The organism is Pseudoduganella lurida, from assembly GCF_007830455.1.
Classification (GTDB): domain Bacteria; phylum Pseudomonadota; class Gammaproteobacteria; order Burkholderiales; family Burkholderiaceae_D; genus Rugamonas; species Rugamonas lurida.
Map to the genome: position 1 here is coordinate 228,044 of NZ_VLLB01000006.1, position 54,517 is coordinate 282,560.

The window sequence follows — 54,517 nt, forward strand, 5'->3', positions numbered from 1 at the left end:
CCGATACGCCGATCACCGTCACGCCGAAGTCCCAGCGGGAAAATTCCACGACCGTGCAGCGCGAAGGCGGCCGCATCACGCAGGAAACCGTGCACTCGGGCGGCAGCACCTACACGGTCACGCCGGCCAACCCGAACAGCACCCAGCTGCCGGGCGACGCGGGCGGCCCGCAGGTGCGCGGCCCGAAGTGGACCGTGCTGGAGTTCGATACCAACAAGAAACAAAAACAGCGCAGTGCCGATGCGGCCGCCGAAGCGGCGGCCGAGAACACGGCAGACGTTCCGCCGCCTCCGCCAATGCCACCCGCAGCACGCTGATGCCGTGATCGGCCCGGCCAAAGCGGCCGGGTGCATGGACCCTCCCCTTACATCCAACGATTCTCATGGCAGTCTTTACCTCGGTCGGCCTGGACGACGTCCAGCCCTGGATCGCGCAATTTCCCCTCGGCCGTGCGCTGGCCCTCAAGGGCATCGCTTCCGGCATCGAAAACAGCAATTTCTTCCTGACCACCGAGCGCGGCGAATACGTGCTCACCATTTTCGAGAACCTGAGCTTCGAACAGCTGCCGTTCTACCTGCAGCTGATGCGCCACCTGGCCGAGCGGGACGTGGCCGTGCCCGCGCCCGTGCCGAACGGGGCGGGCGAGCTGTGCGTGCCGCTGCAGGGCAAGCCGGCCGCCATCGTGTCGAAACTGGTCGGCAGTTCCGAAATGTCGCCGGCGCCCGTGCACTGCGCGGAAGTGGGCGCGATGCTGGCGAAGATGCACCTGGCCGGCCTGGACTTCCCGCTGCACCAGCCGAACCTGCGCGGCCTGGAGTGGTGGCATGGCGCGGCGCCCGAAGTGCTGCCGCACCTGTCCGCGCCGGAAGCGGACCTGCTGCGCGCCGAGATGCACTTCCAGGACGCCTTCCACGCCAGCGCCATGTACGGCCGCCTGCAGCAGGGCCCCGTGCATGCGGACCTGTTCCGCAACAACGTGATGTTCGACGGCGAGCGCCTGACGGGCTTCTTCGATTTCTATTTTGCCGGCTGCGACACCTGGCTGTTCGACGTGGCGGTGACCGTCAACGACTGGTGCGTGGACCTGGCCACGGGCGTGCTGGACGAGGCCCGCGTGCGCGCCTTCCTGGACGCCTACCATGCCGTGCGCCCGTTCACGGCGGACGAGGGGGAAGCATGGCAGCCGATGCTGCGCGCCGGCGCGCTGCGCTTCTGGCTGTCGCGCCTGTACGATCTGCATAAACCCCGCGAGGCGGAGATGCTGACGCCCCACGATCCGACCCACTTCGAGCGCATCCTGCGCGAACGCATCGCCACCCCCGCACCTGCACTGGACTCATGAACGCTACCCCGGCATCGATGGGCTGGACCTGGCTGAAAGCCGGCTTCAGCATGCTGCGCCGCCAACCCGCCGGGTTGTCGACACTGTTTTTCGGCTACATGCTGCTCACCACCCTGCTGAGCATCCTGCCGCTGCTGGGCCAGATCGCGCAGATCGTGCTGATGCCCGTGTTTGCCGTGGGCTTCATGAGCGCCGCGCGGCAGATCGAGGCGGGGCTGCCGGTGGTGCCGGCCATGCTGGGCGCGGGCTTTCGCAAGCCGAAGTTCGGCCGCCTGTGCCGGCTGGGTGCCGTCAACCTGGGCGCGTTCTTCCTGGTGGTGGCCATCGCGCTGCTGTTTGCCGACTTCGACATGCTGTCGAAGATGACGCCGGCCGACCTGCAGGCCAATCCGCAGCTGATGCAGGATGCCGGCCTGCTGCCCGGCCTGCTGGTGGGCTGCGCCATCTACATTCCGGTCCTGTTCGTGATCAGCTTTGCCGCACCCATCGTGTTCTGGAACGAGATGGCCACCGGCAAGGCGCTGTTCTACAGCTTCTTCGCCATCAAGCGGGCGGCCGGCGCGTTCTTCGTGTTTGCCGTGTGCCTGTGCGTGATCGCCTTCGTGACGATGAACCTGATGCGCATGGTGTTCGGTGGCGGCACGCTGGGCTTCGCGATGCTGCAGGTCGTATCCGTGCTGCTGTATGGCTGCGCACACTGTGCGCTGTACGTGGCCTACGCCCACATTTTCGGCGCCCCGGCGGCCGAACCGGCGCCGCTCGCCAAGCCCTGACAGCACGCTTCCCGGCGGGCAGTCCAGGGGGCTGCCCGGTATAATGGCGGGATGCAGAACCTCCTCCACAATCTCAATCCCGAACAACTCGCCGCCGTCACCCTGCCCCCGCAAAATGCGCTGATCCTGGCCGGCGCGGGATCGGGCAAGACGCGCGTGCTGACGACCCGGATCGCCTGGCTGATCCAGACCGGGCAGGTGTCGCCGGCCGGCATCCTGGCCGTGACGTTCACCAACAAGGCGGCCAAGGAAATGCTGGCGCGCCTGTCGGGCATGATGCCGATTAACACGCGCGGCATGTGGGTGGGTACCTTCCACGGCCTGTGCAACCGGCTGCTGCGCACCCATTACCGCGACGCGGCGCTGCCGCAGTCGTTCCAGATCCTCGACACGCAGGACCAGCTGTCGATGATCAAGCGCCTGCTGAAGGCCAACAACATCGACGACGAGAAGTTCCCGCCGAAGACGCTGATGTACTTCATCAACAACAACAAGGACCAGGGCCTGCGCGCCAGCGCCGTGGAGGCGTACGATGCCGTCGAGCGCAAGATGGTCGAGCTGTACCAGCTGTACGACGACCAGTGCCAGCGCGAAGGCGTGGTCGATTTCGCCGAGCTGCTGCTGCGCACCTACGAGCTGCTGGCGCGCAACCAGCCGCTGCGCGAGCACTACCAGCAGCGCTTCCGCCACATCCTCGTCGACGAGTTCCAGGACACGAACAACCTGCAATACGCCTGGCTGAAGCAGATCGCCGGCCATGGCACGGGCCGCGGCGGCGCGCTGTTCGCGGTGGGCGACGATGACCAGAGCATCTACGCGTTCCGCGGTGCGAACGTGGGCAATATGTCCTCGTTCGAATCCGAGTTCCAGGTGAAGAACCTGATCAAGCTGGAACAGAACTACCGCTCGCACGGCCACATCCTGGATGCGGCCAACGTGCTGATCGCCAACAACAGCCGCCGCCTGGGCAAGAACCTGCGCACGGATGCGGGCCATGGCGAACAGGTGCGCGTCTACGAAGCCTCGTCCGACCTGCAGGAAGCGCAGTGGATCGTGGACGAGGCCAAGAACCTGGTGAGCGAAGGGTCGCGGCGCAGCGAGATCGCGGTGCTGTACCGCTCGAATGCGCAATCGCGCGTGATCGAGCATGCGCTGTTCTCGGCCGGACTGCCGTACACCGTGTACGGCGGCCTGCGCTACTTCCAGCGCGCGGAGGTGAAGCATGCCATCGCCTACCTGCAGCTGATGGACAACCCGCACAACGATTCGGCCTTCCTGCGCGTGGTGAACTTCCCCACCCGCGGCATCGGTGCGCGCACGCTGGAGCAGTTGCAGAACGCCGCCGAAACCTACGGCATCTCGATGTATGCGGCCGTGCCCTACATGGTGGGCAAGGCCGGATCGTCGCTCAGCGCGTTCGTCAAGCTGATCGAGGGCGTGCGCTTCGAGACGCAGCAGATGGCGCTGCCGGAACTGGTGCGCATCACGCTGGAATCGTCCGGCCTGCTGCAGCACTACGCCAACGAGAAGGAAGGCGCCGACCGGGTGGAGAACCTGGAGCAGATGGTGAGTGCCGCCACGCAGTTCGTCGGCGAAGAGGGTTATGGCCAGGGCGCCCCGGCGCACCTGGGACCGCCATCCGAAGCGCAGGCCGGTGCCGCGATCATCAATGCCGATGGCGTCGAGATCCTGGATGCCGATGCGCCCATGGCCACCGTGATGTCGCCATTGTCGGCGTTCCTGTCGCACGCCTCGCTGGAAGCGGGCGACAACCAGGCGCAGGCCGGCCAGGATGCGATGCAGCTGATGACGGTGCACTCGGCGAAGGGCCTGGAATTCGACAACGTGTTCATCACGGGCCTGGAAGAAGGCCTGTTCCCGCACGAGAGCAGCTCGAAGGAAGACGGTGGCGTGGAGGAAGAACGGCGCCTGATGTACGTGGCGATCACGCGGGCCCGCAAGCGCCTGTACATGTGCTTCTGCCAGACCCGCATGCTGCACGGCCAGACGCGCTACAACATGAAGTCGCGCTTCTTCGACGAGCTGCCGGAAGAGTCCCTGAAGTGGCTGTCGCCGCGCGTGCAGTCGCACTGGTTCGCCAACAAGAAGGCCACGTGGGAAGACGCGAAGCTCACCGGCGGCAGCGATAACGCGGTGGCCCAGCGCATGGCGGAAAAAGCCGGCACGGCCGGCTGGCGCATCGGCGAATCCGTGGTCCACGGCAAGTTCGGCGAAGGCGTGATCGTCAACATCGAAGGCAGCGGCGCCAACTGCCGCGCGCAGATCAATTTCGGCAGCGCCGGGATGAAGGTGCTGGACCTGTCGATTGCCAAGCTGGAGCGGCTGGGCCGGTAACGACTGTTGCCTGAAAAATGGGGACAGACCCCATTTTTCAGGCAACTATTTTCAATACATCACGACGGAGCGGATCGACTCGCCCTTCTTCATCAGGTCGAAGCCCTCGTTGATCTGGTCCAGCGACAGCTTGTGCGTGATCAGGTCGTCGATGTTGATCTTGCCTTCCATGTACCAGTCGACGATCTTCGGCACGTCGGTGCGGCCGCGCGCGCCGCCGAACGCGGAGCCTTTCCATTCGCGGCCCGTGACGAGCTGGAACGGACGCGTCGAAATTTCCTGGCCGGCCGCGGCCACGCCGATGATGAACGACTTGCCCCAGCCCTTGTGCGTGCACTCGAGGGCCTGGCGCATCAGCGTGGTATTGCCGACGCACTCGAAGCTGTAATCCGCGCCGCCGTCCGTCAGCTGGACGATGGTGTCGACGACGTTTTCCACGTCGTTCGGGTTGATGAAATGCGTCATGCCGAACTTGCGCGCCATTTCCTGGCGGGCCGGGTTGATGTCGATGCCGATGATCTTGTCCGCGCCGACCATCTTCGCTGCCTGGATCACGTTCAGGCCGATGCCGCCCAGGCCGAACACGGCCACGTTGGCACCCGCTTCCACCTTGGCCGAGAACAGCACGGCGCCCACGCCCGTGGTCACGCCGCAGCCGATGTAGCAGACCTTGTCGAACGGCGCGTCCTCGCGGATCTTCGCGACGGCGATTTCCGGCACCACGATGTAGTTGGAGAAAGTGGAGGTGCCCATGTAGTGGAACAGGGGCTTGCCGTCCAGCGAGAAGCGCGACGTCGCATCCGGCATCAGGCCGCGGCCCTGCGTGGAGCGGATCGCCTGGCACAGGTTGGTCTTCTGCGACAGGCAGAATTTGCACTGCCGGCATTCCGGCGTGTACAGCGGGATGACGTGGTCATCCTTCCTGATGCTCTTCACGCCGGGACCGACCTCGACGACGACGCCGGCGCCTTCGTGGCCCAGGATCGCCGGGAAGATGCCTTCCGGATCGGCGCCGGACAGCGTGTAGTAATCGGTGTGACAGATGCCGGTGGCCTTGATCTCGACAAGGACTTCACCCTCGCGCGGACCGCCCAGTTCCACCTCTTCGATCGTCAGCGGAGCGCCCGCCTTCCATGCCACTGCTGCCCTGGTTTTCATCGTTGCTTCCCCGCTATTTAACAAACCGCCATGATAGCAAACGATGCCAAGAGACGCCGGGGTCAGCGCTGGACGTGCACGTCCAGGTCCATCAGGCGGCAGACCGACTGCCACAGCTGGCGCGGCGACGTCCACGGCTTCGGCAGGTAGGCATGGGCCTGGTGATGCAGGCTGGGCTGGCGTGCCGAGTACAGCAGTACCGGCGTGTCGCAGCCGCGCGCGCGGAAGCTGTCCACCAGTTCCTGCCCGTCGCCATCGGGCAGGTCCGAATCGACGATCATCAGGTCGAACGCTTCATTGTCCAGGCGGGCGGCGGCGGCCAGCATCGAATCGACGCGGCTGACGCGGATTTCCGGCACCAGCAGCGTGGCGAGGATCAGGGCGGTGGTGTCGTCGGCATCCACGTGCAGGACGTGGGGTGCGGGGGCCAGGGGTGTGCTTGCCGCGAGGGCGTCGGTCATGTCCATCGTGAACTCCGTGTTCCGTAAGTGCAGAACCAGGATCCATGCGCCGCAGGAGCTGCGGGGTCGGTTGGGTATCCGGAAATGCGTACGGCGGAGCTGGGCCGATGAAGTAGGTGGCACGGCCGCGGTGGTGGGGCAGCCGTAACACAGAAAGAGGTGCAGCGGACGGAACCAGGCGGTCCCGTCCGGCAAGTGTAACCTGTTGCGATTGATTAAGAAACGCTTTTTGCCGACTATTTTTTGAGCCGTGCGTTAAAAGCCGCATGCAGGCTGTTCAACGTTTCCTCGGCGGCAAGCAGCTGGTCCGCCACCTCGTTGACCTTGCGGCGGCTCGAGCGGGCGTGGTCGCGCAGCACCTCGAAGGCCGTGTTGCGGTCCGTCTGGTATTTGCACATCAGCAGGCCCACGGCCAGGCTCGTTTCGCGGCCGGCGGCCAGCGCCGCGTTCAGGTTCAGCTCGGTGCGGCGCAGCTGGCGGATATCGTCCGCCCGCGCCAGGCCCGCTTCGAAAGCCGGCATCAGCTGCTTTTCGTCCACCGGCTTGACGAGGAAACCGACGGCGCCATAGGCAGCGGCCTGCTTGCCGGCATCCGCATCGCCCCGGCCCGACAGGAACATGAACGGTACCGACGTCTCGCGGTTCAGCTGCTTGGCCAGCTCCAGGCCGGACATGCCGGGCATGTGGATGTCCAGCAGCGCCAGGTCCGGCTCGCGCTCGGCCACCAGTTTCAGGGCGTGGTCGGCGGAGTGCGCCTGCACCGTGTCGTAGCCTGAACTACGCAGGATCACGCTCAGGAACTCGGCCAGCAGCTGGTCGTCATCGACGATCAGGATGAGGCGCTTGGTGACGGCTTGTGGGCTCATGTCGGTCGGGGCTCGTTAATCTTGAATCGATTATACGGTCCTTTAACATAACGGCAAAAGCCGAATTTGGCGCACAGCCCGGCAGTCCCGTAACTACCGGTCACTTCGACAGGGCGACAAACGCACGCACCGCGGCCCTCGTGTCGGCGGCCTGGTAGACACTGCTGATGGCCGCCACCATGTTCGCGCCACGCGCCACCAGCGGCGCGGCATTCTCCGGCGTCATGCCGCCGATGACGACGGCCGGCAGGTGCACGCCGGCCGTGCGCGCCTCATCGAGTATGGATGGCGACGTGGTGACTTCATAACGCTTCACGCGCGACGGATAAAAGCCCCCGAACGCGACGTAGCTGGCCCCTGCCGCCTGGGCCGCCATGGCAAGCGCCACGTCGCCGTAGCACGAGGCACCAACGATCGCCGCCGGCCCGAGTGTGCGGCGCACCGCCGCCACGGCCAGATCCGTGCCGCCCACGTGTACGCCATCGGCGCCGATCTCCCGCGCCAGTTCCACGTAATCGTTGACGATGAACGGCACGCCGTGACGGCGGCACAGCGCCAGCAGCGCGGTGGCCTGGACGCGGCGCTGCGCATCGTCCGCAGTCTTGTGGCGGTACTGCAGCAGCGCGATGCCGCCCACCGCCGCGGCCAGTGCTTCGTCCGTTTTCGCCAGCAGCGCTTCGGTGTCGTCCCAGTCGGGCGTGACGAGATACAGTCCCTGCATGATGCTTCCCTTCTGCCGCGCTAGCGCAGCGGTATGCGCTGGCCGGGCGCGATGACGAACGCCGCGGCCAGCGTTTGGTGGGTGTAGGCCTGCGCGCGGGCGAGTGCTTCCTCCATGCCGCAGCCCCGGGCCAGCAGCGCGGCGATGGCGGCGGCCAGCGTGCAGCCGCTGCCGTGGAACTCGCCCGGCAGGCGTGGCCAGGTCCAGTCCCGCCCTCCTTCCGGGCCGTACCAGCGGTTGACGACCGTGTCGCCTTCGCCATGACCGCCGGTGACCAGCAGGTGCTTGCAGCCGGGTCCACCTGATCCGCTCAGTGCCGCCGCTTCCTGCCCGGCGGCCGCCATGAGCGCCGCCGCTTCCGGGCCGTTGGGCGTGAGGACCGTTGCCAGCGGCAGCAACGGGGCCAGTGCCGCCACCGCATCGCCGCGCGTGAGCGTGTCGCCATGGCCGCTGGCCAGCACCGGGTCGAGTACCACCGGCAGTGCGGGATCGCCGGATCGCAGCGCCTCGATGACCGCGGCGATGGCGCGGGCGTTGTCCGCGCTGCCGGGAATGCCGATCTTCACGGCACCGATGCGGCAGGCGGCAGTGATGGCCCGGGCCTGCCGCGTCACGACATCCGGCGCCACCGGCAGCACCTCGTGGACGCGGTTGTTGTCCTGCACCGTCAGCGCCGTGACGACGGGCAGCGCGTGCGCGCCGAGTGCACCGATCGCCTGCACGTCCGCCGTGATGCCGGCGCCGCCGGAGGGGTCCATGCCGGCGCAGACCAGCACGCACGGCCTCTCGCTCATGCGAGCCGGCCCGCCATGGGCGACGATGGCGACGCGGCGAACCTGCGCGGCATGCGGCCCGCCAGATACGCCTCGCGGCCCGCCTCCACCGCCAGCCGCATCGCGCGCGCCATGCGCACCGGGTCGCGCGCGCCGGCGATCGCCGTGTTCATCAGCACGCCGTCGCAGCCCAGCTCCATGGCGATGGCCGCGTCGGACGCGGTGCCCACGCCGGCATCGACGAGCACCGGCACATTGGTCCCCTCGATGATGAGCGACAGGTTCCACGGATTGAGGATGCCCATGCCCGAGCCGATCAGGGACGCCAGCGGCATCACGGCCACGCAGCCGATGTCCTCCAGCATGCGCGCCTGGATCGGATCGTCGCTGCAGTAGACCATCACGTCGAAGCCGTCCTTCACCAGCTCGCGCGCAGCCACCAGCGTTTCCGGCATGTTGGGGAACAGCGTCTTCTCGTCGCCCAGCACTTCCAGTTTCACGAGCTTGTGGCCATTCAGGAGTTCGCGCGCCAGCTGCAGGGTGTAGACGGCATCCTTCGCCGTGTAGCAGCCGGCCGTATTGGGCAGGATGGTGAATTCCGAAGGCGGCACCACGTCCAGCAGGTTCGGCGCGTGCGGGTCCTGGCCGATGTTCACGCGGCGGATCGCCACCGTGATGATGCTGGCACCGGCCGCCAGCGTGGCCGCGCGGGTCTGTTCCAGGTCGCGGTACTTGCCGCTGCCCACCAGCAGCCGCGAGGGGTATTGCTTGCCTGCGATGGTCAGCAGGTCGTCGTCATTGCCAGTCATTGTGTTCTCCTTGTTGTTCGCTGCAGCCTTAGCCGCCACCGATGGCGCGCACGATGTCCACGCGGTCCTGCGCCTGCAGCACTACCTCCGGCCAGCGTTGGCGCGGCACCACACCGCGGTTCACCGCCAGCGCCAGCGCCTGCCCATCCAGTTGTAACGCCGCCACAAGCTGCGCCAACGTCTGCCCCGCCGGCAACACCCGCGGCGCGCCATTCACCACGATCTCCATTCTTGCGCCCTCAAAAAGTTTCCAAAAAACGGGGACTGTCCCCTTTTTTTGGAAATATTTCCTGAAAAGGGGGACAGTCCCCGATTTCAGGAAATGTTTCAGATGTTCCGGTAGAGCTGGCTGCCGGCTTTGACGAACTCGACGGCTTTCTCGCGCATGCCGCCGGCGGCGTATTCGCGTACTTCCTGGGTGATCTTCATCGAGCAGAAATGGGGGCCGCACATCGAGCAGAAATGCGCCACCTTGGACGATTCCTTCGGCAGCGTCTCGTCGTGGAAGGCGCGGGCGCGGTCCGGGTCGAGGCCGAGGTTGAACTGGTCCTGCCAGCGGAATTCGAAGCGGGCCTTCGACAGCGCGTTGTCGCGGAGCTGCGCGCCGGGATGGCCCTTCGCCAGGTCGGCAGCGTGGGCGGCGATCTTGTAGGTGATGATGCCTTCCTTGACGTCGTCCTTGTTCGGCAGGCCCAGGTGCTCCTTCGGCGTCACGTAGCACAGCATCGCCGTGCCGTACCAGCCGATCTGCGCGGCGCCGATGCCGGATGTGATGTGGTCGTAGCCGGGCGCGATGTCGGTGGTGAGTGGTCCCAGCGTGTAGAACGGCGCCTCGGCGCAGTGCTCCAGCTGCAGGTCCATGTTCTCCTTGATCAGCTGCATGGGCACGTGGCCCGGTCCCTCGATCATCACCTGCACATCGTGCTGCCAGGCGATAGCCGTCAGTTCGCCGAGCGTGCGCAGTTCGCCCAGCTGGGCCTCGTCGTTGGCATCATAGATCGAGCCGGGACGCAGCCCGTCGCCCAGGCTGAACGACACGTCGTATGCCTTCATGATGGCGCAGATGTCTTCGAAGTGCGTGTAGAGGAAGTTCTCCTGGTGATGCGCCAGGCACCACTTCGCCATGATGGAACCGCCGCGCGAGACGATGCCCGTCAGCCGGTTGGCCGTCAGCGGCACGTAGCGCAGCAGCACGCCGGCGTGGATGGTGAAGTAGTCGACGCCCTGCTCCGCCTGCTCGATCAGCGTGTCGCGGAAGATCTCCCAGGTCAGGTCTTCCGCCTTGCCGTTCACCTTCTCCAGCGCCTGGTAGATCGGCACGGTGCCGATGGGGACAGGGCTGTTCCGCACGATCCATTCGCGCGTCTCGTGGATGTGCTTCCCGGTCGACAGGTCCATCACCGTGTCGCCGCCCCAGCGGATCGCCCACGTCATCTTTTCCACTTCCTCGCCGATCGACGAGGTGACGGCCGAGTTGCCGATATTGGCGTTGACCTTGACGAGGAAATTGCGGCCGATGATCATCGGCTCCAGTTCCGGATGATTGATGTTGGCGGGGATGATGGCGCGGCCGCGGGCGATCTCGTCGCGCACGAACTCCGGCGTGATCTCCTCGGGAAGGGCGGCGCCGAACGACTCGCCACGGTGCTGCCGGCCCAGCAGATCCGCCATGCGCGTGCCCAGCGGACCGGCATCGCGCAGCTCGGCCAGGTAAGTCTGGCGGCGCAGGTTCTCGCGGATCGCCACGTATTCCATCTCCGGCGTGACGATGCCCCGCTTCGCATAGTGCATCTGCGTGACGCAGGCGCCGGCCTTGGCGCAGCGTGGCGTACGGTGCAGGTCGAAGCGCAGCGCATCGAGCGCAGCATCGGCCAGGCGCGCCTTGCCGTAGTCGGACGTGGGGCCCGGCAGCGCCTCGGTATCGCCCCGCTCGGCGATCCACGCCGCGCGTACCGGTGCCAGGCCCGCGCGCACGTCGATCGCCACCTGCGGATCGGTATAGGGGCCGGAAGTGTCGTACACCGTCACGGGCGGATTGACCTCGTGGCCGAACGACGCGGCGGTATCGGCCTGCGTGATCTCGCGCATCGGCACGCGCAGGTCGGGTCGGCTGCCGGTCACGTACATCTTGCGGGAGTTGGGCAGCGGCGCGATGGCGGCGCTGTCGACCTCGGCCGTGCTGGCGAGGAAGGGGTGTTCGAGTTTGGTATTCACGTTGGCTCCTTTGGGCAGGAGCCAGCAAAGGAGTCCGGATGCGCGCCGGGCCGAAGCGGATCGGCACAGGCACGGCATCCCAAAGCTTCCCTTCGCTGGCATTATCCAGATCAGGTTCGGAGGGTATTTCTCACCCGTGCACGGCTGTTGCCATGCGCAGGACCCCTAGCGTTTGCTGCATGGTGGTCACGCAGCGCCGTCATTATATGCCGGAACCGTGCCGATGTTGCAAGCTTTGGCGTCTTATAATCCAGCGCATGAATCTCATCCGCGCAGGATCGAAAGGACGACGATGGTGAAAGGCCTGGCCGCCGCGGCGGCAATCTTGATGACCGCGATGGCAGTTGGCACGATGACGGCGCCACTGGCCCATGCGGCACCGGCCGGCGACGGCGCCAGCCCCCGTACGGCCACCCCGGACGAGCAGTCCTCGTTCTTCGACTGGTACAACGCCACGCACCAGCAGACCACCAGCCTGCTGCGCCCGCAGTTCACGGTCAAAAAAGAAGGGGGCCGCAAGGGCAAGCGCCTCGTGACGGCCATCGTCGACGGTCCCGCGGTGCGCGCCGTGCTGCCGCTGTGCCGCCAGCCGCGCACCCTGTTCGACCTGGATCCCCGTGCGCCGAAGGCCGCGCGCTGGACCGAGCGCACGCCGGCGCAGACGCTGGTGTGGATCGAGCACCAGCGCCAGTGCGGCGCACAGCCCGACACTCCGATCCTGCTGCACGCGCCCCTGGCCGAGATGGACATGCTGATGCTGCTGCAGCAGCACCCGACGGTGCTCGGCAATGCGCGCCTGCTGATGGCGGGGAACTCGGCCTGCGCGCCATCGCGCTCGCGCGGCTACCGCCTCACGGGACTGGACCGCGCCAAGGACGGCCTGCCGGTCCTCGTGTTCGAGAACGATATCGCCGGCGAGGCGCGGGTCTCCGTGCGGCGCTCGCGCAATGAATTGCAGCCTTGGGCCGTGGTGTGCGCGCCGCCGCGCTGACCTTGCCGGGACAGGATTCCAATGTGATGGGGAGATGGCCTCCCTCCCTTGTCTCCCTCCCTTATAATGGTCGTTTTCGCCAAAATCACACATCCGGATCATGGAATTAGCCAAGTCTTTCGAGCCTGCCGATATTGAACAGTACTGGCGCAGCGAGTGGGAGAAGCGCGGGTACTACGCCGCGTCGATGGACCTCTCGAAGCCCTCCTTCAGCATCCAGCTGCCACCGCCGAACGTCACCGGCACGCTGCACATGGGCCACGCGTTCAACCAGACCATCATGGACGGCCTGACGCGCTACCACCGCATGCTGGGCCATAACACGGCCTGGATCCCGGGCACCGACCATGCCGGCATCGCCACGCAGATCGTCGTCGAGCGCCAGCTCGATGCGCAGAAGATTTCGCGCCATGACCTGGGCCGCGAGAAGTTCATCGAAAAAGTCTGGGAGTGGAAGGAGGAATCCGGTTCCACGATCACCGGCCAGCTGCGCCGCCTGGGCACCTCGCCGGACTGGAACCGCGAATACTTCACGATGGACGAGCCACGCTCGAAAGTCGTCTCCGAAGTGTTCGTGCGCCTGTTCGAACAGGGCCTGATCTACCGCGGCAAGCGCCCGGTGAACTGGGATCCGGTGCTGGGCACCGCCGTCTCCGACCTGGAAGTGGTGTCGGAAGAAGAAGACGGCTCAATGTGGTACATCCGGTACCCGCTGGCCGATGGCAGCGGCTCGCTGACGGTCGCCACGACCCGCCCCGAAACGATGCTGGGCGACGTGGCCGTGGCCGTCGACCCGACGGACGAGCGCTACCAGCCGCTGGTCGGCAAGATGCTCAAACTCCCGCTGGTGGGCCGCGAGATCCCGATCATCGCCGACGAATATGTCGACAAGGCGTTCGGTACCGGCTGCGTGAAGATCACGCCGGCGCACGACTTCAACGACTACGCCGTGGGCCAGCGCCACAAGCTGGACATGCCGTCGATCCTCACGCTGGACGCGAAGATCGTCGACGATGCGCCGGAGGCCTACCGCGGCCTGGACCGTTTCGCCGCGCGCAAGCTGATCGTGGCGGACCTGGAAGCACAGGGCCTGCTGGAACAGGTGAAACCCCACAAGCTGATGGTGCCGCGCGGCGACCGCACGGGCGTCGTCATCGAGCCGATGCTGACGGACCAGTGGTTCGTGGCGATGAGCAAACCGGCACCGGAAGGCACGTTCAATCCGGGCAAGTCGATCACCGAAGTGGCTTTGGAAAAAGTGGCCTCCGGCGAGATCAAGTTCGTGCCGGAGAACTGGAACACCACGTACAACCAGTGGCTGAACAATATCCAGGACTGGTGCATCTCGCGCCAGCTGTGGTGGGGCCACCAGATCCCGGCCTACTACGACGAAGCCGGCAATATCTTTGTCGCGACCAGCGAAGAAGAAGCCCAGGCCAAGGCGAAAGCGGCCGGCAGCACCGGTCCGCTGCGCCGCGACGCCGATGTGCTGGACACCTGGTTCTCGTCCGCGCTGGTGCCGTTCTCCACGCTGGGCTGGCCGGACGAAACGCCTGAACTGGAAGCCTTCCTGCCATCGTCCGTGCTGGTGACGGGCTTCGACATCATCTTCTTCTGGGTCGCCCGGATGGTGATGATGACGGCCCACTTCACCGGCAAGGTGCCGTTCCAGACCGTGTACGTGCATGGCCTGGTACGCGACTCGCAGGGCCAGAAGATGTCGAAGTCGAAGGGCAACACGCTCGACCCCGTGGACCTGATCGACGGGATCGGCGTCGACGAACTGGTGGCGAAACGCACCACGGGCCTGATGAACCCGCGCCAGGCCGAGAAGATCGAGAAGGCCACGCGCAAGGAATTCCCGGAAGGGATCGCGGCCTACGGCACCGATGCCGTGCGCTTCACGATGGCCAGCTACGCCTCGCTGGGCCGCAACATCAACTTCGACCTGGGCCGCTGCGAGGGTTACCGCAACTTCTCGAACAAGCTGTGGAACGCCACCCGCTTCGTGCTGATGAACACGGAAGGCAAGGACTGCAGCGCGCCTTCGGTTGATGGAACCAATGCTGACCTGTCGCAGGCCGACAAGTGGATCATCTCGCTGCTCAACCGCACCGAGCTCGAAGTGGCGAAGGGCTTTGCCGACCTGCGCTTCGATAACATCGCCGCCGCCATCTACAAGTTCGTGTGGGACGAGTACTGCGACTGGTACCTGGAACTGGCCAAGGTACAGGTCCAGCAGGGTACCGAGGGGCAGCAGCGCGCCACGCGCCACACGCTGCTGCGCGTGCTGGAAGTGGTGCTGCGCCTGGCGCACCCGATCATCCCGTTCGTCACCGAGCAGCTGTGGCAGACCGTCGCGCCACTGGCTGGCAAGGGTGATACCGAAGGCAGGTCGATCATGGTGCAGCCGTACCCGATCGCCGACGAAGCGGCCATCGACACGAAGGCGGAAGCCTGGATCGCCGAGCTGAAAGGCCTGACGGATGCCACCCGCAACCTGCGCGGCGAGATGAAGCTGTCGCCTTCCGTGCGCGTGCCGCTGATCGTCGAGGCCACGGGCGCAGACAAGGAGAAGATCGCCGCGTTTGCACCGTACGTGCAGCTGCTGGGCAAGCTGTCCGAAGTACAGATCGTCGAGGCGCTGCCGGAATCGCCGGCCGCCGTCTCCGTCGTCGGCACCACGAAACTGATGCTGAAGGTGGAGATCGACGTGAAGGCCGAACGCGAGCGCCTGGCCAAGGAAATCGCGCGGCTGGAAGGCGAAGTGGCCAAGGCCTCGAACAAGCTCTCGTCCGAGAGCTTCGTGGCCCGGGCACCGGCCGCCGTCGTAGCGCAGGAGCAGGAACGCGTTGCCACGTTCGGCGCCACGCTGGACAAGCTGCGCGAGCAGCTCGCCAAGCTGCCGGCCGAATAAACTTTCCAGCCCCACCATACACGCCGGACCGGGAGACATCTCCGCTCCGGCGTTTTTCATGCGCGCTCCGTCCGCGTCACGGCAGCGCTACACTGATCCCTGCACCCCGACCGGAGAATCCGATGCGCGCCCTCCTTCCTCTCGCCCTGTTCGCGTTCGCCCTGCCTGCGCTGGCCGATGCCGGCTCCCCGGTCGGCCTGTGGCAAAGCATCGATGACCACACGGGCAGGCCGAAGGCCGAGATCCGCATCAGCGAAGCGAACGGCGTGCTGCAGGGCCGGATCGAAAAGCTGTACCGGCCTGCCGGCACCGACCCGAATCCGGCCTGTGCGCGCTGCGAAGGGGCGAACCAGGGCAAGCCGATCGTCGGCCTGGCGATCATCAACGGCATGAAGCAGGACGGCGACGGCTATGCCGGCGGCACGATCCTCGACCCCGAAAACGGCAAGGTGTACAAGAGCACCATGAAACTGTCCGATGGCGGCAAAAAGCTGGAGGTACGTGGCTACGTGGGCATGCCGGCGTTCGGCAGGTCGCAGACGTGGGTGCGGCACGATTGACGCCGTGCCGACCACAGGAGCGGCCGCGGTACAGGGTCGTCGGCACAAGCGGGGGCGTTGGTACAATATGCGCATGACCGTACGTTTCATCTTCGCCGCAGCGGTTCTCGCCTGTGCTTTGCCCTCCTTTGCCGCGCCGCCGGCGGCTGCGCCATGGCGGATTGCCACCAGCGACCTGCCACCGCTGTCGATCGAGCGCGATCCGGCGAAGCCCGGTGCGCTCACCGAGATCGTGCGGGAGCTGGCGAAGCGGGCCGGCGTGCCCGCATCCGTCGAATTCGTGCCCTGGAAGCGGGCGCTGTTCATGGCCACGCAGCCGCGCACGGCGATCTTCCCGCTCACCCGCACACCGGAACGTGAAAATGCATTCCGCTGGCTCGCGCCGCTGTACCGCGAGCAGTTCGTGTTCATGGCGGAAGCGGGCGGCACGAACGTGGCGGACCTGGCTGCACTGCGCCAGCGCCGCATCGCCATCCTGCGCGGTTCGGCGCAGGTGGAGAACCTGAAGGCGATGGGTTATACGCGGCTGGTGCCGACGGCCAGCATGGTCGAGGGGCTGCGCTTCGTCCACCAGGGCATGGCCGATGCGATCTATGGCGACCAGGCGATCGTCAGCCACACGGCGCGGCGCCTGTACCCGCAAGGTACGTGGACCGCGAGCGCGGCCCTCCTCAGCACCACCACCTGGCTGGGCGGCTCGCCGGACTTCGGCGAGGACGAAGCGGCGGCGCTGCAGGCCGCGCTGGAGGCCATGCGGGCCGATGGCAGCTATGCACGCATCCTGCGCAGCTATGCCCTGCCCCGCTGATCGTCCCGCCGGCACCTTTACTTTTCTTTACGTCCCCTGACGCCGCTTTACGGGCCGCCCCGGCAGACTGCGGATGCCGCCGCCCCGCGCGGCTTCTCCCTGCCGTCCGATGATATTGACCACCACGCCGACCCTCTGGAAAGCGATGCTCGACCTGCCGCTGGCATGCCGCTTCGGTGCCGCGCCACCCGAACTGCTGGCGTGCCATGCACCGCGCGAACTGCCGGCCCTTCCTGCCCGCGACCGCTTCCTGGAGGACCTGCATGCCACGCTGGCCGCGCTGCCCGTCGCACTGAAGGCGCGCATCGACCGGCAGCTGCTGGGGGTGTTCTACCTGCGGGGACTGGGTTCCTGCGTCGTGACCGACGTGGGCACCGCCGATGGCGCGCAGATCGTCGGCACGCTGGTGGCGATCGACGAGGATGCGCTGCTGCCGGTGCAGGCGCACCGCGCGACGGTACGCCGGGCCGCGCTGGCCTACCTGCTCGAGGAAGCGCTGGCGGCGATCGACGTCAGGGGAGCTTCTTCAGCTCGATCTCGAACAGCTTCGGCCACCGTTTGCCGGTAACGAACAGGCGCTTCTTCGCCGCGTCGTAGGCGATGCCGTTGGCGACGTTGTCGGCGCTCGGCTGCACGCCGGCCAGCCGGTCCAGGCCCTTCAGGTCGATCCAGCCGCGCACCTGGCCGCTGAACGGATCGATGCGGGCGATGCGGTCGGTCTGCCAGATGTTCGCGAAGATCTCGCCGTTGACGAATTCGAGTTCGTTGAGCTGCGTGACGGGCGTGCCTTCGGCCGACACGCGGATGCGGCGCGTGACCTGCAGCGTCTCCGGATCGAGCACGCGCAGGTACTGGCTGCCGTCGCTCATGTAGAGGCGCTTGCCGTCCGTCGTCAGTGCCCAGCCTTCACCCTCGTAGCGGAAGGTGCCGGACGGCTGGAAGGTATCGATATCGAAGATGAAGCCGATCTGGTTGCTCCAGGTGAGGCTGATGATCTTCTTGCCGACCGGCGCGATGCCTTCGCCGAAGTACTGCGACGGGATGTCGCGCTTCAGCAGGATCTTGCCCGTCTCCAGTTCCACCTTGCGGATCGACGACTGGCCGTTCAGGCCCGTGCTTTCATACAGCACGCCATCCTGGTAGAACAGGCCTTCGGTGAAGGCCTGCGCATCGTGCGGATAGGTGTTCTTGACGGTGTAGCCGTAGACGGGCAACGCGGCCTGCGCGAGGGTGCAGCAGGCCAGGGCCAGGGAAGCGAGAAGGGTTTTGATCAGCATGCGCGAAAGCATACCGCAAAACGCCCGGGCAGTTGATCAGCCCAGGCCCGCCTTGCGCAGGTGGCGATCGAGCGCATTGGCGAACTGCTGGCGGTCCGCCTGGCCATACGGTGCCGGGCCGCCCGTATCGACGCCGCTGCCGCGCAGCTCGTCCATGAAGGCGCGCATCGTCAGCTGCTGGGCGATATTGTCGGGCGTGTAGAAGTCGCCGCGCGGGTTCAGCGCCTGCGCGCCCTTCTTCAGGATATCGGCAGCCAGCGGGATATCGGCCGTGATCACCAGGTCGCCCGGTTCGGCGAGGCGCACGATCTCGCGGTCCGCCACGTCGAACCCGGACGGCACCTGCACGGCGCGCACGTACTTCGATGGCGGCACGCGCAGCAGTTGGTTCGCCACCAGCGTGACCTCGACGTGCACGCGGTCCGCCACGCGGTACAGGATTTCCTTCACGACGCCGGGACAGGCATCGGCATCGACCCAGATCCTCATCTGCGCCATTACCACAGGTCGCCGGTCAGGCTGGCCCGCGGCGCGGCGAGGCCGAAGTGCGTGTACGCGGCCGGCGTGGCCACGCGCCCGCGCGGCGTGCGCTGCAGGTAGCCCTGCTGGATCAGGTAGGGTTCCAGCACGTCCTCGATGGTGTCGGCCGCTTCGCCGATCGCCGCGGCCAGGTTGCCGATGCCGACCGGGCCGCCATTGAACTTGTACAGCACCGCTTCGAGCAGCTTGCGGTCCATCACGTCGAAGCCGACCGTGTCCACGTCCAGCATCACCAGGGCCGCATCCGCGGTGTCCTTCGTGATGTCGCCATTGCTTTTGACTTCCGCATAATCGCGCACGCGGCGCAGCAGCCGGTTGGCGATCCGTGGCGTGCCCCGTGCGCGGCGGGCGATTTCCACGGCGCCGCTGGCATCGATGTTCGCCTTCAGCAGCGCGGCGCTGCGCGTGACGATCTTGGCCAGTTCCTCGGTCGTGTAGAACTCCAGCCGCGCGACGATGCCGAAGCGGTCGCGCAGCGGATTGGTCAGCATGCCGGCGCGCGTGGTGGCGCCCACCAGCGTGAACGGCTGCAGGTCCAGCTTCACGGAGCGCGCGGCGGGGCCTTCGCCGATCATGATGTCGATCTGGTAGTCCTCCAGCGCCGGGTACAGGATCTCCTCGACGACCGGGGACAGGCGGTGGATCTCGTCGATGAACAGCACGTCGTTCGCTTCCAGGTTGGTCAGCAGCGCGGCCAGGTCGCCGGGACGCTCCAGAACGGGGCCGGAGGTCTGGCGCAGGTTCACGCCCATCTCGCGCGCGATGATGTTGGCCAGCGTGGTTTTCCCCAGGCCCGGTGGGCCGAACAGCAGCGTGTGGTCGAGCGCCTCGCTGCGGTTCTTGGCGGCGGAGATGAAGATCTCCAGCTGCTCGCGGATCTTCTGCTGGCCCACGTATTCGTCCAGCAGCTTGGGACGCAGGGCGCGTTCGATCGCTTCCTCGTTCGGCGACGAGGGGGCGGCATCGATGATGCGCTGCTCGGTGAAATTGTCGGTCTGGATGGCCATGCTCGATTACCCTTTGCTCAGCGCCTTGAGCGCCGCCTTGATGCCGTCCGAGACGGTGGCGCCGGCCGACACGGTCTTCAGCGCCAGCAGCGCTTCCTTGTCCGAATAGCCCAGCGCCAGCAGCGCGTTGAGGATGTCGGTCTGCGCATCCGGCACCGCGGCCACGCCGCCCACCGCGCCCAGGTCCGCCCCCAGCTTGCCCTTCAGTTCCAGCAGCAGCCGTTCGGCCGTCTTCTTGCCGATGCCGGGCACCTTCACGAGGCGGCCCGCTTCCTGGCGCGTGACGGCCTGCGACAGGTCGGCAATCGACATGCCGGACAGGATCGACAGGGCCATGCGCGCGCCGATGCCGGTGATCTTGATCAGCTGGCGGAACACGGCGCGTTCCTCGGCATTGCCGAAGCCGTACAGCAGGTGGGCGTCCTCGCGCACGGTCAGGTGCGTGTACAGCATCACCCGCTCGCCCGTGTGCGGCAGGTTGTAGAAGGTGCTCATCGGTACATCCACCTCGTAGCCGACGCCCTGCACGTCGACCAGCAGTTGCGGCGGATTTTTTTCAAGCAGAACACCGGAGAGACGTCCGATCATGGTGAAGCCCTGGAATTTTGGAGATGGAAGGAGTTTAGCCGACGAGGCGGCCGCGCTTCATGTGCAGTGCGAAGCCGGACGGCCCGGCCGTGGACGCGATGGCGGCCAGCGCGCCCTGTGCGTTGGCGTGGCAGATGGCGACACCGAGGGCATCGGCCGCGTCGCTGCCCGGCAGGCCAGGCAGCGCCAGCAGGCGCGCGACCATGTCCTGCACCTGCTCCTTGGCGGCCTTGCCGGTGCCCGTGACGGCCTGCTTGATCTGCGTGGGCGAATACTCGGCCACCGTCAGCGTCGCGCTCATCAGCCCGCAGATGGCGGCACCGCGCGCCTGCCCCAGCAGCAGGGTCGATTGGGGATTGACGTTGACGAAGACTTTTTCGATCGCGGCGCAGTCCGGCTGGTAGGTGACCGTCAGCTCGGCCACGCTGTCGAGGATGACTTTCAGCCGCGTCGGCAAATCCCCTTCGCCGCTCTTGATGGTGCCGGAGGCGATGTAGCGCAGCTTCGTGCCCTGCTTGTGGATGACGCCGAAGCCCGTTGTGCGCAGGCCAGGGTCGATGCCGAGAATGATCATCGCTTGATTGTATGCAGTAAAGAAAGCGCCCGCAATAGCGGGCGCCATTTGGATCCGATTACGGCCGGGTTCGTGTCCACCTTGGGGTCAACCCCGTTTTCGGACACGGCCTCAACCGTAATACTGTTGTGCTCGTGTCCGATTTTGGGGTTGACCCCCTGGTGGACACGGACTGAGCCGTGGATGCTGGATCAGTGCCGGAAGTGGCGGGTGCCGGTGTACAGCATCACCACGCCGCGTTCGTCGGCGGCGTCGATGACTTCCTGGTCGCGCATCGAGCCGCCCGGCTGAATGACGCAGGTGGCGCCGGCATCGACGACGACATCGAGGCCGTCGCGGAACGGGAAGAACGCGTCCGAGGCGACCACGGAACCGGTCAGCGTCAGGCCGGCGTTCTGCGCCTTGATCGAGGCGATGCGCGCGGAGTCGATGCGGCTCATCTGGCCGGCACCCACGCCGAGGGTCATGTTGTTACCGCAGAAGACGATTGCGTTCGATTTCACGTACTTCGCCACCTTCCAGGCGAACATCAGGTCGGCCAGCTGCTGCAGCGTCGGCTGCAGCTTCGTGACGACGCGCAGGTCGCCCTGCTGCACGTTCTTCGAATCGGCCGACTGCACCAGCAGGCCGCCGCCGACGCGCTTGAAGTCCATGCCATTGACACCGTCACCGAGGGCGATCTCCAGCAGGCGCACGTTCTGCTTGGCCGACATGATCTGCTTCGCTTCGTCCGTGAACGACGGCGCGATCAGCACTTCCACGAACAGCTTGGCCAGCTCGGTGGCGGCGGCCGCATCGACCGGCACGTTGAAGGCGATAATGCCGCCGAACGCCGATGTGGGATCCGTCTGCAGCGCGCGGCTGTAGGCTTCCACGGCCGAACCGCCCAGCGCCACGCCGCACGGGTTGGCATGCTTGACGATCACGCAGGCGGCCGGCTGGCCGATGCCGGTGAAGCTTTTGACGCATTCCCAGGCCGCATCGGCATCGGCGATATTGTTGAACGACAGTTCCTTGCCCTGCAGCTGGCGGTAATTGGCCAGCGCGCCCACGACGGCCTTGGTGTCGCGGTAGAACGCGGCCGACTGGTGCGGGTTCTCGCCGTAGCGCATGTCCTGCACCTTTTCAAACGCCACGTTCAGCGTCTGCGGATAGGCGCCACGGGTGGTGTGCGCGCGGTCCGGGCCCAGGCTGGACAGGTAGTTGGTGATGGCGCCGTCGTAGGCCGCCGTGTGCGCGTACACCTTCTTGGCCAGGTTGAAGCGCGTTTCGTAGCTGATGTAGCCGGGCGCATTGTCCGTCGTCTTCATCTCGGCCAGCACCACGCCGTAGTCGGACGGGTCGCAGATCACGACGACATCCTTGTGGTTCTTTGCCGCCGAGCGCAGCATGGCCGGGCCACCGATATCGATGTTCTCGATCGCGTCATCCAGCGTGCAGTCGTCCTTGGCGACGGTGGCCTGGAACGGGTACAGGTTGACGACCACCATGTCGATCGTCGGGATCGCATGCTCATCGAGCTTGGCCATATGCTCCGGGAAGTCGCGGCGCGCCAGGATGCCGCCGTGGACGGTCGGGTGCAGCGTCTTGACGCGGCCGTCCAGCATTTCCGGGAACCCCGTGTAGTCGGCGACTTCCGTGACGGCCAGGCCGTTTTCCTGCAGCAGCTTGGCGGTGCCGCCGGTGGACAGCAGGTTGACGCCCATGGCCGACAGCGCGCGGGCGAAGTCCAGCACGCCGGTCTTGTCGGATACGGAAATGAGAGCTTGTTTGATCATGGCTGTGATGAGTAGTGGGTGTCTGTGCGGGCCGATGGCATGCGGCCGGAGGCCACGCCACTGGCCGGATGAATAGCCTTACAGCAGGCCGTGTTCCTGCAGTTTCTTGCGCAGCGTATTGCGGTTGATACCCAGCATCTGGGCGGCGTGCGACTGGTTGCCGTCGGCACGCGTCATCACCACCTGCAGCACCGGCTTTTCGACGGTCATGACGACCATGTCGTAGATGTTCGACGGCTGCTGTTCGCCCAGGTCGTTGAAATATTCCTCGAGGCTTTTCGTCACGACTTCCTGGATGCTTTCTTTGCTCATGTTCTTGTATTTACGCTAAATGTTTGCCGATCCGGCGCCATGTCAGGCGGCCAGCATTTCTTCGGCGAGGCGGTATTGTAACCGTTCGCCATGCTTCCACTGGGATTCGAAGAAGCCGTCCACCGCCCGCAATTGCTCGGTCGTGGATTCCAGAAGGTTCATCTGCTGGCGGAATTGTTCGCCGCCCGGCAGGTCGCGCACATACCAGCCGATATGCTTGCGCGCGGTGCGCACGCCCAGGTTGTCGCCGTAGAAGGCGTAGTGGGCGCGCAGGTGTTCGTCCATGAGCTGGCGCACTTCCGCCACCAGCGGCGGCGGCAGGTGCGTGCCCGTCTGCAGGTAATGGTCGATCTCGCGGAAGATCCACGGCCGGCCCTGCGCGGCGCGGCCCACCATCACGGCATCGGCACCCGTGCGGTCCAGCACGAAGCGGGCCTTTTCCGGCGTGGTGATGTCGCCGTTGGCCACCACGGGGATCTTCACGGCTGCCTTGACGGCGGCGATGGTGTCGTACTCGGCATCGCCCGTGTAGCCGTCGGCGCGGGTGCGGCCATGCAGGGTCAGCATCTGGATGCCGGCCTCCTCGGCGATACGGGCAATCGTCAGCGCGTTCCTGTTGTCGCGGTTCCAGCCGGTGCGGAATTTCAAGGTGACGGGTACGGATACCGACTGCACCACGGCATGCAGGATGCTTTCGACGAGATCCTCGAACTGCAGCAGCGCCGAGCCGCTCCACTTGTTGCACACCTTCTTCACCGGGCAGCCCATATTGATGTCGATGATCTGGGCGCCCTTGTCCACGTTGAACTTCGCGCAGTCGGCCATTTCCTGCGGATCGGAACCGGCGATCTGCACGGCCTTCGGCTCCATCTCGCCGGCGTGGTCGATGCGGCGCGAACTCTTCTCGCTCGCCCACACGCGCGGGTTCGACGCGGCCATCTCGGACACGGCATAGCCGGCGCCCAGCTCCTTGCAGAGTTGCCGGTAAGGACGGTCGGTGACGCCCGCCATCGGGGCGACGAACACATTGTTGCGCAGTTGATATGGACCGATTTGCACTGGATGGGAAGCGGAGTCGCGAAGGTGAAGTCTTTGGGGGAACCTGCAATTCTACCCCAAGGGCTGCTCAATTAATAAGCACTATTTTGTACGGGCGGGGCAAGTGCTCAATTATGTGATCGCGGCTGCACGTCACTGGGCCGCCGATGTTGCCCGAAAAATGGGGTCTGTCCCCATTTTTCCGGCAACTTCAGATGTCGTCGAGCGCGGTGGCGAGGTGGTCGACGTCGCCCCAGTGGCTGAGCGCCAGGCGGCCGTTGGACCAGGTGAAGCGGTTGATGCTGGCGTTGCGCACCTGGAAGTTGCGCGGGCTTTCCAGCGCCATCGCGGTGGCGGCGCGGTAGGCGCATTCCAGCACGCCGCCGTGGGCGACGATCACCAGCCGCTGGCCGGCATACTGGTCGGCCCAGCGGCCGACCGCGGCGGTGGAGCGCTCGTAGAAGTGGCGGAAGCTCTCGGCATGACGCTCGCCATGCGGCATCACGGCATCCACGTGCCGGCCCTGCCAGGCAGCGAAGTGGTCCGGGTAGCGCTCTTCGATCTCGGTATACAACAGGCCTTCGAACACGCCATAGCCCCGTTCGCGCAGTTCGCGGTCCGTGTGGAACGGCACGTGGTGGTGCTCGGCCACGGCCTGGGCCGTGTGCATCGCCCGCTGCAGGTCGCTCGACACGATGGCGGCCAGCGGCTCGGCCGCCAGCGCGCGGGCCAGTGCCGAGGCCTGGCGGCGTCCTGCATCGTTCAGGCCGATGTCCAGGTGCCCCTGCAGGCGGCGCACCGCGTTCCACGCCGTTTCGCCGTGGCGGATCAGCAGCAGTTCCGTCGTCATGCGGACTTCACGGTCGTGTTCAGGCTGTAGGTGCCGATCAGCTGGGCTTCATCGAGGATGTGGCCGTGCAGCGCCGCCAGCGCCTGCCGGGCCGTGAAGTCGCCTTCCACGGGCAGCCGCGGCACGTCGATCGCATACAGCCGGAAGATGTAGTGGTGCACGCGCTCGTCGTTCCATGGCGGGCACGGGCCGTCGTAGCCGAAATAGCGGCCGGCCATGGCCGGATCGGCGGCGAACCAGCCCGTGTAGTCGTTCTGGCCCTGGCGCATCTGCGCCGCGCCGTCGCTCAGCTGCGGCCCTGGTTTACCCTTCGGCGTGACGCCGTTCGAATAATCGCCGGCCGGCAGACTGGCCAGCGTGGGCGGAATATCGACCAGCGCCCAATGATAAAAGTCGCCGCGTGGCAGGTCGGCCGGAACGGTTTTGCCCTCCTGGTTGACGTCCGTGCCGACCGTGGGCGCATCGCCGTCGATGCACAGCAGCACCAGCGAGGCCGTGCCGGCCGGGATATCGTCCCACGCCAGGTGGGGATTGCGGTTGCCGGCCAGGCGCACGTGCCCCGCCGGATCCGGCTCGGCAAAGGCGAATGCTGGGGGAATCGCGGCACCGTTCTTGAATGAATCGCTCCACAAGCGCATACGTCGTCCTTAAGTCGAAGCCTGTTGTTTACTTGGACCCACCTGGAGCCAGAACGTTACCGGGCCGTCGTTGGTCAGCGCGACTTTCATGTCCGCGCCGAACTGGCCCGTCTGCACGACGGCATGGCGGCTGCGCGCGGCGCGCACGAAATGGTCGAACAGGCGCCGGCCGTCTTCCGGCGCGGCGGCCGGCGAGAACGAGGGGCGCGTGCCGGAGCGCGTGTCCGCCGCCAGCGTGAACTGCGGCACCAGCAGCAGGCCGCCGGCCACGTCCGTGACGCTGCGGTTCATCTTGCCGGCCTCGTCGGAGAAGACGCGGTAGGCCAGCAGCTTGGCCAGCAGTGCCTCGGCCTCCTTTTCGGTATCGCCCTTCTCCGCGCAGACCAGCACCATCAGCCCGCCATCGATGGCACCGATCACGGCGCCGTCGACGACGACCTGGGCCGACGTCACCCTCTGGAGTAAAGCAATCATGCCGTCAGCGTGATCCGGGCGAACTTGCGCTTGCCCACCTGCAGCACGAACGTGCTGGCCTCGGCCTTCAGGGCCTTGTCGCTGATGACGGTGCCGTCGATGCGCACGCCGCCTTGGTCGATCATGCGCATCGCTTCGGATGTCGAGGCGCACAGCCCGGTCTGCTTGAGCAGCTGCGCCACGCCCAGCGGCGCACCGGTCACGCCGATCTCGGCGATATCGTCCGGAATGCCGCCCTTCGAGCGGTTGACGAAGTCGGCCAGCGCATCCTCGGCCGCCTGGCGCGAGTGGAAGCGTTCGACGATTTCCTGGGCGATCGCCACTTTCGCATCGCGCGGATTGGCGCCGTTCGCGACGGCCTGCTTCAGGTTCGCCACCTCGTCCAGCGAACGCCACGACAGCAGCTCGTAGTAGCGCCACATCATCGTGTCCGAGATGCTCATCACTTTCGCGAACATGGTGTTGGCCGGCTCGGTGATGCCGATGTAGTTGTTCTTCGACTTCGACATCTTGTCGACGCCGTCGAGGCCTTCCAGCAGCGGCATCGTCAGGATGCACTGCGGCTCCTGGCCCCAGTCCTTCTGCAGCTCGCGGCCCACCAGCAGGTTGAACTTCTGGTCCGTGCCGCCCAGCTCCAGGTCGCTCTTCAGGGCCACAGAGTCGTAGCCCTGCATCAGCGGGTACAGGAACTCATGCACCGAGATCGGTGTCCCATTCTTGAAGCGCTTGGCAAAGTCGTCGCGCTCCATCATGCGGGCGACGGTGTAGCGGGAAGCGAGCTGGATCATGCCGCGCGCGCCCAGCTGGTCGCACCATTCCGAGTTGTAGCGGATTTCCGTCTTCTCCGGATCGAGCACCAGCGAGGCCTGCTTGAAGTAGGTCTGCGCGTTCTGTTCGATCTGTTCGCGCGTGAGCGGCGGGCGGGTGGCATTGCGGCCGGAAGGGTCGCCGATCATCGACGTGAAGTCGCCGATCAGGAAGATCACCTGGTGACCCAGGTTCTGCAGCTGGCGCATCTTGTTCAGCACCACCGTGTGGCCCAGGTGCAGGTCGGGCGCCGTGGGGTCGAGGCCCAGCTTGATGCGCAGCGGCACGCCGCTGGCTTCGGAACGGGCCAGCTTCTGGGCGAATTCGCTCTCGATCAGCAGTTCGTCGACGCCGCGCTTGGCGACCGCGAGCGCTTCCTGGACAGCATCGCTCAGCGGGAATTTGGTAACAGGGAGGGCGGAGTTTGTTGCGCTATTGGTCGCGGCAGCAGTGGCGGAAGGAAGGTCTGGCGCCGGGGTGTTCTTATCCATGAATCGCAGAATTTTCTCAAAATGTTGGCGTAGCGCAGGAATGCGTTATAATGCCCGATCCCATCAATCTTGCCCAACGAAAACGAGCTAAATCAACAAGTTACAATAAAAAAAGCTAAAAAATCATCGTTCAAGCGGCAAATTCTAACTGATTGCATGAACCCAATACATAAGTTCACAAGCTCGCGCTTGTATCATCTGCTAGGTTCGACCCGCAAGGCCCGCATCGTCAGCGCGTCCGCCGTGGCGCTCACTTTCGTTGCCTTTGGCGCCGCCGGTGTGGCCCCGCTGGCCATGGATGACGACAATCTGCCGGTCAAGACGATCACGCAGGACATCGCCTCGCCGAACCTCTCCTCCCAGCTCACCGAAATCGATCAACAGGACGACACGCAGAAGTATGTGCGTGAAGAACGCATCCGCGCCGGCGATACGCTGGCCACGCTGATGCAGCGCCTGGGTGTCGACGACGATGCCGCGGAAACCTTCATCAAGAAGGACAAGACCGCCAAGGCCGTGATGCAGCTGCGCACCGGCAAGCGCGTGCTGGCCCAGACCGATGACGATGGCAAGCTGCTGTGGCTGCGCGCCAGCATCGTCGACGGCAAGGACATCCCCGTCAAGACTGTTTCGATTACGAAAAAAGGCGAAGGTTTCACCGCCGACGAAGCACCGATCAAGCTGGAACGCCGCGTGGAGATGCATGCCCGCGACATCACGTCCACGCTGTTCGCTGCCACCGATTCCGATGCGGACGGTGCCCGCCTGCCGGATGCCATCGTGCGCCAGATCCTGGAAATGTTCTCGACCAATATCGACTTCCGCTCCGACGTGAAGCGCGGCGACCGCTTCAACGTGGTGTACGAAACGTTCTGGCAGGATGGCGAGATGGTGCGCGTGGGCCGCATCCTGGCCGGTGAATTCACCAACCGCGGCACGACGTATCAGTCCGTGTGGTTCGAGGACCCTGCCAGCAAGACGGGCGGCGGCTACTACAGCTTCGACGGCAAGGCGCTGAAGAAGGCCTTCCTGAAATCGCCGCTGGAATTCACGCGTGTGTCGTCCGGCTTCTCGATGCGCGTGCACCCGATCTCGGGCGACTGGAAAGCCCACAAGGGCATTGACTTCGCGGCACCGACCGGTACGCCGATCCGCGCTGCTGGCGATGGCGTCATTGATTTTGCCGGCACGCAGAATGGCTACGGCAATGTGATCGTGCTGAAGCACTGGAACAACTACTCGACCGCCTACGCGCACATGAGCCGTTTTGCGGCGGGCGTGAAGAAGGGCCAGAAAGTCAGCCAGGGCGACCTGATCGGCTACGTGGGCACGACCGGCTGGTCGACCGGCGCGCACCTGCACTACGAATTCCGCGTGGGCGGCGAAGCGAAGGATCCGGCCAAGCTGAACTTGCTGGCCCAGGCGCCCCTGACGGCTGCCGAAAAAGCCCGTTTCAACGCGGTGGCTGGCGACATGATCCACCGTTTTGCCTTGCTGCGTCCGGTAGGTTCGGCCAGCACCCTGGCACAGAAGTAATCCTTCCGTACTCCTGAACGCGGCGCCTTCGTGGCGCCGTTTTCTATTCCGCCCTCACTGTGAAACCAGTGTATTCCCCTGTTCGCGCAACGACTGTTAGCTGTTTCACATTCAGGCACATCCGGGCACAATAGCCACAACATCTACTTTCGTTACTTCTGATGAGCCTGTTTATCGGTTTGATGTCCGGCACCAGCCTCGACGGCGTCGATGGCGTGCTGGTCGAGTTCTGGGCCGGCGCCGCGCGCACGATGGCGTCGCATCACCTGCCCTATCCCGCACCGCTGCTGGCCGAGCTGCGTGCACTGCAGGCGGCAGGCGACAATGAACTGGAACGCGAGGCGCTGGCCGGCATCGGCATCGCGCAGGTCTACGCGCAATGCGTGGCGGCGCTGCTGGAAAAGTCCGGCATGCAGGCGGCCGATGTGCGGGCGATCGGCGCCCATGGCCAGACGATCCGTCACCGTCCGGAACTGGGCTACACGCGCCAGACGATCAACGGCGCGGTGCTGGCGGAACTGTCCTGCATCGATGCGATCGTCGACTTCCGTTCGCGGGACGTGGCGGCCGGCGGCCAGGGCGCGCCGCTGGTGCCGGCCGCGCACCTGGCGCTGTTCGGCGAACCGGGCAGGACGCGCGTGCTGGCCAATATCGGCGGTATCGGCAATATCAGCGTGCTGCCGGCGGACGGCCATGTGACGGGCTTCGACACGGGCCCCGGCAACGTACTGATCGATGAATGGACCCGGCTGCATCTGGGCAAGCCCTACGACGAACAGGGCGCGTGGGCGGCCTCCGGCACGGTGCTGCCGGCGTTGCTGCAGTCGCTGCTGGCCGAACCCTACTTCGCGCTCCCGCCGCCGAAAAGCACGGGGCGCGACCTGTTCCACCTGGACTGGGTGCATGCGCGGCTGGCGGGCTTCGAAAGCGCGGCCACGCAGGATGTGGCAGCCACCCTCACGCAGCTGACGGCCATCACGCTGGCACGCGGCATCCGCGAGCATGCGCCGGACGCCGATGCGCTGTTCGTCTGCGGCGGCGGCGCGTTCAATGCCACCCTGCTGGGCATGCTCGCTACCGAGCTGGGCAGTGGCGTGAAAGTGCAGACGACGCTGGCGTTGGGTGCCGATCCCTCGCATGTCGAGGCGCTGTGCTGGGCCTGGCTGGCGTGGCGTTTCGACGAGCGCAAGGCCGGCAACCTGCCGTCCGTCACGGGCGCCGGCGGCGAACGCGTGCTGGGCGCGCTGTATCCGCGCTGAGTTTCCTACTTGGTGCCTGCGAGCAGATGGGCCACGAGTGCATTTGCATGGCCGTGGCCGAGGCCGTGCTCGCTCTTCAGCCAGTTCACCAGCGCCATGTGCTTTGCTCCTGCCTGACGCTCGCGCAACAGCGTTAACCAGTGTTCCACCGGGTGGCCGTAGGTTTTCTCGATGGACGGGAAATAGGACGCTGGTCCCTTGGCTGTGCTGGTCACGATGATCTCCTGAAGGTACACGGCAGTGGGCCGCTCTCCTTCACAACGGCCCGGGGGTGCGTACATCGACACGCCCATGATTGGAAAAACAAATCACTCCGGTCGAAACAATCAATTTTCCCTAATAAACGAGAATCGTTATCATCTGCCTCAACGGTTAATTACAGCAGAGGCAGTCATGATCATTGCAGCGAAAAAACTCAGCCAGGTCACCACCCACATGGGCATCGCGTTCACGCTGATCTACCTGACGACGGGTTCGCTGGCGCTGGGCGGCCTGGCCGCTATCATCGAGCCAATCATCAACGTCGCCCTGCTGCCGCTGCACGAAGGTTTCTGGCACCGTCTGCGCCACCGCTCGGCCCGCAACGCCACCGCGCTGCTGGCCGCCGAAAAACTGAGCCAGACGGCCTTCCACCTCGTCATCGCCTTCGCCGTGATGTACCTTGCCACCGGCTCGCTCGCCTTCGGCGGCCTGGCTGCGGTCCTCGAGCCGATCCTGAACGTGATCGTCCTCCCCTTCCATGACCGCAAATGGGACGAGCTCGCCGCACGCCTCGCCTCCAGCGCCCGCCCCGCCACCGCCTGATCTACCGCCGAGCTCGTGTCCACTCAGGGATCAACCCCGAAATCGGACACGAGCCCATCCTTACGAATGCCGAGCTCGTGTCCGAAAATGGGGTTGACCCCACGGTGGACACAGGCTCGGCCGTAAACGAAAAACGGCGGGGAGCCGAAGCTGCCCGCCGTGATGGGGATGCTGTATTGCTTAGACGGAGAACGAGGAACCGCAGCCGCAGGTGGACGTGGCCGACGGGTTCTTGATCACGAACTGGGCGCCTTCCAGGTCGTCCTTGTAGTCGATCTCGGCGCCGACCAGGTACTGGTAGCTCATCGAGTCGATCAGCAGCTGGACGCCGTTCTTGACCATCGTGGTGTCGTCTTCGTTGACGATTTCATCGAACGTGAAACCGTACTGGAAGCCGGAGCAGCCGCCGCCCTGCACGAACACGCGCAGTTTGAGGTCCGGATTGCCTTCTTCCTCGATCAGCTGGGCCACTTTGTCGGCCGCGCTGTCCGTGAAGACGATCGGTGCCGGCATGCCGTCGATCGTGGTGCTCGTTGCCGCTTCCGTTACTGCCGCTTCTGCTACTGCATTCATGAGGAACTCCTACTGATATTCGTTGGGGTCCATTATAGACCCTTGCGCCGCCTGCTGCTGCGGAGGGCTTCATTTCCGGGGGATATGAAGCCCAAGATGTGGCACCCCGGCCGCAATGCAATGTCGGAGTGTCAAGGAAGCAGCGCGATCGTATTCAGGCCGAGGCTTTCTTCCAGGCCGAACATCAGGTTCATGCACTGCACGGCCTGGCCGGATGCGCCCTTCACCAGGTTGTCCTGCACCACCAGCACGATGACGGTGTTGCCATTGTCCGGACGGTGCACCGCCAGGCGCAGCATGTTCGAACCCTTGGTGGTGCGCGTTTCCGGATGCGAACCGAACGGCATCACGTCGACGAACTGCTCGCCCGCGTACGCATCCTCGAACAGCTTCTGCAGTTCCTCGTTGCCGATGTCCTTCGTCAGCTTGGCGTACAGGGTCGAGTGCATGCCGCGGATCATCGGCACCAGGTGCGGCGTGAAGATCAGCGAGACCTTCTCGTCTGTCAGGCGCTGCAACTGCGCCGTGGTTTCCGGCGTGTGGCGGTGGCCGGACACGCCGTAAGCCTTGAAGTTGTCGCTGGACTCGGAGAACAGGATGCCGATCTCGGCCTTGCGACCCGCGCCGGACACACCGGACTTGCAGTCAGCGATCAGGTTGCCAGCATCGATCACGCCGGCCTTCAGCAGCGGCGCGAAGCCGACCTGCATCGTGTTCGGATAGCAGCCCGGATTGGCGATCAGGTTCGCGCCCCGGATCTCTTCACGGTTCAGCTCGACAAGACCGTACACGGCCTGCTCCAGCAGTTCCGGCGCGGTGTGGTCGATCTTGTACGTCTTCTCGAACACGGCGCGGTCCTTGATGCGGAAGTCCGCTGCCAGGTCGATCACCTTCACGCCCTTGGCCAGCAGTTCCGGCGCCTGCGCCATGGCCACGCCATGCGGGGTGGCAAAGAACACGACGTCGCACTGCGTCAGGTCGACCTTGTCCGGCGCCGAAAACGCCAGGTCCACGCGGCCGCGCAGCGACGGATACATGTCGGCCACGGGCAGGCCATCTTCCTTGCGCGACGTGATGGCCGTCAGCTGCACCTTGGGATGGACGGCCAACAATCGCAGCAGTTCCACGCCGGTGTAGCCGGTGCCGCCTACGATGCCAACTTTGATCATGTTCTTCTTCCTTGCCGAATGTTTTAGTGAGGAGGGATTTTATCAGTCTCTTGTGACGTATGTTTTACCGGTCGGTCACGCCACGCACGCACCGCTTTCAGGCAATGCACCACGCCGCAGTGCCGATCTGGTGCATGCCCTGGCCTTCCCGGCGTGAACCGGCGGCCCGGCCTGAATCCCCAGCATGCCCGCAAGCCCCTGCACAAGCCACTTCGCGCGACCAGCGCAGGCACTGGCACACCATTTGCTAAACACTGCATACCATCTTGTATGCAAGATTGAACACAATGACGACGACCATGGACTTCACGAACATCGCCACCCTCCAGGCGCACTACCGCGATGGCACTCTCACCCCGGCCGATCTGGTGCGCCAGCTGGACGCGCGCATCGCAGCGGCCAATCGCCCGGAGATCTGGATCAGCCGCATGGGCGATGACGCCATGGATCGCCAGCTGGCGATGCTCGATGCGGCATGGCAGCAGCATGGCCCCGCCATATTCGACACGCTCCCCCTGTTCGGCATCCCCTTCGCCGTGAAGGACAATATCGACGTGGCCGGCATCCCGACGACGGCCGCCTGCCCCGCTTTTGCCTACGTGCCGGACGAGGACGCCCACGCCGTGCGCAAGCTGCTCGATGCCGGCGCCCTGTTGCTGGGCAAGACCAACCTCGACCAGTTCGCCACCGGCCTGGTCGGCACCCGTTCGCCGCATGGCGCGGTGCGCAATGCGCTGAACCCGGAATATGTGTCGGGCGGCTCCAGCGCCGGCTCGGCGGTGGCCGTGGCGCTCGGCATGGCCAGCTTCACGCTGGGCACCGATACGGCCGGTTCGGGCCGCGTGCCGGCCGGCTTCAACGGGATCGTCGGGCTGAAGCCCACCAGGGGCCTGGTCAGCACCCGCGGCGTGGTGCCGGCCTGCCGCAGCCTCGATTGCGTGTCCATCTTTGCCCGCTCCGTCGACGACGCCTGGCAGGTGCTGCGCTGCATCGCCGGCCACGACCCGCAGGATCCATTCTCGCGCCAGGTCGCCATGGGCGGCGCGCAGCCCGAAGGCAAGCGGGGCTACCGCATCGCCGTCCCGGACCGCCTGGAATTCTTCGGCGATGGCGCGGCCGAAGCAGCCTTCGATGCCGCCCTGCTCGCCTGGGCCACGATGCCCGGCGCCCAGATCGTGCGGATACCGTTCCAGCCGTTCGCCGATGCCGCCCGCCTGCTGTACGCCGGCCCGTGGGTGGCCGAACGCCGCGCCGCCATCGGCGAGCTGTTCGAGCGCGACCCGGAAGCGCTGGACCCGACCGTGCGCGGCATCGTCGCCCAGGCCGACGGCTACAGCGCCGTCGATGCCTTCGAAGGCCAGTACCGTCTCGCCGCGCTGCGCCGCCAGGCCGAAGCGAGCCTGCGCGACATCGACTTCCTGCTGGTGCCCACCGCGCCGACGATGCCGACGATCGCCGAAGTCCAGGCCGAGCCGGTCCTGCGCAACAGCGAGCTGGGTTACTACACCAACTTCGTGAACTTCTTCGACATGGCGGCGCTGGCGATTCCCGCCGGTTACCGTCCCGACGGGCTGCCGGCCGGCGTAACGATCGTCGGCCGCGCCGGCTCGGACCATCTGCTGGCCCTGGCCGGCGCCGCGTTCAACGCGCCGTTCGCCGACGCCCGCGCTGCCGCCGCCAGCCTTGCCGCCAATCCGCTGCCGTTCAGCGAACCAACCGTGATGCTGGCCGTCGTCGGCGCGCACCTGGAAGGCCAGCCGCTGAACTGGCAGCTGCTCGAACGGGGCGCCCGCAAGCTGCGCAGCACCCGCACGTCGCCCGACTACCGCCTGTACGCGCTGGCCGGCACCACCCCGCCGAAACCCGGCCTGGCACGCGTCGACAGGGACGGCGCTGCCATCGAGGTCGAAACGTGGGAGCTGCCGCTGCGGCTGTTCGGCAGCTTCGTCGCCGCCATCCCGGCGCCCCTCGGCATCGGCTCGGTGCGGCTGGAGGATGGCAGCACAGTCAAGGGCTTCATCTGCGAAGGCGCCGCCCTGGCCGGCGCACGCGACATCACCCATTTCGGCGGCTGGCGCGCGTACCTGCGCGACGGCCAGTCCACCTGAACCACTCGATCCATCATCTGAAAGGGATTTCATGAACAAGCTCGACCGCCGCAACTTCCTGAAGGCCACCGGTGCCGTCGCCCTCGGCAGCGCCATGCCGCTGCAGTTCGCGTTCGGCGCGGATGGCAAGCTGACCGTCGGCTTCATCTACGTGGGCCCGCGCGACGACTTCGGCTACAACCAGGCCCACGCGCAGGCCGCCGCCGCCATCAAGAAAATGCCGGGCGTGAAAGTCATCGAGGAAGAGCGCGTGCCGGAAACCGTCGCGGTGCAGAAATCGATGCAGGCGATGATCGCCCAGGATGGCGCCGGCCTGATCTTCCCGACGTCCTTCGGCTATTTCGATCCGCATGTGATCAAGGTCGCCGAACAGAACCCGAAGGTGCGCTTCGCCCACTGCGGCGGCCTGTGGACCAAGGGCAAGCACCCGGTCAACGCAGGCAGCTTCTTCGGCTATATCGAGGAATGCCAGTACCTGAACGGCGTCGTGGCCGGCCACATGAGCAAGACAAAAAAACTGGGCTTCGTGGCCGCCAAGCCGATTCCGCAAGTCCTCCGCAACATCAACGCCTTCGCGCTGGGCGCGCAGTCGGTCGATCCGTCGATCACGGTGCGCGTGATCTTCACGGGCGACTGGTCGCTGCCGGTCAAGGAAGCGGAAGCTGCCAACAGCCTGATCGACCAGAAGTGCGATGTGCTGACCTGCCACGTCGACGGCCCGAAGGTGATCGTGGAGACGGCGGAAAAACGCGGCGCCATGACCTGCGGCTACCACGCCAGCCAGGCCAGGCTGGCGCCGAAGGGCTACCTCACCGGCGCCGAATGGGACTGGGTCACGCCCTATACCGTGTTCGTGAAAGGCGCGCTGGAAGGCAGGCCGATGACCAACTTCCTGCGCGGCGGCCTGAAGGAAGGCTTCGTGAAGATGTCCCCGTACGGTCCGGCCGTCACGGCAAAGGCGAAGGCCAATGCCGACCAGGTGAAAGCGAAAATGCTGGCCGGCCAGTACCCGATCTTCAAGGGCCCGCTGAAGGACAACACGGGCAAGACCGTCATCCCGGCCGGCGTGGTGCAGCAGCAGACCGCGATCGAGCTGGAATCGATGAACTACCTGGTGGCCGGCGTCATCGGCCAGGTGTAACGGACGCGCGATGCTACCGATTTCCAGGCGCCTCCTGCCAGGGCTGCTGTCCGCAGTGCCCACGCTGTGCGCGCTGCTCTCCGCGCTGGCCATGTTCATGCTGTTCCTGCTCGTGCAGGGCCAGCCGGTGCTGGAAGCGTGCGCCCTCGTGTTCGAAGGCGCGTTCGGTTCCTCGTTCGCGTGGCAGAACACGCTGCAGCGCGCCGCGCCGCTGATGTTCACGGCGCTGTGCGTGGCGCTGCCGGCGCGCACGGGCCTCGTCATCATCGGTGGCGAAGGTGCGCTGGCGCTGGGCGGTCTGGCGGCGGCAATCGTGCCGCTGGCCTTCCCCGCGGCGATGCCCGGCCTGCCGGGACTGGTGCTGATGGGCGTGGCCGGTGCGCTGGCGGGCGGCCTGTGGATAGGGCTTGCCGGCTGGCTGCGGCAGGCGCGCGGCATCAATGAAACCATCGGCAGCCTGCTGCTGGCGTACATCGCGCTGGCCGTGTTCCGCCACCTGGTGGAAGGGCCGCTGCGCGATCCGGCCAGCCTGAACAAGCCTTCCACGCTGCCGCTGCCGGACCACCTGCTGATCGGCACCCTGCCCGGCCTCGACGTGCACTGGGGCCTGGTGTGGGGCGTACTGGCCTGCGTGGCGGCGCACCTGCTGGTCCGTTACAGCACGCTGGGCTTTACCATGTCCGTCACGGGCGGCAATGTGCGCGCCGCGAAGCTCGTCGGCCTGCCGGTGGGGCGCATCGTCTTCATCGCCTGCCTGCTGGGCGGCGCGGCGGCCGGCCTGGCCGGCATGTTCGAAGTCGCGGCCGTGCACGGCAATGCCAACACGGCGCTGCTGGCCGGCTATGGCTACAGCGGCATCCTGGTGGCCTTCGCGGCGCGCCAGAATCCGCTGGCCGTGATCGTGTGCGCCATCTTCATCGGCGGCATCGAGTCGAGCGGCAGCCTGCTGCAGCGCCGTCTCGACCTGCCCGATGCCACGACCCTGGTGCTGCAAGGCCTGCTGTTTACCAACCTGCTGGCATGCGAAGCGTTCACCGGCCGCCTGGCCCAGTGGCGCCTGCGGCTCGCCAGCCCTACCACCGGAGCGCAGCATGCCCGCATTTGACCTCGGCCTGGATTTCGGCGCCCTGCTTCTCGCTTTGTTTGCCGGCGCGATCCGCGTCGGCACGCCGTTCCTGTTCGTCAGCCTCGGCGAGTGCATCACGGAGAAGGCCGGCCGCGTCAACCTGGGCCTGGAAGGCATTCTCGTGTTCGGCGCGATGGCCGGTTACGGCACCGCGCTGGCCACCGGTTCGCCGTGGCTGGGCGTGCTGGGTGCCGGCTGTTCCGGCCTCGTGCTCGGCGCGCTGCATGGACTGGTGTGCTCGCTGCCGCGCGTGAACGACATCGCGTTCGGCATGGCGCTGATGCTGCTCGGTCTCGGCCTGGCCTTCTTCCTCGGCAAGCCGTACATCCAGCCGCAGGCGCCCGTGCTGCCGTCGATCGACTTCGGCGCGTGGAGCGACACATTGAGCAACAACGCAGCGCTGCACAGCGCCCTGCAGATCAACGGCCTGTTCCTGATCGGCGTGCTGCTGGCCGCCCTGCTGCACTGGGGGATGACGCACACGCGCTGGGGCCTGGTGCTGCGCCTCGTGGGCGACCATGCCGAAACGGCGCGTGCACTGGGCCTGCGCCTGACGCCCGTGCGCGTGATCGCCACGGCCTGCGGCGGCTTCCTGGCGGCCGTGGGCGGCGCCTACCTGTCGCTGTACTACCCGGGCAGCTGGAACGAAGGCCTGTCCAGCGGCCAGGGCCTGATGGCAGTGGCGCTGGTGATCTTCGCCCGCTGGCAGCCGCTGCGCTGCCTGCTGGCGGCCATGATCTTCGGTGCGGCCGGCGCCCTCGGCCCGGCCCTGCAATCGCTCGGCATCACGTCGGGCTACTACCTGTTCAACGCGGCGCCGTATGTGCTGACGCTGGCCATCATGATCGCCACCTGCCGGCCCAACCAGGCCATCGTCGGCGCTCCTGGCGAACTCAGTCTGACCCGCTAACCCAATTTCAAAGGAAACCCATGTCCGGTCTTGGTGGTCTCAACAAATCCCCGAACGGTGTCGTCATCGGCCTCGCGCAACTGCAGCTGCCCGATCCGCACACCCGCGAAGCACTGGCCGCGCAGGTCGACAAGGTCGTTGCGATGGTCGGCAAGGCGCGCCGCTCGTCGAACGCGATGGACCTGATCGTGTTTCCCGAATACTCGCTGCATGGCCTGTCGATGGACACGAATCCGGAGATCATGTGCCGGCTCGACGGCCCGGAAGTGGCCGCGCTGCGCCAGGCCTGCATCGATCACCGCATCTGGGGCTGCTTCTCCATCATGGAGTACAACCCGGACGGCAATCCGTACAACACGGGCCTGATCTTCGATGACCAGGGCGAGATGAAGCTGTACTACCGCAAGCTGCATCCCTGGGTGCCGGTCGAGCCCTGGGAGCCGGGCAACCTGGGCATCCCCGTCTGCGACGGTCCGAACGGCAGCAAGCTGGCGCTCATCATCTGCCACGACGGCATGTTCCCGGAGATGGCGCGCGAGTGCGCCTACAAGGGTGTCGAGATCATGCTCCGCACGGCCGGGTACACGACGCCGATCCGCCACAGCTGGAAGATCACCAACCAGGCCAACGCGTTCTGCAACCTGATGCAGACGGCCAGCGTGTGCATGTGCGGCTCGGACGGCACCTTCGATTCGATGGGCGAGGCGATGTTCGTGAATTTCGACGGCGTGCCGCTCGTCGAAGGCAATGGCCGCGCCGATGAAATCGTCACCTGCGAGCTGCGCCCGGACCTGGTGCGCGAAGCCCGCGTCCACTGGGGCGTGGAAAACAATATCTACCAGTTCGGCCACCGCGCCTATGTCGCCGTGAAGGGCGGCGCGCAGGACTGCCCCTACACCTATATGCACGACCTGGCCAAGGGAGAATATCGCCTGCCGTGGGAAGACGATGTCGTCCACAAGGATGGCAGCGCGTTCGGCTACGCGCCACCGACCCGCACTTTCAAGGGCTGACACCATGAGCACCGAACGCCACATCCACGCCGAGCCCTATCCCTGGCCCTACGACGGCAGCCTGGCGCCGCACAACACGGCGCTCGTCATCATCGACATGCAGACCGACTTCTGCGGCGTGGGCGGCTATGTCGACACGATGGGCTACGACCTGTCGCTGACGCGCGCGCCGATCGAACCGATCAAGGCCGTGCTGGCAAAGATGCGTGAACAGGGCTATCACATCATCCACACCCGCGAAGGCCACCGCCCCGACCTCTCGGACCTGCCGGCCAACAAGCGCTGGCGTTCCCAGCGCATCGGCGCCGGCATCGGCGATGCGGGGCCCTGCGGCCGCATCCTCGTGCGCGGCGAACCCGGTTGGGAAATCATCGAGGAGCTAGCGCCGCTGCCGGGCGAAGTCATCATCGACAAGCCGGGCAAGGGTTCGTTCTATGCCACGGACCTGGAGATGGTGCTGCACACGCGCGGCATCCGCAACCTCATCCTGACCGGCATCACGACGGACGTGTGCGTGCATACGACGATGCGCGATGCGAACGACCGCGGCTTCGAGTGCGTGCTGCTGGCCGACTGCTGCGGCGCCACCGACCATGGCAACCACCTGGCCGCGCTGCACATGATCAGGATGCAGGGCGGCGTGTTCGGCGCCGTGTCCGACTCCGGCGCCCTGCTCGCCACGCTGGGCCAGGAATGAACGGAGAAGCGCCATGCACGCCATGAAACTGGAAACCTACGAGGCCGGCAAGTCGTTCGGCGACTTCCGCGCGCTGGACGGCGTGTCGATCAAGGTGGCCGCCGGCACCGTGCACGCGCTGCTGGGCGAAAACGGCGCCGGCAAGAGCACGCTGGTGAAAGGGCTGATCGGCTACGCGCCGCTCGACCAGGGCGCGGTCATGCTGGACAACCGCGAACACGCCGTCGACAGCCCGCGCACCGCGCACGCGCTGGGCATCGGCATGGTGTATCAGCACTTCACGCTGGCGCCGGGCATGACGGTGGCGGAAAACCTGCTGCTTGCGCGCGGCCGGCTGCCATGGCGCATCGGCTGGAAGAAGGAACGGGCCGAACTGACGGCGTTCATGGACTCGATGCCCTTCCGCCTGCCGCTCGACCGCCTGTGCGGCAGCCTGGCGGCCGGCGAGAAGCAGAAGCTCGAGATCCTCAAGCAGCTGTACCTGAAGCGCCGCTTCCTGATCCTCGACGAACCGACCTCCGTGCTGACGCCGCAGGAAGCGCAGGAAGTGCTGGGCCTGGTGCGCGACCTGGCGCACCAGGGCGAGCTGACGGTGCTGATGATCACCCATAAATTCCATGAAGTGAGCGCGTTTGCCGATGCGGTCACCGTCCTGCGCAAGGGCAGGCAGGTCGGCGATGCGCTGGTGGCCGACACCACGCCCGACCTGCTGGCCTCGTGGATGATGGGCGAAGCGCGCATCGCTGCCGTACCGGCGCCGCGCACGCCGGTCCCGGCGGAGGCGCCGGTGGGCCTGCACGTTGATGACCTGTCGGTGCAGGGCGACCGTGGCGAGGCGGCGGTCTCGAACGTGTCGCTGCAGATCCGCAGGGGCGAGATCGTGGGCATCGCCGGCATCTCCGGCAATGGCCAGAAGGAGCTGGTGGAAGCGCTGCTGGGCCAGCGCGCGCCGAGTGGCGGCACCGTGTCCGTCAACGGCATGCCGTATCGCGGCACCCGTGCGGAAATCCGCGCGCGGCGCGTGTTCGCACTGCCCGAGGAGCCGCTGCACAACGCGTGCATCGCCGGCATGAGCGTGGCGGAGAACATGGCGCTGCGCGACTTCGATTTCGATGCCGGGCGCGGCCGCCGCCGCTGGCTCGTCGACCGCGCCGGCATGATGGCGCGGGCCCGCCAGCTGATCGCCGCCTTCAACGTCAGGCCGCCGCTGCCGCAGCGGCCGATCGGCACGCTCTCCGGCGGCAATGTGCAGCGTGCCGTGCTGGCCCGCGAGCTGGCCACCGGGGCGGATGTGCTGATCGCCGCCAATCCCGTCTTCGGCCTCGACTTCAAGGCGGTGGCCGACATCCACGCGCGCATCGTCGCCACGCGCGAACACGGCGCGGCCGTGCTGCTGGTGAGCGAGGACCTGGATGAACTGATCGAACTGTCGGACCGCCTGGTGGTGATCGCCGAGGGCCGCATCGTGTACGAATGCGCGGCGCGCGATGCCGACCGCGCCGTGCTGGGGCGCCATATGGCCAGCCACGGCGCAGCGCACCCGCTGGAGAAAGCCGCATGAAGCATCTGACCGTCGAAGCGCTGCCCTACCCTTACCGCTTCGCGCTATCGTCCACCGCGCTGGTCGTCATCGACATGCAGCGCGACTTCGTCGAACCGGGCGGCTTCGGCGAGGCGCTGGGCAATGACGTCACGCCGCTGGCCGCCATCGTGCCCACTGTCGCCGCACTGCTGGCCTTCGCGCGCGAGAACGGCATGCTGGTGGTGCACACGCGCGAATCGCATCTGCCCGATTTATCCGACTGTCCGCCGGCCAAGCGTGCACGCGGCAATCCAGTGCTCGGCATCGGCGATACCGGTCCGATGGGCCGCATCCTGGTGCGGGGCGAGCCGGGCAACCAGATCCTGCCCGAGGTGGCAACGGTCGACGGCGAGATCGTTATCGACAAACCCGGCAAGGGTGCGTTCTACGCCACCGGCCTGCACGAACTGCTACAGGAAAGCGGCATCACGCACCTGGTGTTTGCCGGCGTGACGACGGAAGTCTGCGTGCAGACGTCGATGCGCGAAGCGAACGACCGGGGCTACGAATGCCTGCTGGTGGAGGACGCCACCGCCAGCTATTTCAGCCACTTCAAGGAGGCGACGCTGGCGATGATTTATGCCCAGGGCGGCATCGTGGGCTGGACCGCGCCGCTTGCTGCGCTGGTGCGCGCCGCAACGTAAAGGAACGATATGGACATCAACAAGGCGGCCGTCGTCGCCGAGATCGACAGGCTTTTCGACGACTACGAAGCGGCGCTGCTGCGCAACGACCTCGCCGCGCTCGACCGTTATTTCTGGGAGTCGCCCGCCACTGTGCGCTACGGCGTGGTCGAGAACCTGTATGGCGCGGCGGACATTCGTGCGCACCGCCAGCGGCAGTGGACGCCGGTGCACCCCGAACGGCGCATCACCCGGCGCGTGACGACCACCTTCGGCGCAGACATGGGCACCGTCAGCATCGAGTTCAGCGCACCCGACACGCCGCGCATCGGCCGGCAGATGCAGACCTGGGTGCGCTTTCCGGAGGGCTGGCGGATCGTCGCGGCCCATGTCAGTATACCGTGACCTCCGGTTACCCTTCAGTTACCTCTCCGTTACGGACCGCCCCGATGCCCCAGGCCCCCGCCAACCCGCTTGCCGAACAGGTGTACTGCCGCCTGAAGGAAGACATCTTCGAGTTCCGCCTGCTGCCGGGCGACCGTTTCACGGAAACCGAGATGGCGGAGCGCTGCGAGGTGTCGCGCACGCCGCTGCGCGACGCGCTGTTCCGGCTGCAGCGCGAAGGCTACCTGGACGTGGCCTACCGGCGCGGCTGGCAGGTGCGCGCGCTCGACTTCGGGCACTTCGACAATCTGTACGACCTGCGCATCGTGCTGGAAACGGCCGCGCTGGAGCGCATCTGCCAGGCAGCCGAGCATCCGGCCGAGCTGCTGGAACTGGAGCGCATCTGGCTTGCGCCCGTGGCCGAGCGGGAGCAGGATGGCAAGATCGTCGCGCAGCTCGACGAACGCTTCCACGCGAGCCTGGTGGCTGCCGCGGGCAACCCGGAAATGAGCCGCGTGCACGCCGAGCTGACGGACAAGCTGCGCATCATCCGCCGCCTCGACTTCACCCAGGAACAGCGCGTGGACGCCACCTACGAGGAACACGGCAAGATCGTGGGCCTGCTGCTGCGCCGGAAATTCGCCGAGTCGGCGATGCTGCTGCGTGCTCACATCCAGCAGAGCAAGACCGAAGTGCGCAAGATCACGCTGCACCGCCTGCACGAGGCGCGGCTGGCCGGTTGAGCACAGGCCGGCCGCCGCTCCGGTATCATGCGGGGATGAATCAGATTTCCCTTACCTCCTATCGCCCCTTCATCATCGGCGTCGCCGGCGGCAGCGGCAGCGGCAAGTCCACCGTCTCGCAGCAGGTGCTGGCCTCGTTCGGCACCGACATGGTGTCCGTCGTGATGCAGGACGACTACTACAACGACCAGTCCGAGCTCACGCCGGAAGTGCGCCGCCAGCAGAACTACGACCATCCGAATGCCTTCGACTGGCCGCTGCTGGTCCAGCACGTGCAGGCCCTGCGCAACGGCCAGGCGATCGCGATGCCGGAGTATGACTTCACGATCGACAACCGCTCCAACAAGACCATCCCCGTCAAGCCCGCGCCGGTGATCGTGATCGAAGGCCTGTTCGCCCTGTACGACGCGGACCTGCGCGACATGATGTCGCTGAAGATCTTCGTCGACACCGCCTCGGACGTGCGCTTCATCCGCCGCATGCAGCGCGACATCAACGAGCGCGGGCGCTCGGTGGAAAGCATCGTCAACCAGTACATGGAAACGGTGCGGCCGATGCACAAGCAGTTCATCGAGCCGACCAAGCGGCATGCGGACGTCATCCTGCCGCATGGCGCGAATGATCCGGCGGTCGATATCATCACCACCAAGGTGGCCAGCGTCATCGGTCAGTTGAAACGAGGCAGCTAGCGACCCAACTGCGGCGGCCCGATCCTGTCGGGTCAGCTCTCGGGGTCGTAAGCGAACTCGCGGAGCTCCTGCGCGCAGCGGCAGGCGGTGGCAATCCTCGCCGCCCATTCGACGGCGGCCTCGCGCGACGGCAGCTCGAGCACGCAGAAGCCGCCATCGAATTCCCTGGTCTGCGGATAGGTTCCGTGCGTGGCAGTGCCGCCAGCGGCAACCAGCAGCGGCGCGGCATCCGTGTTGATACCGCCGGCGAATACATACACGCCGGCAGCCTTCGCCTCGCGGATCACCGCACGGGCCGCGTCGCCAACGGCAGGCAGGTCTTCGGCGGCGACATCCATTGCGGATGCCGGGAAGGAGATCAGGTACTTCGTCATCGCTGCGTCCTCCTGGTAGAAGAATTCGGTCCAGTCTACGCGGCACCTCACCTGCAGGGCAAGCTGTCCGGCGATCGAATCGATCCAGCCATAAAAAAAGCCACCGGCTTTGCAGCGGTGGCTTTTTTGTGGTGGCAGCGCACGGGGCGCTGCACACGGAAACGAATTAACGCTTCGAGAACTGCTTGGCGCGGCGTGCTTTGCGCAGGCCGACTTTCTTACGCTCGACTTCACGTGCATCGCGCGTCACGAAACCGGCGCGTGCCAGGTCTGGCTTCAGGGCTGCATCGTAGTCGATCAGGGCGCGGGTGATACCGTGGCGCACTGCACCTGCCTGGCCGGACTCGCCGCCGCCATGCACGTTGACCTTGATGTCGAAACGCTCGACGTTGCCGGTCAGTTCCAGCGGCTGACGGATCACCATCAGGCCGGTTTCGCGGGAGAAGTATTCCGACGCAGGCTTGCCGTTCACGATGATCTGGCCGGTGCCGACCTTGATGAACACGCGAGCCACTGCACTCTTGCGACGGCCGGTGCCGTAGTTGTAGTTACCGATCATGTCAGTTCCTTAGAATTCGAGTGCTTTGGGTTGCTGGGCAGCGTGCGGGTGCGAACCTTCGGCGTACACTTTCAGCTTCTTGATCATTGCGTAGCCCAGCGGGCCCTTTGGCAGCATGCCTTTGACGGCCTTTTCCAGGGCACGGCCCGGGAAGCGCTGTTGCATTTTCAGGAAGTTCGTTTCGTAGATACCGCCCGGGTAGCCGGAGTGACGGTAGTACGTCTTCTCGGTGGCTTTGGTACCGGTCACGCGCAGTTTGCCTGCATTGATGACGACGATGAAATCGCCCGTGTCGACGTGAGGGGTAAATTCTGGCTTGTGCTTGCCGCGCAGTCGGCGTGCCACTTCGCTGGCAACACGGCCGAGGACTTTGTCCGTCGCGTCAATCACGAACCAGTCGCGCTGGACTTCATGGCCCTTAGCGGAAAAAGTTTTCATGTTTGACTTCCTAATGAAGAATGTATAAACGCTCAAATGGTGGTTCCGCCATTGACATCGACGGACGCAGCCTTGTTGTTGACTTTTCCTGAGCGAACGGAAAGCCGGCGATTATAGCGCAGCCTTCGAAGCCGGGTCAAGCCGTTGCTGCGTGTGTTGCTCCGTATGCAATGTCACGCTAGACTGGCCCACCGCGATCGTCGAGAGGCCCCAGTGAACGTCCGCTGCACCGCTTTATCCCTGCTGCTGCTCGGCGGCCTGGCTGCCGCCGCCCCGCCGGGCCGCACCTGCCACCTGCCCGGCAGCGAGGAAGCGCTGCGCTGCGTGACCGTCCCGGTGCCGCTCGATTACGGCACGCCGGGCAAGACCATCACCGTCCACGCCACGGTTGCCGCGGCCTTCCGTGAATCGGCCCGTCCCGACCCGCTGTTCGTGCTGGCCGGCGGCCCGGGCCAGGCCGGCAGCGACATCCTGCCCGTCGTGCAGGCCGCCTTCCGCCGCGTGCGTGCCACCCGCGACATCGTGCTGATCGACCAGCGCGGCACCGGCCTGTCCGGCAAGCTCGACTGCAAAACGCCGCCGGACATCGACACGATGACGGAAGAGCAGGCCGATGCCGATGCCCTGCGCTGCGTGCGTTCGCTTGCCGCCCCCTACGGCAGCTACACCACCGACGCGGCGGCGCGCGACATCGAACGCGTGCGCCAGGCGCTGGGCTACAGGCAGATCAACCTGTGGGGCGGCTCGTACGGCACCCGCCTCGCCCAGCATTACGCGCGGCTGTATCCGGCCAGTGTGCGTGCCCTCGTGCTCGACGGCGTGGCCGCACCGGACCAGGTGATTCCCGCCGGCGGCCGCGATGCCCAGGCCGCCCTGGAGACCACGTTCGCGCAGTGCGAGAAGGAAGCCGCCTGTGCACGCACCTTCCCGGCCCTGCGCAGCGAGTTCGCGTCCCTTGCCAGCCAGCTTGCCAAAGGCCCCATCAAAATCGACATGGCCGATCCGCGTACGGCCGCAGTACGGCCCGTGACGATCAGCCTGCGCCGCTTCGTCGCCACCGTGCACCGGGTTCTGTATGCGCAGGCCGACGCGCGTTCACTGCCCTTCCTGATCCACAGCGCCTACAACGGCCGTTGGGAGCCCTTCGTCGCGCGCAGCAACCGTGACACCGACCTGTCGGCCGACGGCGCGATGGCCGGGCCGCTGTACCTGGCCGTCGTCTGCGCCGAGGACTTCCCGCGCCTGACGCCGCAGCTGGTGGCAGATGACACGCGAGGTTCCTTCCTCGGTGCGCCGCAGGTGACGCAGCTGGCGGCGCTCTGCCCTGCCGTCAACGTGAAACCGGTCGCCTGGCCGGCCGCCACGCGCATCGCCGCGCCGGCGCTGCTGCTGTCCGGCGCGCAGGATCCCGTCACGCCGCCCCGCCGCGCCGCGGCCGCCGCGCAGTGGATGCCCGCAGCGCAGCACCTGGTGGTGAAGAACGGCGGCCACATCGTCTCGCCGCTCGGCTGCATCCCGCGGCTGATGCGCGAGTTCCTCGACAGCCCCGCCACGCCGGTGGCCGCGGTCTGCCTGGACGAGATTCCCGCCCCCACCTTCCAGCTGGATGCCGCCGGCCCGCAACCCTGAACGATTCGGATACCCGCAATGATCGAAGTCCACGATGTGACGAAACACTTCGGCAAGGTGCAGGCCCTGGCCGGCGCCAGCTTCACCGCGCGCGATGGCCAGGTCACTGCCCTGCTGGGACCGAACGGCGCCGGCAAGACGACGCTGCTACGGATGCTGGTCGGCCTGCTGCACCGGGATGCCGGCACGATCCGGGTCGACGGCATCGACCCCGGCAGCGACCCGCTCGCGGTCCGCCGCAGCATCGGCTTCCTGACCGACCAGTTCGGGCTCTATGAAAGACTGTCCACGCGCGAGTACCTGCGCTACTTCGGCGAACTCAATGGCATGGCGCGCCCCGACCTCGAACGGCGCATCGACGAGGTAACGACATTGCTATCACTGGAAGACATCCTGGAACGCCGCTCGAAAGGCTTCTCGCAGGGCCAACGCATCAAGGTGGCCCTGGCGCGCACGCTGCTGCACCGCCCCCGCAACCTGCTGCTCGACGAACCGAGCCGCGGCCTGGATGTGATGAGCACCCGCGCCCTGCGCCGCGCCCTCGCCGCCCTGCGTGCCGATGGCTGCTGCGTGATCATGGCCACCCACGTGATGCAGGAGGTGACCAACTCCTGCGACGACGTGATCGTGATCGCCAACGGCGTCACGGTGGCGCAGGGCACGCCGCAGTCGCTGTGCGAACGCACCGGCATCGCCAGCCTGGAAGACGCGTTCGTGAAACTGGTGGGCACCGATGAAGGGATCTCGGCATGAGGCCCCTGTACCTGGTGGTGATGTTCAAGGAACTGCGCGAGACGCTGCGGGACCGCCGCGCCCTGTCGATGCTGCTGCTGTTCGTGCTGATGTATCCGCTGATCGTGGGCGGCGTGCTGCACCAGCAGATCGGCCGCGCCACCGAGCCGGAGAAGGAAGGCATCGAGCTGACCGTGATTGGCGCCGCGGGCGCACCCACGCTGATGGCGCAGCTCAAGCAGCGCAATGTCAACGTGACCGAGGCCGGCGCAATGACGGAGGATGCCATCACCACCCTGCTGCGCGGTCAGAAAGTGGCGGCCGTGCTGCGGGTGCCGCCCTCGTACGGCGACGACTACCGCAACATGCGTCCGGCACGGCTGGAGCTGTGGTACGACTCGGCCTCCAGCAACCGTCGCAAGCTCAATGACGTGATCGGCGTCGTGGAACACTACGGCAATGCGATCGCCAGCGCACGGCTGCTGGCGCATGGCGTCTCGCCGGCCACGCTGTTCCCCGTCCGGCTGCAGAAGTACGACACGGGCACCAGCGCCTCGCGCTCGGCCACGATGATCGGCACGATGCTGGGCATGTTCTTCGTGCCGGCGTTCTTCTTTGCGCTCTCCAGCGCCGTCGACAGCACGGCCGGCGAACGGGAACGGCGCTCGCTGGAAGTGCTGCTGGCGCAGCCCGCGCGCACCTTCGACCTGGTGGCCGGCAAGTGGTTCGCCGCGTCGCTGCTCGCCCTCGTGGGCCTGACGGTGGAACTGTGCCTGGCGCACGCGATCCTGAAATGGCTGCCGCTGGAAGAGATCGGCCTGTCGTGGCGCCTGGCGTGGAGCGACCTTGCGTGGGTGTGCCTCACGTCGCTCTCCCTGCCGCTGTTTGCCGCCGCGATGGAGATCGCGCTGGCGATCAATGCGAAGTCGTTCAAGGAAGCGCAGACCACCGTCAGCTTCGCGATCCTGGTGCCGATGGTGCCCGTGATCGTGGTGCCGATGCTCGATCTCGCGACCGCCAACTGGATGTACCTGGTGCCGCTGCTGTCGCACCAGACGCTGCTGCGCGAACTGGCGAAGGGCCAGGCGCTGGGCGCGCTGCCGTTCGCCCTCACTTTCGGGAGCAGCCTGGTACTGGCCCTCCTGTGCGTGGCGTTCACCGTGTGGCGCATGCGCAGCGAGCGGTATCTGGTGGGCGTGTAGGAGCGCTGGCAATCCCCTGGAGCCGTGGAACGGCCGGGGGTCTGCCCCATAGCGCCCACGGCGGCAAGCCTGGTTCGCGCCGCCACCGCGGGTCTGACCCCAGCTTTTTGCGGGCAGTAGCCGGGCGCGTGAACACGCCGCCTGCCTTACAATGCCAGTCAATCGACTGCAAACTATTCGGAGAAGAACATGGAAGTAAAAGTCAGCTGGAACGGCCCGTCGGGCATGAGTTTTCGTGCGCAAACGGGCTCGGGCCACATGGTGTCGATGGACGGCGCGCCCGATGGCGGCGGCCATAACCTGGCCCCGCGCCCGATGGAGATGGTCCTGCTGGGCACCGGCGGCTGCACGGCCTACGACGTGGTGCTGATCCTGAAACGCGGCCGTGCGGATGTGCGCGGCTGCGACGTCACGCTGCAAGCGGAACGTGCCGATGTCGATCCGAAGGTCTTCACGAAGATCCACTTCCATTTCACCGTCACCGGCAAGGACCTGAAAAAGGAAACCGTCGAACGCGCCGTCAGCCTGTCGCACGACAAGTACTGCTCGGCCAGCATCATGCTGGCGAAGACGGCCGAGATCACGCATTCGTTCGAGATCGTCGAAGCCTGACGATGCAGACGCCCGTTGACGATGAGCGCGATAGCACGCAGCCTTTTCGCCATCGGGCTAGGACTTTGCCTTGCCCAAGGCAGGGCGAACGACACCACGCCAGCGTTTGACGCATTCCCCGCATTCATCCCGGCCCTGAAGCAGCCTGCGTCCTTGCGACTTGTTACGGCACAGGACCGCCAATACCGAAGCGCGTTACGCGCAGCCTTGCAAATGCCGGTGAATTTCGCTGGCCGCTTCGTGCTGACGACAATCGGCTGCGGCGCCTCCTGCGTGCTGACGGCGGCGCTGGACAAGCAAACGGGAGCCGTCACCTGGCTCCCGTTCACGATCTGCTGCTGGGATCTGGCTATTTCAGAACCGCTCGAGTTCCGGCGCGACAGCGCCCTGCTGATCGTGCACGGCCAGCGCAACGAGGAAGGTGGCGCCGGCCCGCACTACTACCGCATCAACGGCGGGCAGTTCGAAGAGCTGCGGTAAATCCGGAGCGGATTACAGCTGCCGCGCCTGGAACGTATCGCACTGTGCCACTTCGCCGGTCTCCAGGCCCCGCTTGAACCAGCGCACGCGCTGTGCGGAGCTGCCGTGCGTGAACGAATCCGGCACCACCTGGCCTTGCGACTGGCGCTGCAGCGCGTCGTCGCCGATCGCCGTGGCGGCGGACAGCGCCGTCTCCACGTCGCCCTGCTCGAGGATCTGGCGCGCCTGGTTGGCGTGGAAGGCCCACACGCCGGCATAGCAGTCGGCCTGCAGTTCCAGCTTCACGGACAGCGCATTGCCTTCCTTCTCGCTGGCCTGCTGCTGGGCGCGGTGCACCTGGTCGGAAAGACCCATCAGGTTCTGCACGTGGTGGCCCACTTCGTGCGCGATCACGTAAGCCTGCGCGAACTCGCCGGAAACGTGGAAGCGCTGCTGCATCAGGCGGTAGAAATCGAGGTCGATGTACACCTTGCGGTCCGCCGGGCAGTAGAACGGACCGGTGGCGGACTGGCCGGCGCCGCAGCCGGTCTGCACGCGGCCGGTGAACAGCACGAGTTTCGGCGGTTGATACGTTTCGCCCTGGGCCTTGAACAGGCCGGCCCACGTGTCTTCCGTGTCGCCCAGCACCGTGCGCATGAACTTCGCTTCCCGGTCGTCGGCCGGCGTCTCGTGCGCCGGCGTCTGCTGTTGCTGCACCTGGCCGCCGCCGCTCATGCCGCTCAGCAGCGTCAATGGATTGATGCCGAAGATGAACGAGGCGATCAGCGCGATGACCACGCCGCCGATGCTCAGCGAGCCGCCGCCGAAACTGAATCCGCCACCACCGCCCCCACCGCCATCACCGCGGCGGTCTTCGACGTTATCGCTTTCCCTGTTGCCGTCCCAACGCATAGTATTCTCCGTGAACTTTTGGCCACACTATACTTCCGGGAGGGCGCGGCGCCACGAGCGCCAACTAACAGATGCGCTCAAATGTAGTAGGTCGTGCCCGTCATCAGCTTCGACATGGCCTGCATCGCCACCTTGATGGGCAGCGGCGTGTCGGCGGCACCCAGGTCCTGCGCAGCCTTGCCGTGGGCGATTTCGTCCAGGCGCATCTGCGCCACGATGGCGCGCGACTTGCCGTCATTGGCGGGCAGGCTTTCCAGGTGGCTGTCCAGGTGCTTCTCCACCTGGCGTTCGGTCTCGACGACGAAGCCCAGGCTGTGCGCATCGCCCATCTTGGCGGCGACTGTACCGAGCGCATAGGCGCCGGCATAGAACAGCGGCGCCAGCACGCTGGCCTGCGAGTTCAGCTCCTTCAGGCGCTGCGCCGTCCACGCCAGGTGGTCCTCCTCCTCGCGGCTCGCTTCCTCGAATTTCTCGCGCAGCTTGTCGCTTTTCGCGAAGCGGGCCTGCGAGTTGTACAGGGCCTGCGCCATCACCTCGCCCACGTGATCGACGCGGATCAGGCCCGCGCTGTGCTTGCGGTCTTCGTCCGTCATGTGCGTGTCGTCGACGTGGGTGGCGGGCGTGGGACGCGAGGCGGAGGCCACGCCGGCCAGCACGCGCAGCGCCTTGTCGGTGCTGCAGATGAAGCGGTCGAGCGGATTGTGGAAGTGGAATTTCGAGCTCATGGCGGTCCTGTCCTGCTGGTAGCGATGACCGATTATAAGCGTGGCATGCGGTTCTCCGCCGCACGATGGCCGGGACAAATCGTCCCAGCCGGCCTTACTCGCCCTCGCGCAGGATGCGCTGCTTCTCGATCCAGTCGGCCACGGGACCGCGCACGTCCAGGCCGGAAAAATCCTTCGCCACGCCCAGGTTCAGGCCGAGCAGGAACGGGATCGATTCGGGCGGAATGTGCGGGCAATTCTCGGTGAACGCGCGCAGGAAGCGCTTCGAGTCGAGCACCTGCACGACGCCCTCGCCGCTCATCCATTGCAGGATGCTGGTGATGCTGTGGCCGGGCCCGATCGAGCGGTAGATGAAGCGGTTGAATTCCTTGTCCAGCTTCTTGAAATCCAGGGTTTCCTTCGTCATCAGCGTGGCCAGATAGCACAGGCCCAGCGCCAGCCGGAAAAAGCCCGTTGCCTCCTTGGCGGTCAGGCCGCAACGCGTCACCGCCAGGAGCTGCTCCTGCAGGGCGTTATCGAGTTTCGGGAATTCCGGTCTCATGGGTTGCACTATATAACAAACCCCGTCACTTTTTGCGCCCGCCCGGCCCTGGCCTTGCCAGCTACTGTTGCGCTTGCTACTCTTGACCACCTTTCAAGCCGAAGCCCGCCGCGCCCGCCTCCGGCCGCCGTTCCCCGATGCGTGCACTCTGAGGCCCGGAAAACGCGGGCTGTCGCAAGACGGCAACCGATGTGTCGGCGTTTCAATACAATGCCGTCAGAAGAGCGGATGGCAACGGGCCATGCTGCACCGCATCAAGGATTCCCATGGAACTGCGCATCGAGCACCTGTCGAAGACCTACGCCAACGGCGTCGTGGCGCTGGATGACGTCGCGCTGACGATCCCGGCCGGCATGTTCGGCCTGCTCGGCCCGAACGGCGCCGGCAAGTCGACGCTCATGCGCATCCTCGCCACGCTGCAGGAGTGCGACAGCGGCGCGGTGTTCTTCGGCGACCTGGACGTGCTGGACGAGAAGGACGCCGTGCGCCGCCTGCTGGGCTACCTGCCGCAGGACTTCGGCGTCTACCCGAAGGTCACCGCCTACGAAATGCTGGACCACTTCGCCGTGCTGAAAGGCCTGTCGCACCGGGCGCGCCGCCGCGAAGTGGTCGACGGCCTGCTGCAGCAGACCAACCTGTTCGACGTGCGCCACCAGCGCCTCGGCACCTTCAGCGGCGGCATGCGCCAGCGGTTCGGCATCGCCCAGGCGCTGCTGGCCGATCCGAAGCTGATCATCGTGGACGAACCGACCGCCGGCCTCGATCCGCAGGAGCGCGTACGCTTCCACAACCTCCTCTCCGACATCGGCGCCGAACGCACCGTGATCCTGTCCACCCACATCGTGAGCGACGTGGCGGACCTGTGCTCCAACATGGCCATCATCAACAAGGGCCGTGTGCTGCTGGCCGGCCCCACCCAGCAGCTGGTGGACGACGTGAGCTGCAAGATCTGGGCGCGCTTCATCGACAAGCGCGAACTGGCCTACTTCCAGCAGCGCCACACGATCATCTCCACGCGGCTGCTCTCCGGCCGTACGCTGATCCACGCCTACAGCGACGAGGATCCCGGCGACGGCTTCGAGGAAGCCATCGGCGACCTGGAAGACGTGTACTTCGCCACCATCGCCGGCCGCCACGTGGCGCACGCCTGCGACTGAACGCCATGTTCGCCATCGCGCTCTTCGAAGCGAGACAGCGCCTGCGCCTGCTGTCCACCTGGGCCTACTTCGCGCTGTTCCTCACGCTGGCGCTGGTGTGGACGGGCGCCACCGGCGGCGCCTTCAAGGAATTCACCGTCACGTACGGCGGCAAGGTGCTGATCAACGCACCCCGCTCGATCATGCTGACGGCCAGCGTGCTGGGATGTCTCGGCGTGATCGTGGTGGCCGCCGTGATGGGCCGCGCGGTTCAGCAGGACTTCGAGTACGACATGCACCACTTCTTCTTCTCCGCGCCGATCGGCAAGCACCAGTACATGTTCGGCCGCTTCCTCGGCGCCTGGCTGGTGCTGGCCGTGATCTTCGCCAGCATCCCCCTCGGCACGCTGCTCGGCACCTGGCTGCCCGGCGTGGAGGCGGACCGCGTGGGACCGTTCATCCCGGCAGCCTGGCTGCTGCCGTTCGCCGTGTCGCTGCTGCCCAACCTGTTCATCTTCGGCGCGGTCTTCTTCGTGATGGCGGCGCTCACGAGGCGCATGCTGCCCGTGTATGTGGGCAGCGTGGTGATGCTCATCGGGTACATCGTGGCGCCCAACCTGGCGCGCGACCTGGACTACAAGACGCTGGCCGCGCTGATCGATCCGTTCGGCACGGCCGCGCTGGTGCGCCTCACCGAATACTGGCCGATCGCCGAGCGCAATACGCGCCTGGTGCTCCCGGAAGGCATCTACCTGCTGAACCGGGTGTTGTGGCTGTCGTTTGCCCTGGTCGCGCTGCTGCTGGGCTACTGGCGCTTCCACTTCGTCAGCACCGTCGACAGCGGCAGCGCCGCCGCGCGGGGCGAAGGCGAAGTCCCCCTGCGCATCAGCGCTGCCGCCGCAAATACCAATGAACCGCCGGACTTCCGCGCGCGCAGCCTGGCGCTGCTGCTGTGCCAGTTCAGCTGGCTGAACCTGCGCGAGACGATCAAGAACGTGTACTTCTTCGTGCTGGTGCTGGCCGGCGTGCTGCTGATGTATGCCAGCATGATGGCCGCCGGCGACATGTTCGGCACCGGCACCTGGCCCGTCACCTACATGGTGCTGGAGACCATGTCGCAGCCGTTCTCGCTGGTGATGATCGTGGTGACCACCTACTACGCGGGCGAACTGGTCTGGCGCGAACGCGAACACCGCATGGCGCTGATGCTCGATGCGCTGCCCGTGCCCACCTGGCTGCCGATGGTGTCGAAGCTGGTCGCCCTCGTCGCGTTGCAGGCCCTGCTGCTGCTGGTGGTGATGCTGGCCGGGATGTCCGTGCAGCTGGCCAAGGGCTACCTGCACCTGCAGCCGGAGGTCTACCTGCTCGACCTGTACACGGTGCAGCTGCCCTACTACGCGCTGCTGGCCGTACTGGCGATCGCCGCGCAGGTGCTGATCGGCTACAAGTACCTGGCCTTCTGCGCGATGATCGCGTACTACACCGCCACCGTGGCAATGTCCACGCTGGGCCTCGACCACCCGCTGGTGCTGTACGCATGGACGCCGGAAGTGCGCTACTCGGACATGAACGGCTTCGGCCAGGGGCTGGTGCGCGAGCACTGGTACCACCTGTACTGGGGCGGCGCGGCGCTGCTGCTGGCGATGCTCACGCGCGTGTTCTGGCCGCGCGGCGCCAACGACGAATGGCATACGCGCCTGCAGCTGGCGCGCCGCGCCC

Annotated in this window: 60 protein-coding genes and 1 riboswitch (2 of these 61 cut by a window edge); of the genes, 31 read left to right on the forward strand and 29 right to left on the reverse strand. The window is 66.1% G+C overall.

Annotated elements, in window-relative coordinates; all coding sequences use genetic code 11:
* From IP91_RS17955 to IP91_RS17970, 4 genes are all read left to right on the forward strand, one after another.
* Positions 1–317 carry the 3' portion of a hypothetical protein gene (locus tag IP91_RS17955; RefSeq protein WP_145650466.1) on the forward strand. 124 nt of this gene lie to the left of the window's left edge, so the window shows 317 of its 441 coding nt (coding positions 125–441); its start codon lies beyond the left edge, outside the window; it ends in the stop codon at positions 315–317.
* A gap of 65 nt (positions 318–382) precedes the next feature.
* Positions 383–1,342, forward strand: a complete 960-nt coding sequence (locus tag IP91_RS17960) for a homoserine kinase (protein ID WP_145650467.1) — start codon at positions 383–385, stop codon at positions 1,340–1,342.
* Positions 1,339–2,115, forward strand: a complete 777-nt coding sequence (locus IP91_RS17965; protein ID WP_145650468.1) for a BPSS1780 family membrane protein — start codon at positions 1,339–1,341, stop codon at positions 2,113–2,115. Before IP91_RS17960 ends, IP91_RS17965 begins: the two co-directional genes overlap by 4 nt.
* Before the next feature lie 51 nt (positions 2,116–2,166).
* Positions 2,167–4,470 (forward strand): UvrD-helicase domain-containing protein, encoded by a 2,304-nt coding sequence (locus IP91_RS17970; protein WP_145650469.1) that lies wholly within the window; start codon positions 2,167–2,169, stop codon positions 4,468–4,470.
* 51 nt (positions 4,471–4,521) lie between these two features.
* Here the strand turns inward: IP91_RS17970 and IP91_RS17975 are convergent, their stop codons facing one another.
* From IP91_RS17975 to thiC, 8 genes are all read right to left on the reverse strand, one after another.
* Positions 4,522–5,628: an S-(hydroxymethyl)glutathione dehydrogenase/class III alcohol dehydrogenase gene (locus IP91_RS17975; RefSeq protein ID WP_145650470.1), complete on the reverse strand. Its 1,107-nt coding sequence runs from the start codon at positions 5,626–5,628 to the stop codon at positions 4,522–4,524.
* 62 nt (positions 5,629–5,690) lie between these two features.
* Positions 5,691–6,095 (reverse strand): response regulator, encoded by a 405-nt coding sequence (locus IP91_RS17980; RefSeq protein ID WP_145650471.1) that lies wholly within the window; start codon positions 6,093–6,095, stop codon positions 5,691–5,693.
* Positions 6,096–6,325: 230 nt separating this feature from the next.
* Positions 6,326–6,955 (reverse strand): ANTAR domain-containing response regulator, encoded by a 630-nt coding sequence (locus IP91_RS17985; protein WP_145650472.1) that lies wholly within the window; start codon positions 6,953–6,955, stop codon positions 6,326–6,328.
* A gap of 100 nt (positions 6,956–7,055) precedes the next feature.
* Positions 7,056–7,676: a thiamine phosphate synthase gene (gene thiE / locus IP91_RS17990; RefSeq protein ID WP_145650473.1), complete on the reverse strand. Its 621-nt coding sequence runs from the start codon at positions 7,674–7,676 to the stop codon at positions 7,056–7,058.
* A 20-nt stretch (positions 7,677–7,696) separates the two neighbouring features.
* Entirely contained in the window at positions 7,697–8,470 is a 774-nt protein-coding gene (gene thiD / locus IP91_RS17995; RefSeq protein WP_145650474.1) for a bifunctional hydroxymethylpyrimidine kinase/phosphomethylpyrimidine kinase, read from the reverse strand.
* Positions 8,467–9,258: a thiazole synthase gene (locus IP91_RS18000; protein WP_145650475.1), complete on the reverse strand. Its 792-nt coding sequence runs from the start codon at positions 9,256–9,258 to the stop codon at positions 8,467–8,469. The genes thiD and IP91_RS18000 overlap by 4 nt, the downstream gene beginning before the upstream one ends.
* A gap of 28 nt (positions 9,259–9,286) precedes the next feature.
* Positions 9,287–9,487: a sulfur carrier protein ThiS gene (thiS, locus tag IP91_RS18005; RefSeq protein WP_145650476.1), complete on the reverse strand. Its 201-nt coding sequence runs from the start codon at positions 9,485–9,487 to the stop codon at positions 9,287–9,289.
* Between the two features lie 98 nt (positions 9,488–9,585).
* Entirely contained in the window at positions 9,586–11,472 is a 1,887-nt protein-coding gene (gene thiC, locus IP91_RS18010; protein WP_229474600.1) for a phosphomethylpyrimidine synthase ThiC, read from the reverse strand.
* A gap of 70 nt (positions 11,473–11,542) precedes the next feature.
* A riboswitch (TPP riboswitch) is annotated at positions 11,543–11,649 on the reverse strand.
* Positions 11,650–11,800: 151 nt separating this feature from the next.
* Here thiC and IP91_RS18015 point away from each other — a divergent pair.
* From IP91_RS18015 to IP91_RS18035, 5 genes are all read left to right on the forward strand, one after another.
* Positions 11,801–12,463 (forward strand): hypothetical protein, encoded by a 663-nt coding sequence (locus IP91_RS18015; protein ID WP_145650478.1) that lies wholly within the window; start codon positions 11,801–11,803, stop codon positions 12,461–12,463.
* Between the two features lie 100 nt (positions 12,464–12,563).
* Complete coding sequence (locus IP91_RS18020) at positions 12,564–15,380, forward strand: valine--tRNA ligase (RefSeq protein ID WP_145650479.1); 2,817 nt, start codon at positions 12,564–12,566, stop codon at positions 15,378–15,380.
* A 122-nt stretch (positions 15,381–15,502) separates the two neighbouring features.
* On the forward strand, positions 15,503–15,940 hold the full coding sequence (locus IP91_RS18025; protein WP_145650480.1) for a DUF2147 domain-containing protein: 438 nt from the start codon (positions 15,503–15,505) through the stop codon (positions 15,938–15,940).
* Between the two features lie 73 nt (positions 15,941–16,013).
* Positions 16,014–16,748 carry a substrate-binding periplasmic protein gene (locus IP91_RS18030; RefSeq protein ID WP_158643165.1) on the forward strand — a complete coding sequence of 245 codons (735 nt, stop codon included), beginning with the start codon at positions 16,014–16,016 and terminating at the stop codon, positions 16,746–16,748.
* 145 nt (positions 16,749–16,893) lie between these two features.
* Positions 16,894–17,316, forward strand: coding sequence for a hypothetical protein (locus tag IP91_RS18035; RefSeq protein ID WP_145650482.1), 423 nt, complete (start codon positions 16,894–16,896; stop codon positions 17,314–17,316).
* Here the strand turns inward: IP91_RS18035 and IP91_RS18040 are convergent.
* From IP91_RS18040 to tyrS, 12 genes are all read right to left on the reverse strand, one after another.
* Positions 17,261–18,025, reverse strand: coding sequence for a glutaminyl-peptide cyclotransferase (locus tag IP91_RS18040; RefSeq protein WP_199754637.1), 765 nt, complete (start codon positions 18,023–18,025; stop codon positions 17,261–17,263). The two genes, IP91_RS18035 and IP91_RS18040, sit on opposite strands and share 56 nt — an antisense overlap.
* A 36-nt stretch (positions 18,026–18,061) precedes the next feature.
* Positions 18,062–18,514, reverse strand: coding sequence for a YaiI/YqxD family protein (locus IP91_RS18045; RefSeq protein ID WP_145650585.1), 453 nt, complete (start codon positions 18,512–18,514; stop codon positions 18,062–18,064).
* A gap of 8 nt (positions 18,515–18,522) precedes the next feature.
* Positions 18,523–19,572, reverse strand: a complete 1,050-nt coding sequence (gene ruvB, locus IP91_RS18050; protein ID WP_145650484.1) for a Holliday junction branch migration DNA helicase RuvB — start codon at positions 19,570–19,572, stop codon at positions 18,523–18,525.
* 6 nt (positions 19,573–19,578) lie between these two features.
* Positions 19,579–20,160, reverse strand: coding sequence for a Holliday junction branch migration protein RuvA (ruvA, locus tag IP91_RS18055; RefSeq protein ID WP_145650485.1), 582 nt, complete (start codon positions 20,158–20,160; stop codon positions 19,579–19,581).
* A 34-nt stretch (positions 20,161–20,194) separates the two neighbouring features.
* Entirely contained in the window at positions 20,195–20,734 is a 540-nt protein-coding gene (ruvC, locus tag IP91_RS18060) for a crossover junction endodeoxyribonuclease RuvC (RefSeq protein ID WP_145650486.1), read from the reverse strand.
* 191 nt (positions 20,735–20,925) lie between these two features.
* Positions 20,926–22,512, reverse strand: a complete 1,587-nt coding sequence (gene purH / locus IP91_RS18065; RefSeq protein WP_145650487.1) for a bifunctional phosphoribosylaminoimidazolecarboxamide formyltransferase/IMP cyclohydrolase — start codon at positions 22,510–22,512, stop codon at positions 20,926–20,928.
* Between the two features lie 78 nt (positions 22,513–22,590).
* Complete coding sequence (locus IP91_RS18070) at positions 22,591–22,824, reverse strand: helix-turn-helix domain-containing protein (RefSeq protein WP_145650488.1); 234 nt, start codon at positions 22,822–22,824, stop codon at positions 22,591–22,593.
* 42 nt (positions 22,825–22,866) lie between these two features.
* On the reverse strand, positions 22,867–23,883 hold the full coding sequence (dusB, locus tag IP91_RS18075) for a tRNA dihydrouridine synthase DusB (RefSeq protein ID WP_145650489.1): 1,017 nt from the start codon (positions 23,881–23,883) through the stop codon (positions 22,867–22,869).
* A 190-nt stretch (positions 23,884–24,073) separates the two neighbouring features.
* Positions 24,074–24,712, reverse strand: a complete 639-nt coding sequence (locus IP91_RS18080) for a histidine phosphatase family protein (protein WP_145650490.1) — start codon at positions 24,710–24,712, stop codon at positions 24,074–24,076.
* A complete protein-coding gene (locus IP91_RS18085) occupies positions 24,709–25,350 on the reverse strand; it encodes a YbhB/YbcL family Raf kinase inhibitor-like protein (protein ID WP_145650491.1) in 642 nt (213 codons plus the stop codon). Before IP91_RS18085 ends, IP91_RS18080 begins: the two co-directional genes overlap by 4 nt.
* A 9-nt stretch (positions 25,351–25,359) precedes the next feature.
* A complete protein-coding gene (dtd, locus tag IP91_RS18090; RefSeq protein WP_145650492.1) occupies positions 25,360–25,824 on the reverse strand; it encodes a D-aminoacyl-tRNA deacylase in 465 nt (154 codons plus the stop codon).
* Positions 25,821–27,122, reverse strand: coding sequence for a tyrosine--tRNA ligase (gene tyrS / locus IP91_RS18095; RefSeq protein WP_145650493.1), 1,302 nt, complete (start codon positions 27,120–27,122; stop codon positions 25,821–25,823). Before tyrS ends, dtd begins: the two co-directional genes overlap by 4 nt.
* A 156-nt stretch (positions 27,123–27,278) precedes the next feature.
* Between tyrS and IP91_RS18100 the strand changes: the two genes are divergently transcribed.
* Positions 27,279–28,658, forward strand: coding sequence for a M23 family metallopeptidase (locus tag IP91_RS18100; RefSeq protein WP_145650494.1), 1,380 nt, complete (start codon positions 27,279–27,281; stop codon positions 28,656–28,658).
* A gap of 161 nt (positions 28,659–28,819) precedes the next feature.
* Positions 28,820–29,917, forward strand: a complete 1,098-nt coding sequence (locus IP91_RS18105) for an anhydro-N-acetylmuramic acid kinase (RefSeq protein ID WP_145650495.1) — start codon at positions 28,820–28,822, stop codon at positions 29,915–29,917.
* 5 nt (positions 29,918–29,922) lie between these two features.
* On the opposite strand, the gene IP91_RS18110 is transcribed toward IP91_RS18105, so the two are convergent.
* Entirely contained in the window at positions 29,923–30,138 is a 216-nt protein-coding gene (locus IP91_RS18110) for a DUF4287 domain-containing protein (RefSeq protein ID WP_229474640.1), read from the reverse strand.
* A gap of 172 nt (positions 30,139–30,310) precedes the next feature.
* Here IP91_RS18110 and IP91_RS18115 point away from each other — a divergent pair, with 172 nt between their 5' ends.
* Positions 30,311–30,721 (forward strand): DUF2061 domain-containing protein, encoded by a 411-nt coding sequence (locus IP91_RS18115; RefSeq protein ID WP_145650497.1) that lies wholly within the window; start codon positions 30,311–30,313, stop codon positions 30,719–30,721.
* Between the two features lie 180 nt (positions 30,722–30,901).
* Here IP91_RS18115 and erpA read toward each other — a convergent pair whose 3' ends face one another.
* Complete coding sequence (gene erpA / locus IP91_RS18120; protein WP_145650498.1) at positions 30,902–31,294, reverse strand: iron-sulfur cluster insertion protein ErpA; 393 nt, start codon at positions 31,292–31,294, stop codon at positions 30,902–30,904.
* A gap of 131 nt (positions 31,295–31,425) precedes the next feature.
* On the reverse strand, positions 31,426–32,463 hold the full coding sequence (gene argC / locus IP91_RS18125) for an N-acetyl-gamma-glutamyl-phosphate reductase (RefSeq protein WP_145650499.1): 1,038 nt from the start codon (positions 32,461–32,463) through the stop codon (positions 31,426–31,428).
* Between argC and IP91_RS26090 the strand changes: the two genes are divergently transcribed.
* The 12 genes from IP91_RS26090 to udk all read left to right on the forward strand — a co-directional run bounded on the left by IP91_RS26090 (position 32,462) and on the right by udk (position 43,479).
* The gene (locus IP91_RS26090) at positions 32,462–32,620 is read left to right on the forward strand and encodes a hypothetical protein (protein ID WP_158643166.1); all 159 of its coding nucleotides are present in this window, start codon (positions 32,462–32,464) and stop codon (positions 32,618–32,620) included. The genes argC and IP91_RS26090 overlap by 2 nt on opposite strands.
* Positions 32,621–32,750: 130 nt before the next feature.
* Complete coding sequence (gene atzF, locus IP91_RS18130; protein WP_145650500.1) at positions 32,751–34,571, forward strand: allophanate hydrolase; 1,821 nt, start codon at positions 32,751–32,753, stop codon at positions 34,569–34,571.
* 31 nt (positions 34,572–34,602) lie between these two features.
* Positions 34,603–35,712 carry a BMP family ABC transporter substrate-binding protein gene (locus IP91_RS18135; RefSeq protein WP_145650501.1) on the forward strand — a complete coding sequence of 370 codons (1,110 nt, stop codon included), beginning with the start codon at positions 34,603–34,605 and terminating at the stop codon, positions 35,710–35,712.
* Positions 35,713–35,722: 10 nt separating this feature from the next.
* A complete protein-coding gene (locus IP91_RS18140; protein WP_145650502.1) occupies positions 35,723–36,817 on the forward strand; it encodes an ABC transporter permease in 1,095 nt (364 codons plus the stop codon).
* A complete protein-coding gene (locus IP91_RS18145) occupies positions 36,804–37,748 on the forward strand; it encodes an ABC transporter permease (RefSeq protein WP_145650503.1) in 945 nt (314 codons plus the stop codon). Before IP91_RS18140 ends, IP91_RS18145 begins: the two co-directional genes overlap by 14 nt.
* A 20-nt stretch (positions 37,749–37,768) precedes the next feature.
* Positions 37,769–38,761, forward strand: a complete 993-nt coding sequence (locus IP91_RS18150) for a formamidase (protein ID WP_145650504.1) — start codon at positions 37,769–37,771, stop codon at positions 38,759–38,761.
* Positions 38,762–38,765: 4 nt separating this feature from the next.
* Positions 38,766–39,458 (forward strand): biuret amidohydrolase, encoded by a 693-nt coding sequence (gene biuH / locus IP91_RS18155; protein ID WP_145650505.1) that lies wholly within the window; start codon positions 38,766–38,768, stop codon positions 39,456–39,458.
* A 13-nt stretch (positions 39,459–39,471) separates the two neighbouring features.
* On the forward strand, positions 39,472–41,019 hold the full coding sequence (locus tag IP91_RS18160) for an ABC transporter ATP-binding protein (protein ID WP_145650506.1): 1,548 nt from the start codon (positions 39,472–39,474) through the stop codon (positions 41,017–41,019).
* Positions 41,016–41,684: a cysteine hydrolase family protein gene (locus IP91_RS18165; RefSeq protein WP_145650507.1), complete on the forward strand. Its 669-nt coding sequence runs from the start codon at positions 41,016–41,018 to the stop codon at positions 41,682–41,684. Before IP91_RS18160 ends, IP91_RS18165 begins: the two co-directional genes overlap by 4 nt.
* Positions 41,685–41,693: 9 nt before the next feature.
* Positions 41,694–42,068 (forward strand): oxalurate catabolism protein HpxZ, encoded by a 375-nt coding sequence (gene hpxZ / locus IP91_RS18170; RefSeq protein ID WP_145650508.1) that lies wholly within the window; start codon positions 41,694–41,696, stop codon positions 42,066–42,068.
* Positions 42,069–42,112: 44 nt separating this feature from the next.
* The gene (locus IP91_RS18175) at positions 42,113–42,790 is read left to right on the forward strand and encodes a GntR family transcriptional regulator (protein ID WP_145650509.1); all 678 of its coding nucleotides are present in this window, start codon (positions 42,113–42,115) and stop codon (positions 42,788–42,790) included.
* 35 nt (positions 42,791–42,825) lie between these two features.
* On the forward strand, positions 42,826–43,479 hold the full coding sequence (gene udk / locus IP91_RS18180; RefSeq protein ID WP_145650510.1) for a uridine kinase: 654 nt from the start codon (positions 42,826–42,828) through the stop codon (positions 43,477–43,479).
* 32 nt (positions 43,480–43,511) lie between these two features.
* On the opposite strand, the gene IP91_RS18185 is transcribed toward udk, so the two are convergent.
* From IP91_RS18185 to rplM, 3 genes are all read right to left on the reverse strand, one after another.
* Complete coding sequence (locus IP91_RS18185) at positions 43,512–43,853, reverse strand: YciI family protein (RefSeq protein ID WP_145650511.1); 342 nt, start codon at positions 43,851–43,853, stop codon at positions 43,512–43,514.
* A 166-nt stretch (positions 43,854–44,019) separates the two neighbouring features.
* Complete coding sequence (gene rpsI / locus IP91_RS18190) at positions 44,020–44,412, reverse strand: 30S ribosomal protein S9 (RefSeq protein ID WP_131428569.1); 393 nt, start codon at positions 44,410–44,412, stop codon at positions 44,020–44,022.
* 9 nt (positions 44,413–44,421) lie between these two features.
* A complete protein-coding gene (gene rplM, locus IP91_RS18195; protein ID WP_107140762.1) occupies positions 44,422–44,850 on the reverse strand; it encodes a 50S ribosomal protein L13 in 429 nt (142 codons plus the stop codon).
* Between the two features lie 213 nt (positions 44,851–45,063).
* Between rplM and IP91_RS18200 the strand changes: the two genes are divergently transcribed.
* From IP91_RS18200 to IP91_RS18220, 5 genes are all read left to right on the forward strand, one after another.
* Complete coding sequence (locus IP91_RS18200; RefSeq protein ID WP_229474603.1) at positions 45,064–46,479, forward strand: alpha/beta fold hydrolase; 1,416 nt, start codon at positions 45,064–45,066, stop codon at positions 46,477–46,479.
* A gap of 18 nt (positions 46,480–46,497) precedes the next feature.
* Complete coding sequence (locus IP91_RS18205) at positions 46,498–47,232, forward strand: ABC transporter ATP-binding protein (protein ID WP_145650513.1); 735 nt, start codon at positions 46,498–46,500, stop codon at positions 47,230–47,232.
* Entirely contained in the window at positions 47,229–48,413 is a 1,185-nt protein-coding gene (locus tag IP91_RS18210; protein WP_145650514.1) for an ABC transporter permease, read from the forward strand. The genes IP91_RS18205 and IP91_RS18210 overlap by 4 nt, the downstream gene beginning before the upstream one ends.
* A 189-nt stretch (positions 48,414–48,602) precedes the next feature.
* Positions 48,603–49,025, forward strand: a complete 423-nt coding sequence (locus IP91_RS18215; RefSeq protein WP_145650515.1) for an OsmC family protein — start codon at positions 48,603–48,605, stop codon at positions 49,023–49,025.
* 219 nt (positions 49,026–49,244) lie between these two features.
* Positions 49,245–49,505 (forward strand): hypothetical protein, encoded by a 261-nt coding sequence (locus tag IP91_RS18220; protein WP_145650516.1) that lies wholly within the window; start codon positions 49,245–49,247, stop codon positions 49,503–49,505.
* Between the two features lie 12 nt (positions 49,506–49,517).
* Here the strand turns inward: IP91_RS18220 and ypfJ are convergent, their stop codons facing one another.
* From ypfJ to IP91_RS18235, 3 genes are all read right to left on the reverse strand, one after another.
* Complete coding sequence (gene ypfJ, locus IP91_RS18225; protein ID WP_145650517.1) at positions 49,518–50,396, reverse strand: KPN_02809 family neutral zinc metallopeptidase; 879 nt, start codon at positions 50,394–50,396, stop codon at positions 49,518–49,520.
* 77 nt (positions 50,397–50,473) lie between these two features.
* Entirely contained in the window at positions 50,474–51,121 is a 648-nt protein-coding gene (gene coq7 / locus IP91_RS18230; protein WP_145650518.1) for a 2-polyprenyl-3-methyl-6-methoxy-1,4-benzoquinone monooxygenase, read from the reverse strand.
* Positions 51,122–51,215: 94 nt separating this feature from the next.
* On the reverse strand, positions 51,216–51,662 hold the full coding sequence (locus IP91_RS18235) for a hypothetical protein (RefSeq protein ID WP_145650519.1): 447 nt from the start codon (positions 51,660–51,662) through the stop codon (positions 51,216–51,218).
* A gap of 266 nt (positions 51,663–51,928) precedes the next feature.
* Between IP91_RS18235 and IP91_RS18240 the strand changes: the two genes are divergently transcribed.
* A complete protein-coding gene (locus IP91_RS18240; protein ID WP_145650520.1) occupies positions 51,929–52,819 on the forward strand; it encodes an ABC transporter ATP-binding protein in 891 nt (296 codons plus the stop codon).
* A 5-nt stretch (positions 52,820–52,824) separates the two neighbouring features.
* A protein-coding gene (locus IP91_RS18245) for an ABC transporter permease/M1 family aminopeptidase (protein WP_145650521.1) crosses the window boundary here: on the forward strand, positions 52,825–54,517 show its 5' end (the start). 1,892 nt of this gene lie beyond the right edge of the window; 1,693 of the gene's 3,585 nt are visible here — the first part of the coding sequence; its start codon is at positions 52,825–52,827; the stop codon falls past the right edge of the window.

Excerpts from the sequence above, each read along its gene's own strand:
- IP91_RS17960 (WP_145650467.1), top strand. The coding sequence starts at position 383 with ATGGCAGTCTTTACCTCGGTCGGCCTGGACGACGTCCAGCCCTGGATC.
- IP91_RS17965 (WP_145650468.1), top strand. The coding sequence starts at position 1,339 with ATGAACGCTACCCCGGCATCGATGGGCTGGACCTGGCTGAAAGCCGGC.
- IP91_RS17970 (WP_145650469.1), top strand. The coding sequence starts at position 2,167 with ATGCAGAACCTCCTCCACAATCTCAATCCCGAACAACTCGCCGCCGTC.
- IP91_RS17975 (WP_145650470.1), bottom strand. The coding sequence starts at position 5,628 with ATGAAAACCAGGGCAGCAGTGGCATGGAAGGCGGGCGCTCCGCTGACG.
- IP91_RS17980 (WP_145650471.1), bottom strand. The coding sequence starts at position 6,095 with ATGGACATGACCGACGCCCTCGCGGCAAGCACACCCCTGGCCCCCGCA.
- IP91_RS17985 (WP_145650472.1), bottom strand. The coding sequence starts at position 6,955 with ATGAGCCCACAAGCCGTCACCAAGCGCCTCATCCTGATCGTCGATGAC.
- thiE (WP_145650473.1), bottom strand. The coding sequence starts at position 7,676 with ATGCAGGGACTGTATCTCGTCACGCCCGACTGGGACGACACCGAAGCG.
- thiD (WP_145650474.1), bottom strand. The coding sequence starts at position 8,470 with ATGAGCGAGAGGCCGTGCGTGCTGGTCTGCGCCGGCATGGACCCCTCC.
- IP91_RS18000 (WP_145650475.1), bottom strand. The coding sequence starts at position 9,258 with ATGACTGGCAATGACGACGACCTGCTGACCATCGCAGGCAAGCAATAC.
- thiS (WP_145650476.1), bottom strand. The coding sequence starts at position 9,487 with ATGGAGATCGTGGTGAATGGCGCGCCGCGGGTGTTGCCGGCGGGGCAG.
- IP91_RS18015 (WP_145650478.1), top strand. The coding sequence starts at position 11,801 with ATGACCGCGATGGCAGTTGGCACGATGACGGCGCCACTGGCCCATGCG.
- IP91_RS18020 (WP_145650479.1), top strand. The coding sequence starts at position 12,564 with ATGGAATTAGCCAAGTCTTTCGAGCCTGCCGATATTGAACAGTACTGG.
- IP91_RS18025 (WP_145650480.1), top strand. The coding sequence starts at position 15,503 with ATGCGCGCCCTCCTTCCTCTCGCCCTGTTCGCGTTCGCCCTGCCTGCG.
- IP91_RS18030 (WP_158643165.1), top strand. The coding sequence starts at position 16,014 with ATGACCGTACGTTTCATCTTCGCCGCAGCGGTTCTCGCCTGTGCTTTG.
- IP91_RS18035 (WP_145650482.1), top strand. The coding sequence starts at position 16,894 with ATGCTCGACCTGCCGCTGGCATGCCGCTTCGGTGCCGCGCCACCCGAA.
- IP91_RS18040 (WP_199754637.1), bottom strand. The coding sequence starts at position 18,025 with ATGCTGATCAAAACCCTTCTCGCTTCCCTGGCCCTGGCCTGCTGCACC.
- IP91_RS18045 (WP_145650585.1), bottom strand. The coding sequence starts at position 18,514 with ATGAGGATCTGGGTCGATGCCGATGCCTGTCCCGGCGTCGTGAAGGAA.
- ruvB (WP_145650484.1), bottom strand. The coding sequence starts at position 19,572 with ATGGCCATCCAGACCGACAATTTCACCGAGCAGCGCATCATCGATGCC.
- ruvA (WP_145650485.1), bottom strand. The coding sequence starts at position 20,160 with ATGATCGGACGTCTCTCCGGTGTTCTGCTTGAAAAAAATCCGCCGCAA.
- ruvC (WP_145650486.1), bottom strand. The coding sequence starts at position 20,734 with ATGATCATTCTCGGCATCGACCCTGGCCTGCGCACAACGGGCTTCGGC.
- purH (WP_145650487.1), bottom strand. The coding sequence starts at position 22,512 with ATGATCAAACAAGCTCTCATTTCCGTATCCGACAAGACCGGCGTGCTG.
- IP91_RS18070 (WP_145650488.1), bottom strand. The coding sequence starts at position 22,824 with ATGAGCAAAGAAAGCATCCAGGAAGTCGTGACGAAAAGCCTCGAGGAA.
- IP91_RS18080 (WP_145650490.1), bottom strand. The coding sequence starts at position 24,712 with ATGACGACGGAACTGCTGCTGATCCGCCACGGCGAAACGGCGTGGAAC.
- IP91_RS18085 (WP_145650491.1), bottom strand. The coding sequence starts at position 25,350 with ATGCGCTTGTGGAGCGATTCATTCAAGAACGGTGCCGCGATTCCCCCA.
- dtd (WP_145650492.1), bottom strand. The coding sequence starts at position 25,824 with ATGATTGCTTTACTCCAGAGGGTGACGTCGGCCCAGGTCGTCGTCGAC.
- tyrS (WP_145650493.1), bottom strand. The coding sequence starts at position 27,122 with ATGGATAAGAACACCCCGGCGCCAGACCTTCCTTCCGCCACTGCTGCC.
- IP91_RS18100 (WP_145650494.1), top strand. The coding sequence starts at position 27,279 with ATGAACCCAATACATAAGTTCACAAGCTCGCGCTTGTATCATCTGCTA.
- IP91_RS18105 (WP_145650495.1), top strand. The coding sequence starts at position 28,820 with ATGAGCCTGTTTATCGGTTTGATGTCCGGCACCAGCCTCGACGGCGTC.
- IP91_RS18115 (WP_145650497.1), top strand. The coding sequence starts at position 30,311 with ATGATCATTGCAGCGAAAAAACTCAGCCAGGTCACCACCCACATGGGC.
- erpA (WP_145650498.1), bottom strand. The coding sequence starts at position 31,294 with ATGAATGCAGTAGCAGAAGCGGCAGTAACGGAAGCGGCAACGAGCACC.
- IP91_RS26090 (WP_158643166.1), top strand. The coding sequence starts at position 32,462 with ATGTTCTTCTTCCTTGCCGAATGTTTTAGTGAGGAGGGATTTTATCAG.
- argC (WP_145650499.1), bottom strand. The coding sequence starts at position 32,463 with ATGATCAAAGTTGGCATCGTAGGCGGCACCGGCTACACCGGCGTGGAA.
- atzF (WP_145650500.1), top strand. The coding sequence starts at position 32,751 with ATGACGACGACCATGGACTTCACGAACATCGCCACCCTCCAGGCGCAC.
- IP91_RS18135 (WP_145650501.1), top strand. The coding sequence starts at position 34,603 with ATGAACAAGCTCGACCGCCGCAACTTCCTGAAGGCCACCGGTGCCGTC.
- IP91_RS18140 (WP_145650502.1), top strand. The coding sequence starts at position 35,723 with ATGCTACCGATTTCCAGGCGCCTCCTGCCAGGGCTGCTGTCCGCAGTG.
- IP91_RS18145 (WP_145650503.1), top strand. The coding sequence starts at position 36,804 with ATGCCCGCATTTGACCTCGGCCTGGATTTCGGCGCCCTGCTTCTCGCT.
- IP91_RS18150 (WP_145650504.1), top strand. The coding sequence starts at position 37,769 with ATGTCCGGTCTTGGTGGTCTCAACAAATCCCCGAACGGTGTCGTCATC.
- biuH (WP_145650505.1), top strand. The coding sequence starts at position 38,766 with ATGAGCACCGAACGCCACATCCACGCCGAGCCCTATCCCTGGCCCTAC.
- IP91_RS18160 (WP_145650506.1), top strand. The coding sequence starts at position 39,472 with ATGCACGCCATGAAACTGGAAACCTACGAGGCCGGCAAGTCGTTCGGC.
- IP91_RS18165 (WP_145650507.1), top strand. The coding sequence starts at position 41,016 with ATGAAGCATCTGACCGTCGAAGCGCTGCCCTACCCTTACCGCTTCGCG.
- hpxZ (WP_145650508.1), top strand. The coding sequence starts at position 41,694 with ATGGACATCAACAAGGCGGCCGTCGTCGCCGAGATCGACAGGCTTTTC.
- IP91_RS18175 (WP_145650509.1), top strand. The coding sequence starts at position 42,113 with ATGCCCCAGGCCCCCGCCAACCCGCTTGCCGAACAGGTGTACTGCCGC.
- udk (WP_145650510.1), top strand. The coding sequence starts at position 42,826 with ATGAATCAGATTTCCCTTACCTCCTATCGCCCCTTCATCATCGGCGTC.
- IP91_RS18185 (WP_145650511.1), bottom strand. The coding sequence starts at position 43,853 with ATGACGAAGTACCTGATCTCCTTCCCGGCATCCGCAATGGATGTCGCC.
- rpsI (WP_131428569.1), bottom strand. The coding sequence starts at position 44,412 with ATGATCGGTAACTACAACTACGGCACCGGCCGTCGCAAGAGTGCAGTG.
- rplM (WP_107140762.1), bottom strand. The coding sequence starts at position 44,850 with ATGAAAACTTTTTCCGCTAAGGGCCATGAAGTCCAGCGCGACTGGTTC.
- IP91_RS18205 (WP_145650513.1), top strand. The coding sequence starts at position 46,498 with ATGATCGAAGTCCACGATGTGACGAAACACTTCGGCAAGGTGCAGGCC.
- IP91_RS18210 (WP_145650514.1), top strand. The coding sequence starts at position 47,229 with ATGAGGCCCCTGTACCTGGTGGTGATGTTCAAGGAACTGCGCGAGACG.
- IP91_RS18215 (WP_145650515.1), top strand. The coding sequence starts at position 48,603 with ATGGAAGTAAAAGTCAGCTGGAACGGCCCGTCGGGCATGAGTTTTCGT.
- ypfJ (WP_145650517.1), bottom strand. The coding sequence starts at position 50,396 with ATGCGTTGGGACGGCAACAGGGAAAGCGATAACGTCGAAGACCGCCGC.
- coq7 (WP_145650518.1), bottom strand. The coding sequence starts at position 51,121 with ATGAGCTCGAAATTCCACTTCCACAATCCGCTCGACCGCTTCATCTGC.
- IP91_RS18235 (WP_145650519.1), bottom strand. The coding sequence starts at position 51,662 with ATGAGACCGGAATTCCCGAAACTCGATAACGCCCTGCAGGAGCAGCTC.
- IP91_RS18240 (WP_145650520.1), top strand. The coding sequence starts at position 51,929 with ATGGAACTGCGCATCGAGCACCTGTCGAAGACCTACGCCAACGGCGTC.